The 41,536-nt window shown below is 71.0% G+C and carries 41 protein-coding genes, 1 tRNA gene, 1 pseudogene and 1 riboswitch (1 of these 44 cut by a window edge); of the genes and pseudogenes, 23 read left to right on the top strand and 20 right to left on the bottom strand.

Features of this window, described 5'->3' with window-relative positions:
* Nucleotides 1-419 (bottom strand): annotated as a pseudogene (locus FHX33_RS19795) (two-component sensor histidine kinase); the annotation flags it as partial.
* Between the two features lie 195 nt (nucleotides 420-614).
* Here FHX33_RS19795 and phoU point away from each other — a divergent pair.
* Nucleotides 615-1,271, top strand: a complete 657-nt coding sequence (phoU, locus tag FHX33_RS19790) for a phosphate signaling complex protein PhoU (RefSeq protein ID WP_021763854.1) — start codon at nucleotides 615-617, stop codon at nucleotides 1,269-1,271.
* Nucleotides 1,272-1,358: 87 nt separating this feature from the next.
* Here the strand turns inward: phoU and FHX33_RS19785 are convergent, their stop codons facing one another.
* A complete protein-coding gene (locus FHX33_RS19785) occupies nucleotides 1,359-2,108 on the bottom strand; it encodes a phosphoglyceromutase (protein WP_021763853.1) in 750 nt (249 codons plus the stop codon).
* A 40-nt stretch (nucleotides 2,109-2,148) separates the two neighbouring features.
* On the opposite strand from FHX33_RS19785, the gene FHX33_RS19780 reads away from it, so the two are divergent.
* Nucleotides 2,149-2,967, top strand: coding sequence for a class I SAM-dependent methyltransferase (locus tag FHX33_RS19780; RefSeq protein WP_183428884.1), 819 nt, complete (start codon nucleotides 2,149-2,151; stop codon nucleotides 2,965-2,967).
* 95 nt (nucleotides 2,968-3,062) lie between these two features.
* Here FHX33_RS19780 and ygfZ read toward each other — a convergent pair whose 3' ends face one another.
* The 3 genes from ygfZ to FHX33_RS19765 form a co-directional block, all read right to left on the bottom strand.
* Nucleotides 3,063-4,196 carry a CAF17-like 4Fe-4S cluster assembly/insertion protein YgfZ gene (gene ygfZ, locus FHX33_RS19775; protein ID WP_021762828.1) on the bottom strand — a complete coding sequence of 378 codons (1,134 nt, stop codon included), beginning with the start codon at nucleotides 4,194-4,196 and terminating at the stop codon, nucleotides 3,063-3,065.
* Entirely contained in the window at nucleotides 4,196-4,792 is a 597-nt protein-coding gene (locus tag FHX33_RS19770; protein ID WP_021762827.1) for a heme-binding beta-barrel domain-containing protein, read from the bottom strand. The genes ygfZ and FHX33_RS19770 overlap by 1 nt, the downstream gene beginning before the upstream one ends.
* 144 nt (nucleotides 4,793-4,936) lie before the next feature.
* Entirely contained in the window at nucleotides 4,937-5,305 is a 369-nt protein-coding gene (locus tag FHX33_RS19765) for a hypothetical protein (protein ID WP_021762826.1), read from the bottom strand.
* A 90-nt stretch (nucleotides 5,306-5,395) separates the two neighbouring features.
* Between FHX33_RS19765 and FHX33_RS19760 the strand changes: the two genes are divergently transcribed.
* The 9 genes from FHX33_RS19760 (at nucleotide 5,396) to pstB (ending at nucleotide 15,422) form a co-directional block, all read left to right on the top strand.
* Nucleotides 5,396-6,088, top strand: a complete 693-nt coding sequence (locus tag FHX33_RS19760) for a response regulator transcription factor (RefSeq protein ID WP_021762825.1) — start codon at nucleotides 5,396-5,398, stop codon at nucleotides 6,086-6,088.
* A 92-nt stretch (nucleotides 6,089-6,180) separates the two neighbouring features.
* Nucleotides 6,181-8,379, top strand: a complete 2,199-nt coding sequence (locus FHX33_RS19755; RefSeq protein ID WP_021762824.1) for an RNA degradosome polyphosphate kinase — start codon at nucleotides 6,181-6,183, stop codon at nucleotides 8,377-8,379.
* Complete coding sequence (locus tag FHX33_RS19750; protein ID WP_021762823.1) at nucleotides 8,376-9,314, top strand: NUDIX hydrolase; 939 nt, start codon at nucleotides 8,376-8,378, stop codon at nucleotides 9,312-9,314. The genes FHX33_RS19755 and FHX33_RS19750 overlap by 4 nt, the downstream gene beginning before the upstream one ends.
* Before the next feature lie 118 nt (nucleotides 9,315-9,432).
* Nucleotides 9,433-10,242 carry a hypothetical protein gene (locus tag FHX33_RS19745; protein WP_021762822.1) on the top strand — a complete coding sequence of 270 codons (810 nt, stop codon included), beginning with the start codon at nucleotides 9,433-9,435 and terminating at the stop codon, nucleotides 10,240-10,242.
* A 70-nt stretch (nucleotides 10,243-10,312) separates the two neighbouring features.
* Nucleotides 10,313-11,188 (top strand): L,D-transpeptidase family protein, encoded by an 876-nt coding sequence (locus tag FHX33_RS19740; RefSeq protein WP_183428883.1) that lies wholly within the window; start codon nucleotides 10,313-10,315, stop codon nucleotides 11,186-11,188.
* 164 nt (nucleotides 11,189-11,352) lie between these two features.
* Nucleotides 11,353-12,447, top strand: a complete 1,095-nt coding sequence (pstS, locus tag FHX33_RS19735; protein WP_021762527.1) for a phosphate ABC transporter substrate-binding protein PstS — start codon at nucleotides 11,353-11,355, stop codon at nucleotides 12,445-12,447.
* A gap of 98 nt (nucleotides 12,448-12,545) precedes the next feature.
* Nucleotides 12,546-13,493 (top strand): phosphate ABC transporter permease subunit PstC, encoded by a 948-nt coding sequence (gene pstC, locus FHX33_RS19730; RefSeq protein WP_021762528.1) that lies wholly within the window; start codon nucleotides 12,546-12,548, stop codon nucleotides 13,491-13,493.
* Complete coding sequence (pstA, locus tag FHX33_RS19725) at nucleotides 13,493-14,596, top strand: phosphate ABC transporter permease PstA (RefSeq protein ID WP_021762529.1); 1,104 nt, start codon at nucleotides 13,493-13,495, stop codon at nucleotides 14,594-14,596. Before pstC ends, pstA begins: the two co-directional genes overlap by 1 nt.
* A 46-nt stretch (nucleotides 14,597-14,642) precedes the next feature.
* Nucleotides 14,643-15,422, top strand: a complete 780-nt coding sequence (gene pstB / locus FHX33_RS19720) for a phosphate ABC transporter ATP-binding protein PstB (RefSeq protein WP_021762530.1) — start codon at nucleotides 14,643-14,645, stop codon at nucleotides 15,420-15,422.
* 109 nt (nucleotides 15,423-15,531) lie between these two features.
* Here pstB and FHX33_RS19715 read toward each other — a convergent pair whose 3' ends face one another.
* The 3 genes from FHX33_RS19715 to FHX33_RS19705 all read right to left on the bottom strand — a co-directional run bounded on the left by FHX33_RS19715 (nucleotide 15,532) and on the right by FHX33_RS19705 (nucleotide 17,711).
* Complete coding sequence (locus FHX33_RS19715) at nucleotides 15,532-16,317, bottom strand: anti-sigma factor (protein ID WP_021762531.1); 786 nt, start codon at nucleotides 16,315-16,317, stop codon at nucleotides 15,532-15,534.
* The gene (gene sigK, locus FHX33_RS19710; RefSeq protein WP_021762532.1) at nucleotides 16,314-16,874 is read right to left on the bottom strand and encodes an ECF RNA polymerase sigma factor SigK; all 561 of its coding nucleotides are present in this window, start codon (nucleotides 16,872-16,874) and stop codon (nucleotides 16,314-16,316) included. Before sigK ends, FHX33_RS19715 begins: the two co-directional genes overlap by 4 nt.
* Before the next feature lie 204 nt (nucleotides 16,875-17,078).
* On the bottom strand, nucleotides 17,079-17,711 hold the full coding sequence (locus tag FHX33_RS19705; RefSeq protein ID WP_183428882.1) for a DNA-directed RNA polymerase subunit beta: 633 nt from the start codon (nucleotides 17,709-17,711) through the stop codon (nucleotides 17,079-17,081).
* A 59-nt stretch (nucleotides 17,712-17,770) separates the two neighbouring features.
* Between FHX33_RS19705 and FHX33_RS19700 the strand changes: the two genes are divergently transcribed.
* A tRNA-Lys gene (locus tag FHX33_RS19700) sits at nucleotides 17,771-17,843 on the top strand.
* A gap of 44 nt (nucleotides 17,844-17,887) precedes the next feature.
* Here FHX33_RS19700 and FHX33_RS19695 read toward each other — a convergent pair.
* Nucleotides 17,888-19,165 carry a chloride channel protein gene (locus tag FHX33_RS19695; protein WP_248616227.1) on the bottom strand — a complete coding sequence of 426 codons (1,278 nt, stop codon included), beginning with the start codon at nucleotides 19,163-19,165 and terminating at the stop codon, nucleotides 17,888-17,890.
* Between the two features lie 22 nt (nucleotides 19,166-19,187).
* The gene (locus tag FHX33_RS19690; RefSeq protein ID WP_183428881.1) at nucleotides 19,188-19,826 is read right to left on the bottom strand and encodes a DUF4232 domain-containing protein; all 639 of its coding nucleotides are present in this window, start codon (nucleotides 19,824-19,826) and stop codon (nucleotides 19,188-19,190) included.
* Between the two features lie 120 nt (nucleotides 19,827-19,946).
* Between FHX33_RS19690 and FHX33_RS19685 the strand changes: the two genes are divergently transcribed.
* Together FHX33_RS19685 and FHX33_RS19680 are read left to right on the top strand one after the other, a co-directional pair.
* Nucleotides 19,947-21,056, top strand: coding sequence for a calcium:cation antiporter (locus tag FHX33_RS19685; protein ID WP_021765132.1), 1,110 nt, complete (start codon nucleotides 19,947-19,949; stop codon nucleotides 21,054-21,056).
* A gap of 9 nt (nucleotides 21,057-21,065) precedes the next feature.
* Nucleotides 21,066-21,458, top strand: a complete 393-nt coding sequence (locus FHX33_RS19680; protein WP_021765131.1) for a DUF1801 domain-containing protein — start codon at nucleotides 21,066-21,068, stop codon at nucleotides 21,456-21,458.
* A gap of 6 nt (nucleotides 21,459-21,464) precedes the next feature.
* Here the strand turns inward: FHX33_RS19680 and FHX33_RS19675 are convergent, their stop codons facing one another.
* Together FHX33_RS19675 and FHX33_RS19670 are read right to left on the bottom strand one after the other, a co-directional pair.
* Nucleotides 21,465-22,250, bottom strand: coding sequence for an Ig-like domain-containing protein (locus FHX33_RS19675; RefSeq protein WP_021765130.1), 786 nt, complete (start codon nucleotides 22,248-22,250; stop codon nucleotides 21,465-21,467).
* A 233-nt stretch (nucleotides 22,251-22,483) separates the two neighbouring features.
* Nucleotides 22,484-23,065, bottom strand: coding sequence for a TetR/AcrR family transcriptional regulator (locus FHX33_RS19670; RefSeq protein ID WP_021765129.1), 582 nt, complete (start codon nucleotides 23,063-23,065; stop codon nucleotides 22,484-22,486).
* A gap of 87 nt (nucleotides 23,066-23,152) precedes the next feature.
* Between FHX33_RS19670 and FHX33_RS19665 the strand changes: the two genes are divergently transcribed.
* Nucleotides 23,153-23,857 carry an SDR family oxidoreductase gene (locus tag FHX33_RS19665; protein WP_021765128.1) on the top strand — a complete coding sequence of 235 codons (705 nt, stop codon included), beginning with the start codon at nucleotides 23,153-23,155 and terminating at the stop codon, nucleotides 23,855-23,857.
* Here the strand turns inward: FHX33_RS19665 and FHX33_RS19660 are convergent.
* Both FHX33_RS19660 and FHX33_RS19655 read right to left on the bottom strand, forming a co-directional pair.
* The gene (locus FHX33_RS19660; RefSeq protein WP_021765127.1) at nucleotides 23,836-24,771 is read right to left on the bottom strand and encodes an aldose 1-epimerase family protein; all 936 of its coding nucleotides are present in this window, start codon (nucleotides 24,769-24,771) and stop codon (nucleotides 23,836-23,838) included. The two genes, FHX33_RS19665 and FHX33_RS19660, sit on opposite strands and share 22 nt — an antisense overlap.
* 9 nt (nucleotides 24,772-24,780) lie before the next feature.
* Nucleotides 24,781-25,572, bottom strand: coding sequence for a DeoR/GlpR family DNA-binding transcription regulator (locus FHX33_RS19655; protein ID WP_021765126.1), 792 nt, complete (start codon nucleotides 25,570-25,572; stop codon nucleotides 24,781-24,783).
* A gap of 81 nt (nucleotides 25,573-25,653) precedes the next feature.
* On the opposite strand from FHX33_RS19655, the gene galT reads away from it, so the two are divergent.
* Genes galT through FHX33_RS19635 form a run of 4 tightly spaced genes read left to right on the top strand, consistent with a single transcriptional unit; the run spans nucleotide 25,654 to nucleotide 29,403 of the window.
* Nucleotides 25,654-26,847 carry a galactose-1-phosphate uridylyltransferase gene (gene galT / locus FHX33_RS19650; RefSeq protein WP_021765125.1) on the top strand — a complete coding sequence of 398 codons (1,194 nt, stop codon included), beginning with the start codon at nucleotides 25,654-25,656 and terminating at the stop codon, nucleotides 26,845-26,847.
* Nucleotides 26,844-28,004 carry a galactokinase gene (galK, locus tag FHX33_RS19645; protein WP_021765124.1) on the top strand — a complete coding sequence of 387 codons (1,161 nt, stop codon included), beginning with the start codon at nucleotides 26,844-26,846 and terminating at the stop codon, nucleotides 28,002-28,004. The genes galT and galK overlap by 4 nt, the downstream gene beginning before the upstream one ends.
* A 58-nt stretch (nucleotides 28,005-28,062) precedes the next feature.
* The gene (locus tag FHX33_RS19640; protein ID WP_039923778.1) at nucleotides 28,063-28,878 is read left to right on the top strand and encodes an MBL fold metallo-hydrolase; all 816 of its coding nucleotides are present in this window, start codon (nucleotides 28,063-28,065) and stop codon (nucleotides 28,876-28,878) included.
* Nucleotides 28,879-28,887: 9 nt separating this feature from the next.
* Nucleotides 28,888-29,403, top strand: a complete 516-nt coding sequence (locus FHX33_RS19635; RefSeq protein WP_021765122.1) for a gamma carbonic anhydrase family protein — start codon at nucleotides 28,888-28,890, stop codon at nucleotides 29,401-29,403.
* 1 nt (nucleotide 29,404) lies between these two features.
* Here FHX33_RS19635 and FHX33_RS19630 read toward each other — a convergent pair whose 3' ends face one another.
* The 3 genes from FHX33_RS19630 to glyA form a co-directional block, all read right to left on the bottom strand.
* Nucleotides 29,405-29,923 (bottom strand): YbaK/EbsC family protein, encoded by a 519-nt coding sequence (locus FHX33_RS19630; RefSeq protein ID WP_021765121.1) that lies wholly within the window; start codon nucleotides 29,921-29,923, stop codon nucleotides 29,405-29,407.
* Nucleotides 29,920-30,801, bottom strand: a complete 882-nt coding sequence (locus FHX33_RS19625; RefSeq protein ID WP_021765120.1) for a bifunctional methylenetetrahydrofolate dehydrogenase/methenyltetrahydrofolate cyclohydrolase — start codon at nucleotides 30,799-30,801, stop codon at nucleotides 29,920-29,922. Before FHX33_RS19625 ends, FHX33_RS19630 begins: the two co-directional genes overlap by 4 nt.
* Nucleotides 30,802-30,894: 93 nt before the next feature.
* A complete protein-coding gene (glyA, locus tag FHX33_RS19620) occupies nucleotides 30,895-32,220 on the bottom strand; it encodes a serine hydroxymethyltransferase (protein ID WP_021765119.1) in 1,326 nt (441 codons plus the stop codon).
* 33 nt (nucleotides 32,221-32,253) lie between these two features.
* Nucleotides 32,254-32,352: riboswitch (ZMP/ZTP riboswitch) on the bottom strand.
* A gap of 132 nt (nucleotides 32,353-32,484) precedes the next feature.
* On the opposite strand from glyA, the gene FHX33_RS19615 reads away from it, so the two are divergent.
* A complete protein-coding gene (locus tag FHX33_RS19615; protein ID WP_021765118.1) occupies nucleotides 32,485-33,999 on the top strand; it encodes a family 20 glycosylhydrolase in 1,515 nt (504 codons plus the stop codon).
* On the opposite strand, the gene FHX33_RS19610 is transcribed toward FHX33_RS19615, so the two are convergent.
* Nucleotides 33,990-35,231 (bottom strand): hypothetical protein, encoded by a 1,242-nt coding sequence (locus FHX33_RS19610; RefSeq protein WP_246397580.1) that lies wholly within the window; start codon nucleotides 35,229-35,231, stop codon nucleotides 33,990-33,992. The genes FHX33_RS19615 and FHX33_RS19610 overlap by 10 nt on opposite strands.
* Nucleotides 35,232-35,291: 60 nt before the next feature.
* Between FHX33_RS19610 and FHX33_RS19605 the strand changes: the two genes are divergently transcribed.
* The 3 genes from FHX33_RS19605 (at nucleotide 35,292) to FHX33_RS19595 (ending at nucleotide 39,866) form a co-directional block, all read left to right on the top strand.
* Nucleotides 35,292-36,263, top strand: a complete 972-nt coding sequence (locus FHX33_RS19605) for an ROK family protein (RefSeq protein ID WP_338092056.1) — start codon at nucleotides 35,292-35,294, stop codon at nucleotides 36,261-36,263.
* 24 nt (nucleotides 36,264-36,287) lie between these two features.
* On the top strand, nucleotides 36,288-37,448 hold the full coding sequence (gene nagA, locus FHX33_RS19600) for an N-acetylglucosamine-6-phosphate deacetylase (protein ID WP_021758048.1): 1,161 nt from the start codon (nucleotides 36,288-36,290) through the stop codon (nucleotides 37,446-37,448).
* Between the two features lie 270 nt (nucleotides 37,449-37,718).
* Entirely contained in the window at nucleotides 37,719-39,866 is a 2,148-nt protein-coding gene (locus FHX33_RS19595) for a sigma-70 family RNA polymerase sigma factor (RefSeq protein ID WP_183428880.1), read from the top strand.
* On the opposite strand, the gene FHX33_RS19590 is transcribed toward FHX33_RS19595, so the two are convergent.
* On the bottom strand, nucleotides 39,847-41,061 hold the full coding sequence (locus FHX33_RS19590) for an MFS transporter (RefSeq protein ID WP_039922960.1): 1,215 nt from the start codon (nucleotides 41,059-41,061) through the stop codon (nucleotides 39,847-39,849). The two genes, FHX33_RS19595 and FHX33_RS19590, sit on opposite strands and share 20 nt — an antisense overlap.
* A gap of 131 nt (nucleotides 41,062-41,192) precedes the next feature.
* Nucleotides 41,193-41,536, bottom strand: partial view of a cysteine hydrolase family protein gene (locus FHX33_RS19585; RefSeq protein ID WP_021763981.1) — the 3' portion only. It continues 205 nt past the right edge of the window; the window shows 344 of its 549 coding nt (coding positions 206-549); the start codon falls outside the window, past its right edge — the gene reads right to left on this strand; the stop codon is at nucleotides 41,193-41,195.

Raw genomic sequence — 41,536 nt, 5'->3', positions numbered from 1 at the left:
CCCTCCGCGAGCAGCAGGATGTAGCGGGACCCGAGGCGGGCGACCCGCACGCTCAGATGGATGTTCGCGTCGCCGAACGGTCCGCGGGCCAGCTCGCACTCCTCCGTCACCGGTTCGCCGGAGCGGCGGACCCGGTCGACGAGCTCGACGAGGTGCGGGTGCACCAGCGTCCCGCCCCACACCAGGCCGATGGCGTGCGCCCCCGGGGAGGCCTTGATCACGTTGTTGGACGGGTCGATCACGACGCCGGCCGACTCCATCGCGTCGAGCACCTGGTCGACGCCGTCGGGCACGGCCGGGTTCACCACGGCCGCGGCGTGGTCGCCGCGCCGGGCGGCGATGTGCAGGATCCACACGAATCCGGCGCCGACGGCGAGGCCCAAGCCCAGCGAGAGCAGCACCAACCAGGCGGAGTCCATGCGGCAAGCGTATGGGATGGCGGAACGCGCGGGTGGCCGCGTGCCCCGTTCCGCCGCGTGTTTTCGCGGGTACGTTAGACAGTGTTCGGGCTCAGGTCACCCACTGTTAACCTGGTGCGGCGAACATGCTGAGCGGGGTCATTCGACCCCCGCATCCCGCGTGCCCGCGCACGCCCAGGAAGGATCCCACCCCCCATGCGCGAAGTTTTCCAGCAGGAGCTGGCCGAAGTCCAGGACCGCCTCGTCGAGATCGCCGAGCTCGTCGTCCGCTCGATCCAGGATGCGACGCGGGCCTTCAACGAGTCCGACGTGTCGCTCGCCGAGGACGTCATCGCCAACGACAAGAAGATCGACGAGCTCACCGTGCTCCTCGACGAGCTCTCCATCCAGATCCTCGCCCGGCAGCAGCCGGTCGCGCGTGACCTGCGCATCGTCGTGAGCGCGCTGCGCATCAGCGCCTCGCTCGAGCGCATGGGTGACATGGCCGAGCACATCGCCCAGCTCTCCCGCTACCGCTTCCCCGACAAGGTCGTGCCGAAGGGCCTGCGCAGCACCTTCGCCGAGATGGGGCGCCTCGACGTCGCCATCGCGGAGAAGCTCGCCGAGCTTCTGCGCTCCCAGGACATCCGACTCGCGGACGAGATCCGCAACGACGACGACGACGTCGACGAGCTGCACGCCAGCGTGTTCGACAAGGTCCTCGGCGAGACCTGGAAGGGTCAGGCCGTCGACACCGTCGACGCGACGCTCGCCTCCCGGTACCACGAGCGCTTCGCGGACCACGCGGTCTCGATCGCCAAGAAGGTGCAGTACCTCGCGACCGGCGACTGGGCTCCCGAGCTCGCCTCCTGAACCCACCCGCGCTCGAAAGAAAACCGCCGAGCGGGCGAATACTTCGCCCGCTCGGCGGTTTTTCGTGCACTTCGTGCCGTCTGGCGGCTACTTCTTGCCCTGCGCGGCGACCGCGGCGGCACCGGCGGCGGCGGCCTCCGGGTCGAGGTAGTAGGCCGGCTCGGTCGGGCGGAAGTCCGCGTCGAGCTTGTAGACCAGCGGGATGCCCGTCGGGATGTTGAGCTCGGCGATGTCGTCGTCCGAGATGCCGTCGAGGTGCTTCACGAGCGCCCGCAGCGAGTTGCCGTGCGCGGTGACCAGCACCGTCTTGCCCTCGGCGAGACTGACCGTGATGTCGGACTCCCAGTACGGGAGCATCCGCTCGATGACGTCCTTCAGGCACTCGGTGCGCGGCAGGTCGTCGCCGAGGCCGGCGTAACGCGGGTCGTGCGCCTGCGAGAACTCGCTGTCGTCGTCGAGCGGCGGCGGCGGCACGTCGAAGGAGCGGCGCCAGAGCTGGAACTGCTCGGGGCCGTACTTCTCCAGCGTCTCGGCCTTGTCCAGGCCCTGCAGGGCGCCGTAGTGGCGCTCGTTGAGCCGCCACGAACGCTTCACGTCGATCCAGAGCCGGTCGGAGACGTCGAGCGCGTAGTTCGCGGTCTGGATCGCGCGCGTGAGCACGGAGGTGTAGAGGATGTCGGGCTGGAGGCCGGACTCGGCGAGCAGCTCGCCGGCACGCTTGGCCTCGGTGACGCCCTGCTCGCTGAGCCGGACGTCCACCCAGCCGGTGAACAGGTTCTTCTGGTTCCACTCGCTGTTGCCGTGGCGGAGGAGGATCAAAGTGTAGGGCGCGGACATGGCTCCTAATCTACCGTGCCGGGTACGGCAGACTGGAGCGATGGCTTCCGGTGCGATCGGCACGGTGACGCGTGGCACGACCAACACCAACCGGCTGCGCCGCGTCGACCGCTGGGTCGCGGCCCAGCCGGTGCTCCGGCGCACCTCCGACCCGCTCGTCGTCGACCTCGGCTACGGCGCCAGCGGCGTGACCGCGCTCGAACTGCACCAGCGGCTGGCGAAGGCGCGACCGGATGTCGAGGTCGTCGGCCTGGAGATCGAGCCGGCCCGGGTGCGCACCGCCGAGGAGCAGCTCGTGGCGGTGCGCGCCGGGCAGACCGGCTTCGCGCCCGACGCGCGCATCCGCTTCGCCCTGGGCGGCTTCGAGGTGCCGCTACCGGACGAGCGACGCGCGGCCGTGATCCGCGCGTTCAACGTGCTGCGGCAGTACGACGAGGGGGAGGTCGCGGCCGCGTGGAACCGGATGCTGGCGCGGCTCCAGCCCGGCGGACTGCTGGTCGAGGGCACGTGCGACGAGATCGGGCGCATCGCGAGCTGGGTCGCGCTCGATCCCGGCGGACCGGTCTCCCTCACGGTGTCGCTGCGCCTCCGCGGGTTGGAGGCGCCGTCCGTCGTGGCGGAACGGCTGCCGAAGGCGCTCATCCACCGCAACGTGCCGGGCGAGCGCGTGCACGCGTTCCTGACCGAGCTGGACCGGTTGTGGCGCATCCACTCGCCACTGGCGGCCTACGGACCATCGCAGCGCTGGATCGCCGTCGCGCAGGGCATGCGCGACGCCGGCTGGCCCATCAGCGGCGGCCGCTCGCGCTGGCGGCTCGGCGAGCTGACCGTCGCGTGGAGCGCCGTCGCGCCCGCTTGAGGCGCCTCGAACGCCCCACATTTGGCGCGAATGTCGAGTTCGGGCGCCGCATTCGCGACATTTGGTGCACATGTGCGGGAGGGATGCGGTGGTCGTCAGGCGCGCGGCCGACGCGTGACCGCACCCAGCCGCGGGAGGTGCGGGATCTGCGCCTCGGCCCCGGCGCCGGGAGGCACGACGACCTCCTGCGCGGCCGCCACCAGCGTGCCGTCGGCGTCGACCGTGAGGGTCTCGTCCGGGGCGGTGCTGCGCTTGACGACGGCGAGCGCGATCGGCCCGAGCTCGTAGTGCAGAGCGGTGGAGGTCACCGTGCCGACCTCCTTCTCACCCAGCGAGACGGAGGCGCCTCGCACCGGGTGCGCACCCTCGGAGCCGTCCAAGTGCAGCATCACGAGGCGGCGGGGCGGGTGGCCGAGGTTGTGGACCTTCGCCACCGTCTCCTGCCCGCGGTAGCAGCCCTTGTCGAGGTGGACGGCGCTGCGCAGCCAGTCGAGCTCGTGCGGGATGGTGCGCTCGTCGACCTCGGTGGAGAACCGCGGCCGCCAGGCGGCGATGCGCAGAGCGTCGGCCGCCGACGCGCCGGCAGCGGTCAGCTCGCCGCTCTCGACGCGGGCGACGATCGACTCCAGGGCATCGCGCGGGACGAGGCGCTCGCTCCAGGTCCACCCGGCTCCGGGATGCTCGCCCTGCGCGTACTGGTGGCCTCCGACCGCCACGGCGCGCCACGGGTCGTGCCAGATGAGCGGCACCCCGTTCGGCGCGGCGATGGGGAGAGGCGGATCGCCGAGGGTGCCGATCGTCGCGAGGTCGTCGCTGCGGTCGGCGAGTTCGACGCGGAGCATGAAGCGCATCCGGTCGAGCCACGACAGCAGGCCTTCGACCTCGGGGCGGTCCACGAGCAGCCAGAGCGTCTCGCCGTCCTCGACGAGCCGGACCGCGTGCTCGACCCGGCCGGTCACATCCAGCAGAAGCGTCTCTGACGACTCCCCGGGCTGCAGGCGGGTGAGCGCCTGACTGGTGAGCGAGTTGAGCCAGCTCAGCCGGTCCGGCCCGGTGATGGTGAGGACGGCGCGGTCGGAGAGGTCGACGATGGCACGGCCCTCGGCGAGCGCGCGCTGCTCCCCGAGCGGGTTGCCGTAGTGGGCGGGGACGCCGGCCTCGGCCGTCGCTCCCGGAATCGCGGCAGCGTCGACGGCGCCGGGCAGGCGGAGGAACGGCGAAGCGGTCATCACTCCGCCTTGGCGAGGCGGGCGGACGCGTGCGTCCGGAGCTCCTGGCCGAGCGCGGCGATGTCCCACGCCCAGAGGAGGTGGTTCTCGACGAGCCCGTACAGGCGGGTGGCCGCCGTGTACTCCTTGGCGCCCGCGGTGCGCACGACGGCGTCGGTCGCCAGGTCGATGCGCGGTCCGCTCACCTGGCCGAGGTAGAGCTCGCTGACCCCGTCGGGGTGGATGACGGAGACGTCGATGTCGAAGGCACCGTTGGAGTTGCGCAGCGTCTCAACCGCCTGCGCCGTGCCGAACGGCCTCGGGCCGGAGCCCGGCAGCATCGCCGGCCCCTGGTCGCCCTCGATCAATTTGCGACTGAGCCGCCAATAGCCGGTCTCGGCCGCGAGCGGGGTCTTCTCCTCGTCGAGGATCCAGGAGGTCGACGAGTAGTTGAGGTACGGCTGGCCGTCGTGGCTGAAGCTCACGCGCTGGCCGAATTCGAGCTCGGTGTGCTCGTCGCCGACGGCGTAGTCGAGCACGCCGGTGCCCTCCCAGACGCCTATGAGCCAGGAGAGCGGCACCAGCTCGGAGGGGAGGTCGGTCGGGATCTCGATCATGACGTGACCGCTCCCCCGCCTAGCGCTGGCCGCGGAAGAGGTTGTAGACGACCAGTCCGGAGACGCCGAGGATCGCGAGGGTGGCCAGGCCCAGCAGGCCGACGAAGAGGAGTTCGAGAGCGACGAGCATACGGAGAGTCTATGTCAGCCGGCGGCCGAGACGATGGCGAGAACCGCTCCGGTGATCCCGAGGATGACGAAGCTGCCCGTGAGCGTCGCCGCCAGACGGTTGACGAAGCCGTCCTTGCGCTGGGTCGCGAGCTGGGCCGCGAACGCCAGGAGCACGCTCACGCCCAGGGCGAGCGAGAGCCAGGAGGCGTATGCGCTGTGCGGTGAGAGGACGCCGATGAGCACCGCAAGCACGATCGAGACGGCCCAGACGGAGCCGACGCTGCCGTACAGAGCGGGTCGCGGCATCGGCTCCGGCGGCTCGACGGCCGCGGCGGGGCCCTGCGGATGCGGACCGGGACCGGGCAGATCGGGCCCGGGCGCGCCGTTCGCGATGTCGCTCATGAACCCATTGTGCCCTGAGCGCAGCCCTCGCGGACGGCCGGGGCATGCATTTCGGGTAGCATTACGGCACCGAGAGGGTGGAGGACCTGGGTGGCGCAGCTGTTGATCCTCACCTCTGCGCCCGACGTGGAGGTGCTGCCTTCGCTCGCCCTCCTCAGTCATCGCACGCGCCAGATCCCCGCCGAACCGGCGGCGCTCGTGAACGCCCCGAGCTGCGACCTCATCTTCGTCGACGCCCGCCGCGACCTGGCCAGTGCGAAGTCGCTCTGCAAGATCCTGACCACGACCGGTGTGACCGTGCCGCTTCTACTGGTCCTCACCGAGGGCGGCCTCACCGCCGTGAGCGCGGACTGGGGCGCGAGCGACGTGGTGCTCGACTCCGCCGGCCCCGCCGAGGTGGATGCCCGCATCCGTCTCGCCATCGGCCGCCAGACGCAGGAGCACTCGCAGAGCAAGATCCAGGCCTCCGGGATCACGATCGACGAGGCCAGCTATTCGGCCAAGGCGCACGGCCGCCAGCTCGACCTGACGTTCAAGGAGTTCGAGCTGCTCCGCTTCTTCGCGACCCACCCCTCCCGGGTGTTCACCCGCGAGCAGCTGCTCAGCGAGGTGTGGGGCTACGACTACTTCGGCGGCACCCGCACCGTCGACGTGCACGTGCGACGCCTGCGCGCGAAGCTCGGCGACCTGGAGTCGCTCATCGGCACGGTGCGCAACGTCGGCTACCGGTTCAACGTGTACGACGACGACAACGACCGCGTGCCGTCGAGCGTCCACCAGTGAACTGCGTCCAGCGCCGCACTGTGGAGAGCGCGTTTATCCACCGTTAACCGGACCCCGTCCCCGACGTCGCAGGCGAGTGCCAAGATGGGGGGATGGACGCCGATGACATCCTCCTCGACAGCGGGCTGACCGGAAGCCTGGGCAGCGATTTCGACGACGACTTCGCGCCCTTCATCTACGAGCCCGACCCGGACCTGCCGGACGACCGGTACCTCGACCGCGAGATCAGCTGGCTGGCGTTCAACCAGCGCGTGCTCGAGCTCGCGGAGGATCCGCTGGTGCCCGTGCTCGAGCGCGCCAACTTCCTCGCCATCTTCGCGAGCAACCTCGACGAGTTCTTCATGGTCCGCGTGGCCGGCCTCAAGCGCCGCATCGCGACCGGTCTGGCCGTTCCCACCAACGTGGGGCGCGCCCCGCAGGACGTCCTCGCCGACATCTCCCTGAAGGCGCACGAGCTGCAGGAGCGGCACGCCCGCGCCTACCGCGAGCTGGTGGAGCCCGACCTCGACGCCGCCGGCATCTCCGTGGTGCCGTGGGACCAGCTCGACGAGGCCGACCGCGCCCAGATGCGCGAGGTGTTCTCGCAGCAGATCTTCCCGGTGCTGATGCCGCTCGCGGTCGACCCGGCGCACCCGTTCCCCTACATCTCGGGACTCTCGCTCAACCTCTCCGTGCGCGTGCGCAACTCCCGCACGGGCAAGGAGCAGTTCGCGCGTCTCAAGGTGCCCCAGATGCTCCCTCGCTTCGTGCGCATCGACCAGCGCGAAGGGCTCGGCGAGGTGCGGTTCATCCCCCTCGAGGACCTGATCGCCAACCACCTCGGCGACCTCTTCCCCGGCATGGAGATCCTCGATCACCACGTCTTCCGGGTGACCCGAAACGAGGATGTGGAGGTCGACGAGGACGAGACGGAGAACCTCATCCAGGCGCTCGAGCGCGAGCTGCTGCGCCGCCGGTTCGGGCCGCCGATCCGGCTCGAGGTCACCGACGACATGGACGACGTGACGCTGGGGCTGCTCGTGCGCGAGCTCGACGTCACCGAGCAGGAGGTCTACCGCCTCCCCGCGCCGCTGGATCTCGGCGGACTCTTCGATCTGGCCCGCATCGACCGGCCGGACCTCCACTACCCGAACCATGTGCCGACCACGGCCGCGCAGCTCATGCCGACCGAGCCGAACGCCAAGCCCAACGTCTTCGCTGCGGTCTCGCGCGGCGACATCCTGCTGCACCACCCCTACGAGTCGTTCGCGACCAGCGTCCAGGCGTTCCTGGAGCAGGCCGCAGCCGACCCGCACGTGCTCGCCATCAAGCAGACGCTGTACCGCACGTCGGGCGACAGCCCCATCGTGGAGGCGCTCATCGACGCGGCAGAGGCAGGCAAGCAGGTCCTCGCCCTCGTGGAGATCAAGGCACGGTTCGACGAGCAGAACAACATCTCGTGGGCCCGCAAGCTCGAGAAGGCCGGCGTGCACGTCGTCTACGGCCTCGTCGGACTCAAGACGCACTGCAAGCTCGCGCTCGTCATCCGCGAGGAGAAGGGCGTCCTCAAGCACTACAGCCACATCGGCACGGGCAACTACAACCCCAAGACGTCGCGCATCTACGAGGACCTCGGCCTGCTGACGGCCGACGACCAGGTGGGCAAAGACCTCACGCGTCTCTTCAACGAGCTCTCGGGCTACGCCATCGAGAAGAAGTTCAAGCGACTCCTCGTGGCGCCTCTCCATCTCCGCAAGGGACTGCTCAAGCGCATCGACACCGAGCGTGCGAATGCCGCCGCGGGCAAGCCGTCCGGCATCCGGATCAAGCTCAATTCCATCGTCGACGAGGCGATCATCGACGCGCTCTACCGCGCCAGCCAGGCGGGGGTGCCGATCGACCTGTGGGTGCGCGGCATCTGCGGCCTCGTCCCGGGCCGCGAGGGGCTGTCGGAGAACATCCGCGTCCGCTCCGTGCTGGGCCGCTATCTCGAGCACTCCCGGGTGTTCTCCTTCGTCAACGACGGCGACCCCCAGGTCTACATCGGCAGCGCCGACATGATGCACCGCAACCTCGACCGCCGCGTCGAGGCCCTCGTGCGCCTGACGTCGCCCGAGCACATCGCCGAGCTCGACGGTCTGTTCGACCTCGCCTTCGACGGCCGCACCGCCTCGTGGTCGCTCGCCGAGGACGGCGACTGGACCCGCCACCACCTCGACGACGACGGCAAACCGCTGATCGACCTGCAGAATAAGCTCATGCAGCAGATCAGCCACCGACCGCGAAGCCAGCGCACGGGAAGCAGGCGGTGAGTCCGGCCATCTACGCCGCCGGTGCCCTGTGCTGGCGGGTCGTCGACGATCGCATCGTCGTGCTCGTCGTGCACCGCACCAAGTACGGCGACGTCACCATCCCCAAGGGAAAGGTCGACCCCGGCGAGACGCTCCCGCAGACGGCGATCCGCGAGATCCACGAGGAGACCGGGCTGAAGGTCGGTCTCGGCCTCCCCCTCGGCGTCTCCCGCTATCCCCTCAGCAGCGGGCGCGAGAAGATCGTCCACTACTGGGCCGCCGAGGTGTCCCCGAAGGCCATCGAGCAGTCGACGTTCGTGCCGAACAACGAGATCGCCGCCGTCGAGTGGGTCACGATCAAGAAGGCGCGCGGCTACCTCACCTACGAGCGCGACGTCGAGATCCTGGACGCGTTCGACGGCTTCCTGCGCCAGGGCATCACGTCGACGTTCTCGCTCATCGCCCTGCGCCACGGCAAGGCGGAGCCGCGTGGAGGCTGGGACGGCTCCGACGCCTCCCGCCCCCTCACGGACCGGGGCGTCAAGCAGGCCGCCGGAGACGTGCCGACCCTGGTGGCCTGGCGGCCGAAGCGCATCGTCACGAGCGACGCGGTCCGTTGCGTCGCGACGGTCGCGCCCCTCGCCGCAGCGACGGGGATCCAGCCGCATCGCACCCACGACATCAGCCAGGAGGCGTACGAGGAGGGACAGGGTGACGTGCGCTCCGTCGTCGGCAAACGCATCCGCGCCGGCAAGAACGCGGTGCTCTGCAGCCACGGCCCGGTGCTCCCGGAGATCCTGCGCGAGATCGCGCTCGCGACGGGGACGATGCCCGGCGCGTACCTCAACGACGCCGCCGATCTCGACACCGGCGGCTTCTCCGTCGTGCACCTGTCGTCGACGAATCCCGCCTCCGGCATCATCTCGATCGAGACCTACGCGCCCGCGGCGGTGTGAGTACGTGCATTCGTGATGAAATCTTCACCGCTGCAACTCTCCGGCCCGTGCACCCCTCTGCCATGATCACTGGTGGGGGACATCGGGTCCGCACCACACAACACAACAAGGGGGAAGAATGAACCATCGATTCGCTGCACGGATCGGGATCGTGGCCGTGGCGGTGGGGGCCGTCCTCGGAGGGCTTTCGCTCGCCGCTCCGGCGAACGCCGCCGGCGCGGCCATCACCGTCGATGACGCGGTCTACCGAGCGGGGAGCTGGGGCTCCGGCATCACCGTCAGCGGGACCGGCTTCGCCGCGAGCGCGGACGTCACCATCGAGGTGACCTACAACGGCACGACTCCGCTCGGGAGCACGACCACCACGACCACCGCGGCGGGCGACTTCCCGTCGGTCACGTTCAGCCCCGCCACGCCGCCGTTCGCGGCCGGTCCCGCCGACCACTACTTCGTCACCGCGACCGACACCGACGGCACGGCCTCGGCGCCGGTCGAGCTCGACGTCCGCTGGCCGGCCGCGATCCTGCCGAACCTGCTGGAGCTCACGACCGACCAGTTCGTGGACCCGTCGAGCGGTTTCGCCTTCACCCTCTCGGGCTTCGATCCCGGCGAGCGGATCACCGGCACCGCCGTCTACGCATCGACCCCGGTCCCGGGGATCGCCGACCAGACCGCGGACTCGGACGGCAACCTGACGACGGGTTACTACTACCTCGCCCAGGGGCAGGCGGTCGCCGGCCCGATCACCTTCACCTTCACCGGCGCGACCTCGAACCTCGTGCTCACGGCGACCGTCTCGGTGACCGGACCGACCGTCGCGTCCGCCGGAGGCGGGACCTCGCCGCGGTTCGCCGTCGGCGACGGGGTCGATCCCGCAGCCGGTCAGACGAACGCGCCGACGACGCACCTCCCGGTCGTCAGCGGCTGACCGTCACACGATCATCCGCCGGGGCGGGACGCGCGCGCGTCCCGCCCCGGCCTTGTCGAGAACGCACACCATGAGACGCCTCCTGCTCGGCCTGACCGCACTTCTGCTCGGGTGCGCGCTGGCCGCGTGCTCTCCGGCCGGCGCGACACCGACGGGCCACGCGCCCTCGCCGGCTCGGACGACGACACCGACGCCGACGGCGCCCGCCGGGCCGCCACTCCCCGCAGCCCTGTCGCCCGCTCAGCTCGCCGCTCTTCCGGCCGCCGTCTATGACGCGGTCGTCCCGGGGCTCCTCGCCGCCCCGGCGAACCCGCAATTCTCCCTCGCCATGACCGTCGGCTTCGACTCCGCCGTGTACGGCGCGGACTTCAGCACGCCGGTGGCACGCGTCCCGGCGAAGGACTTCCTCGGCGAGCCGACCATCGTCGTGCCGGTGACGACCGACGGCGCCTGGTCGCTCATCCTCACCGCGAGCAGGCAGACCCTGCCGTCGGCCGCCACACCCGGATCGCCGGCGCCGGCGCAGACGGCTGCCTGGATCCCTACCGCCGCGCTCAAACCCGTCGGCGGCCTCCCGGACAGGATCGTCGTGTCCGTCTCCGCGCAGACCCTCACCATCACCGACGCCGCCGGCACGGCCAAGCAGACGTTCCCCGTCGGGGTGGGGACGCCGGAGACGCCCACGCCGACGGACGTCACGGGGTACCTCCAGGCCCGCTACCTCGACCCGGCCCAGGGCCAGGCCGAGCACCGGATCCAGCTCACGTCGCTCCACGCCACCGGCGCCGACGAACCCTACGGAGGGGATGACGGCGGCCTCATCGGGATCCACTACGAGGACGATCGGCAGGGAGCGATCTCGCACGGCTGCATCCGCGTCGCAGCCGACGCCGTCGCAGCCATCGACGCCCTGCCGCTCGGGACACCCGTCCGCATCGTGGCGTAGGCCCCGGAAACGCGCGGATCCCACCGAGGCGCCGACGAAGAAAACACCCCTCGTTCACCTTCCGTTTACCGTTGCGGGGGACGCTGGTCAGACACCGGGAATAGCGTCACACGCGGGTCGCACCGACCCCGTCCTGTTGTTACTGATCCCCGGAAGGGACAACTGTGAAACTGAAGCGTCTTGGCGCTCCTCTGGCCGTTCTGGCCGCTGCCGCCATCTCTCTGACCGCGTGCGCGTCGAACGAGGGCAGCACCCCGTCGACCACGTCGGCCGCGCCTTCCAACCTCTCCGGCACGCTGAACGGCATCGGTTCGTCCGCCCAGGGCGCCGCTCAGACCGTCTGGGCCGCCGGCTTCCAGGAGGCCAACCCCAAGGTCACCATCAACTACGACCCGCAGGGCTCCGGCGCAGGCCGCAAGTCCTTCATCTCGGGCGCAGCCGACTTCGCCGGCTCCGACGCCGCGCTCAAGACCGAGGAGCTCGCCTCCGACTTCGCGGGCTGCGCCGCCGGCAGCAAGGGCATCGACCTCCCCGTCTACATCTCCCCGATCGCCATCGCGTACAACGTCGACGGCGTGAAGGACCTCAAGCTCGACGCCGACACCATCGCGGGCATCTTCTCGGGCAAGATCACCACCTGGGACGACGCGAAGATCAAGGACCAGAACTCGGGCGCCACGCTCCCGTCGGCCCCGATCACCGTCGTGCACCGCTCCGACGACTCGGGCACCACCCAGAACTTCACCGAGTACCTCGCGGCCAACGCTGCGGACGTCTGGACCGCCCCGGCCTCGCAGACCTTCCCGTTCCAGGTCGGTGACGCCGCCAAGGGCACCTCGGGTGTCGCGGACGCCACGAAGAACGCCAAGAACTCGATCACGTACATCGACGAGTCGGGCTCGGCCGGTCTTTCCATCGCGCAGCTCAAGGTGGGCGACACCTACACCAAGCTGAGCGCCGACGGCGCAGCCGCGGTCGTCGCCGCCTCGCCCATCGCCGATGGCCGCACCGCCAACGACCTCGCCATCGCGATCGACCGCAAGGCCGACAAGAAGGGCGACTGGCCGCTGGTCCTCGTCTCCTACATCGTCGCCTGCCAGGAGTACAAGGACTCCGCCAAGGCCGACCTGGTGAAGGGCTACGTCGACTACATCGTCAGCGCGGACGCGCAGAAGGCCGCCGCCGAGCAGGCCGGCTCCGCCCCGCTCGCGACCGACCTCGCCGACAAGGTGAGCAAGGCCGTCGCCAGCATCAAGTAACACCCCGCCGCTCGGCCTGGGCTGTCTGCAGCCCGGGCCGAGCGGTGTGTCTCCCCTCACCCGCCTCGCGCGGGAAACCCGATGAGAGAAAGCCACGAATGACCGCCGGAACCGCAGGAGCCATCAGACCGAGAGCGAAGGTCCGCCTCGGCGACCGCGTCTTCTCCACCAGCACCATCGTCGCGGGATCCCTGATCCTCGCCATCCTGGCCGCGGTCGCGATCTTCCTCGTCGTGCAGAGCATCCCGGCCCTCTTCGCCGGTGCGGGCGATCTGCCCAACAACGCCACGAACTTCTGGTCGTGGGTCTGGCCGCTGGTGTTCGGCACCATCTGGGCCGCCCTGATCGCGCTCCTCATCGCGACGCCGCTCTCCATCGGCATCGCCCTCTTCATCTCGCACTACGCCCCGCGCCGGGTCGCCCAGACCCTGGGCTACATCATCGACCTGCTCGCGGCGGTGCCGTCGGTCGTCTTCGGCCTCTGGGGCATCGCGACGCTCGCCTCGTTCGTGCAGCCGTTCTACGTGTGGCTGAGCACCTACCTCGGCTGGATCCCCTTCTTCGCCCCGCCGGTCTCCGGTACGGGCCGCACCATCCTGACCGCGGCGGTCGTCCTGGCCGTCATGGTCATCCCGATCATGACCGCCATTTGCCGCGAGATCTTCCTGCAGACGCCGCGCCTCCACGAGGAGGCCGCGCTCGCCCTCGGCGCGACGCGGTGGGAGATGGTCCGCATGGCCGTCCTGCCCTTCGCCCGTAGCGGCATCATCTCCGCGATCATGCTCGGCCTCGGCCGCGCCCTCGGCGAGACGCTCGCGATCGCGATGGTGCTCTCCCCCGCCCTGGTGGTCAAGTTCGCGGTGCTGCAGGCGCAGAGCCCGAACACCATCGCCGCCAACATCGCCCTGCAGTTCCCCGAGGCGACAGGCATCGGCGTCAACGCCCTCGTCGCCTCCGGCCTGGTGCTGTTCGTCGTGACCCTGCTGATCAACATGCTCGCCCGGTACATCGTCAACCGCCGCAAGGCCTTCTCGGGAGCGAACTGATGGCCGCCACGACCACCGCCACCGCCACCGCCGCACCACGGCCCCTGGCCAACTCCTACACGGCCGGCAAGCTGCCCCGCTGGTCGCCGTGGACGATGCTCGTCGCGTCGTGGATCGTCTTCGGGGCGATCTTCGCCATCCTGGCCGCGAGCGGCATCACGAAGGACTTCAACATCGTCGGGGCGGTCTTCTTCGGCACCGTGTTCTTCGATGTCGCGATCTACACGACGTCGCTGCTGGTCGAGGGCCGGCGCAAGGCGACGGACCGCCTGATCACCTCGCTGGTGGCGACGGCGTTCATCATCGCCCTGCTGCCGCTCATCTCGCTCGGCTGGACCGTGATCGCCCAGGGCCTCGCCCGCTTCGACATCGCCTTCTTCTCGGAGTCGATGCGTAACGTCATCGGTGCCGGCGGAGGCGCCCTGCACGCCATCACCGGCACCCTGCTGATCACCGCCATGGCGGCCCTCATCTCGGTGCCGATCGGCCTGCTGACCTCGGTCTACCTCGTCGAGTACGGGCGCGGGATGCTCGCCCGCGGCATCACCTTCTTCGTCGACGTGATGACGGGCATCCCGTCGATCGTCGCCGGCCTGTTCGCCTACGCCCTCTTCGCCCTGTTCTTCGGGCCCGCCATCCGCAACGGGTTCATGGGATCCGTCGCACTGTCGGTGCTGATGATCCCGGTCGTCGTGCGCTCGAGCGAGGAGATCCTGCGGATCGTCCCGAACGAGCTGCGGGAGGCCTCGCTCGCGCTCGGCGTGCCGAAGTGGCTGACCGTGCTGAAGGTGATCCTCCCGACCTCGCTCGCCGGCCTCGTCACGGGCATCATGCTCGCGATCGCCCGCGTCATCGGTGAGACCGCGCCGCTGCTCATCGTCGCGGGATTCACGACCAGCATGAACTACGACCTCTTCAGCGAACGCATGATGAGCCTGCCCGTATTCGTGTACACGCAGTACACGCAGGCGGCGGGCCTGCACGCCCAGGACTCGATCGACCGGGCCTGGACCGGCGCGCTCGCCCTGATCATCATCGTCATGCTCCTGAACCTCGTCGGCCGGATCATCGCGAAGGCCTTCGCCCCCAAGTACGGCCGCTGACCCCGGCCTCCCACAGCTTCTCGAACCAACGCAGACAAGGAAAAACGTGTCCAAGCGCATCGAAGTCAACGACCTGAACGTCTACTACAGCAAGTTCCTCGCTGTGGAGGGGGTCTCGCTCACCATCGAGCCCCGCACGGTCACCGCGTTCATCGGCCCGTCCGGATGCGGCAAGTCGACGTTCCTCCGCACCCTCAACCGGATGCACGAGGTCATCCCCGGCGCCTACGTCGACGGCGAGGTGCTGATCGACGGCAACAACCTCTACGGCTCCGGCGTCGACCCCGTGCTCGTCCGCCGCCAGGTGGGCATGGTGTTCCAGCGCCCCAACCCGTTCCCGACGATGAGCATCCGCGACAACGTGCTCGCCGGCGTCAAGCTCAACAACCGCCGCATGTCGAAGCCGGACAGCGACGACCTGGTCGAGAAGTCGCTCCGCGGCGCGAACCTCTGGAACGAGGTCAAGGACCGCCTCAACCTCCCCGGCTCCGGCCTCTCGGGCGGCCAGCAGCAGCGTCTCTGCATCGCGCGCGCGATCGCGGTCTCCCCCGACGTGCTCCTGATGGACGAGCCCTGCTCGGCCCTCGACCCGATTTCGACCCTCGCGATCGAGGACCTCATCGAGGAGCTCAAGAACGACTACACGATCGTGATCGTGACCCACAACATGCAGCAGGCCTCGCGCGTCTCGGACCGCACCGCGTTCTTCAACATCGCGGGCACCGGCAAGCCGGGCAAGCTCATCGAGTACAACGACACGAACCAGATCTTCTCCAACCCGAGTGTGCAGGCCACCGAGGACTACGTCTCCGGCCGTTTCGGTTGATCCCGCGCCCGGCCGGCCGAGCGGCCGCCGAGCACGCGAAAAGTGCGCCGATCCGAGGGGGATCGGCGCACTTTTCGCGTTCTGGGCGGCCGGCTGCGCGGCCGTGTCGTCAGGAGGGGATGGCGACGATCGGGTTGGTGGTCGGCTGCGGCGATCCGCCGCTCGGCTCGACCGTGACGCCGACCGTGTCGCCTGCCTTCATGGTGCCCGCGAGCACCTTCCAGGTCGAGCCCGTGCCGGCGGCATCCATCGTTCCGGCCGAGGTCGCCTTGCCGTCGCGGATGTACCAGAGCTCGTAGGTCTTGTCGTTCGGGAGGTTCGGCAGGTCGTTGGCGATCAGCGCGGAGGTGCCGAGCTGAGCCGACCACACGAGGGTCGCCGTGCCGCCGCCGGTGACGGCCGCGCTCGCGCGCTGGGCGTCCGGTGCGGCGTTGATCTGGGCGAGTGCCGACGCCTGCTGCTGGGTGGAGTCATTGCCGGCGATAGTCCCGCCGACGATGGCTCCGCCGAAGAAGAGGATGACGGCCGCCGCCGCAGAGGCGGCGATGATCGCGGGACGGGCGAACCAGCGACGCTGAGCCCTGCGCTCGGCCGGGGTGGCCTCCGGGGCTGGTGCTTCCGGGGCGGCGGGAGCCGTGGGTGCGGCCTGCACGGCCTCCGGGGCGGGCACAGGGGTCAGAACGGGTGCGGGAGCCGCCTCCGGCTCGGCCGGCAACTGCGGGGTCGTCTGGATGGCGGCGAACAGCGCCGCCTTGAGCTCCGGTCGAGGGGTGACCGGCTCCGCGGCGAGGCCGAGCTGGGCCGCGACGTCTTCGAAGTCGCGCGCCTCCTGCTCGTTCTCGGCGCCCAGTTCGGCGCCGAGGCGCGCGGGTGTCGGCCGGGTCTCGTCGGTCATCGTGTCACCCCCAGTTCCTCTCGCAGCCGTATCATCGCATCGCGCAGCCGTGTCTTCGCTGTGCCTAATGGAATGCCCAGTTCCGCCGCGACCTCACTCTGGCTGAGGCCGCCGTAGTAGGCGAGCGTGATCGCTTGACGTTGCGCCTCGCTCAGCGTCGCCATGGCCACCTCCACTCTCTCGCTCTCCATCCGGACCTCGACCGTCTCGGCCACCTGGTCGTACGCCGTGGGGAGGTCTCGGATGCCCACGGCGGTGTCCCGGTCTCGGGACGCCTGGGACGCCCGGATCCGGTCGATCGCTCGACGGTGGGCCATCGTCATGATCCACGTCATCGCTCGACCTTTGTTCGGATCGAAACGCGAAGCGGATTGCCATGCCTCGAGAAAGACTTCTTGGGCGACTTCCTCGGACTGCGCGGCGTCGATGAGGACGCGGCGGATCAGGCCGAGGACGCGCGCCGCGGTGTGGTCGTAGAGGGTGGAGAACGCGTGCTGGTCGCCCGTGGCGGTGCGAACGAGGAGGTCGTCCAGATCCGGCGCCGCGGCGTCGTCCACGTCGTCTCCGCTCTGTCAGCTGTCCGGTGCGGGGGACAGTAGTGCCGGGCCGCAGAACGCCTCTCGGCGCGAGGCCGCTCGGAGCGGCAAGTTTTGGAGCCCGGGGTTACTGCGGCCCGGCTCCATCAATAGTACACAAGCCGCGGCGGACCTCCAGGGCGTGTCGTTCGCCGCCCGAGAACGGGGAATCCGCTGAGTGGCCGATCAGTCGAGGGAGTCGGAGCGCCAGAGTCGGGCGCACGCCGTCAGCTCCTCGGCCGTGGTGGTGAACCGCAGGGCGCGCGTGGTGAGCTCGGCCGCGCGATCGGTGTCGAGCACGACGTCGCGGTCGTCCGCCACGGCGGCCGCTCCCGCTGCCGTCACCCGGCAGAACGCGGCGGCACGGTCCAGGGCGCCCGCGAAGTCGCCCTCGAACAGGCCGCGCAGGATGCGGTCGGCGAGCTCGGTGATCTCGGCAGGGCCCGCCGGCGTGGGCGCCCCCGCGACGACCGGGTCGATGGAGGTGAGCACCTCGGTGCCGCGCTGGTACAGCAGTGCCGTGCCCTCGGCGTCCTGGCGGATCAGCAGCCGCAGCAGGTAGATGCGCCACAGCGCGCCGGGCAGGCTCTTGGCATTGGACCGCGACCAGAGCTCCGCCAGCGCGTCGATCCCGTTCGCGTCGGTGTACGCGACGAGCCGGTCGACGACGTCGGGGTCGGGGTTCTCGCGCACGCGGGCGAGCAGCGCTCGGGCGGTCTCGTGCGCGACGCGACTGATCTGGGCGGGATCCTCCCCGCCCAGGAACGCCTCGAACATCCCGCCAGGGAAGGTGACCGGCTTGTGGTGTCGTTCCGCCATTGCCCCATTCTCCCCCGTGCGCGGGACGGGTGCGATCCACGGTAGATTAGTCAACGATCGGGCCTGTAGCTCAGTTGGCAGAGCATCGGACTTTTAATCCGCGGGTCGTGGGTTCGAGCCCCACCGGGCCCACTCCATGATCGCGGACGAGCGCCGATCCTCCCCCGCTCCGGGCGCTACGCGACGCCCGTGACGCGGCCGCGCTCCATCAGATAGCCGACGGCGACGGCCCCCGCGATGCAGAGCATGATCGGGGCGAGGAGCTGGAGGCCCTGGTTCGTGAACTCCATGACGAGCACCAGGGCGGTGAACGGCGCCCGCATCGTGACGGCGAGGAAGGCCGCGGCGCCGATGAGGGCGAATCCGGCGAGCGGAGCGCCCGGCCAGATCAGGTTCCAGAGGGCCCCGATCGTCAGGCCCAGACCTGCGCCGATCGCCAGGGAGGGGGTCAGGGTGCCACCGGCGGCACCGGCACCGATCGTGCCCACGGTCGACGCCGTCTTCACCACGGTGATGGCGAAGATCAACAGCACCGGCATCGCAGCGGTGAAGGCCAGCTGGCCGAGCGACCTCCCGTTGCCGAGGATGGCGGGGAGCCACAGCGAGACCACGCCGACGGCCGCGAAGACGAGCGGCATGACGATGAGGATGCCCCACGATTTCGGGCGGTGGCGCTGCGCGAAGCCCACGAGCTTCACGAACCCGACGGCGGCGAACCCGAGCAGCGGTCCGGCGAGCACGGACCAGAGCACGATCGTCGGCGAGAGCGGCACCTGCTCCACGGCGTAGAGCGGGTTCGCGGGCACGACGATGCGGGCGACGAGTGCGGCGATCGCGGAGGTCGCGAGGGCCGGCAGGATGGTGGCGAAGCTCACCTCGGCCAGGAGGATCTCGACGGCGAAGACGGCACCGCCGAGCGGCACGTTGTAGACGGCGGCCAGGCCGGCTCCGGCTCCGCACGCCACCAGGATGCGGCGTTCGCGAGCTGTCACGCCCGCACGGTCGGAGAGCCAGCCTGCCCAGAGCGCCGCGACCTCCCGTGGCGCCACCTCGCGGCCGATGGAGGCGCCGAGGCCGACGATGACGATCTGGAGGGCGGCGTTGACGAGCGTCACGATGCCGGGCATCCGGCGGCCTCCGACCGACGCCTCCACCGAGACGACGGCGTGATCGGGGCGACGCCGCCCCCACCACCGGAGCAGCCACCAGCCGACGCCGCCGATCACTCCGGCGACGACCAGCGCGACCACACGGCTGACGGGCGGAGCCTCCTGCAACCCCTCGAGGAACGACCCCTCCGAGTACCCGAACGCCAGGTGCTGGATCGCGTGCAGCGCGAGGTACACCAAGGCGCCGCCGATGCCTCCGCCCACACCCACGAGAGCGGTAACGACGACGAGACGGATCACCCAGGACGGGGCGCCGGGACGACGCACGGCTCGGGCGGAAGTCACCCGCTCAGCGTAACGGAGGCGTTCAGGCGCCCGGAACGAGTGCCTTCACCGTCAGCAGCGAGATGGAGTCCGACTGGCACGCGGTCACATCCGCATCCTTCACGAAGAGCGACTCCGTCGACCCGGGCGGGTAGACGCGGAAACCGTCCGCCTGCTTCGGGTCGCACTCCGACTCCGAGTAATTCCCCGCCTGCACGATCTTGAGCGCCGCCTGCGCGGTGCCGCCCGGCTGCAGGGTCACCGTCGGGTGCGGCGCGCTGCGGTCGAAGTCGGCCGGTGCACCGAGCTGGGTGCCGTTGCCGTCGCCGACGAACGACACGCCCGGCCAACCCTGCAGCGCGCACTGCGCGCTGCCGTTGTTGGTCAGCACGAGCGTGACCTCCACACTGCCCGCCGCACCGCCTCCGCCGGGCTGGATGCTGCCGCTCAGCGACCCCGTGTCGCACTGCCCATCGACCGGTGCCGAGCTGCTGGTGCCTGTCGGTCGCGGCGTCGAGGTCGCGGTCGACGTGGAGGTCGACGTCGACGCGGTCGGTGTCGAGGTCGGCGAGCCGGACGCCGAGCACCCGGCGACGGCCAGGACCAGAGCGCCGGCGGCGAGCGCGGCAGCGACGAGACGCGGGGCGGCGGGGCGGGACGAGAGGATCCGTGAGCGGGCCATGCGCCCATCCCACCAGCACGGGAGGCGGCAGCCGTGGCAGCGCGCCGGGTGTCGCCCGGATCGGTCGCCGGAGCGAAAGCACCCATGTGGTGTGGAGACGCGCCCTGGCAGGATGGACCCATGAAAGCGATCGCATCCTGGCTCACCCGCTATTGGGCGGTCGTCGTCCCGATCATCGGCGTCGTCCTGCTCGTCGCCTTCTGGACGGTCGAGCTCCAGCCCTGGGCGGTCGTGCTGATCGCGCTCGTGCTCGGCGGCACCGTGCTCGCGGCGGTCCAGCACGCGGAGGTCGTGGCCCACCGGGTCGGCGAGCCCTTCGGCTCCCTGGTGCTCGCGGTGGCGGTGACCGTGATCGAGGTGGCGCTGATCGTGACGCTGATGACCTCGGGCAAGGACTCCGAGACGCTCGCCCGCGACACCGTCTTCTCGGCGGTCATGATCACGATGAACGGTATCGTCGGCCTCTCGCTGCTCCTCAGTTCGAGCCGCGGGTCGATGACCTCGTTCAACCCCAAGGGCAGCAGCGCCGCGCTCGCGACGGTCACCGCGATGGCCACCCTCACGATGGTGGTGCCGACGTTCACCGAGACACCCGGCCCGCAGTTCTCGCCGAGCCAGCTGGTGTTCGCAGCCCTCGCCTCGATCTCCCTCTACGCGATGTTCGTCTTCACCCAGACCTTCGCGCATCGCGACTTCTTCCTTCCGGTCGCTCTGAAGCCCAGTGAGGGCAACGGCAACGAGGAGGACGAGGACAGCCACGCCGAGCGGCCGTCGAACCGCACCGCTCTGATCAGTCTCGGCCTCCTCCTGGTCGCCCTGGTCGCGGTCGTCGGCCTCGCGAAGCTCGAGTCGACACCGCTGGAGCGCGCGGTCACCGCGGTCGGGCTGCCGCAGTCGTTCGTCGGTGTGATCATCGCGCTGCTGGTACTGCTGCCGGAGGGCATCGCGGCCGCGAAGGCGGCGAAGCTCAACCGGATGCAGACGAGCCTCAATCTCGCCCTCGGCTCGGCTATCGCGAGCATCGGCCTCACCATCCCGGTGATCGCCGTCGCCTCGATCTGGCTCCCCGGCGCACTGCACCTGGGTCTCGGCGCCAGTCAGATCGTGCTGCTGGCCCTCACCGTCGCCGTCAGCATCCTGACGCTCATGCCGGGACGCGCGGTGCGGATGCAGGGCGGCATCCACCTCATCCTGTTCGCGGCCTTCATCTTCCTCTCGGTGGCGCCGTAGCCTGAGCCCATGGGTTCCCGGGATCCGCGCGTCGACGCCTACCTCGAGCCGCTGCCGGAGTGGCAGCGTGCGGTGTTCGCCGAGCTGCGGGAGCTCATCCACGAGGCCGACCCGGAGGTCGAGGAGACGATCAAGCGCACCGTGCAGCCGTACTTCGTGCTGGACGGCAACGTGTGCGCCTTCCTGGCCGCGAAGGACCACGTCAACCTGTTCGTCTACGACGGCGGCATCGTGCCGGACCCCGACGGGCTGATCACGGCAGGGCACACGAACACCACGGCCCGCACGATCGGGTTCCGCGAGGGAGACCCGATCGCGCGGGAGGCGCTGCTCGCCTTCCTGCGCCGGCTGATCGCGGACAACCGCGCCGGCGGCTGGCGGGCGATCGCGAAGCGGGGCTAAAGGCCGTCAGACCGCCGTGCGGGTGCGGCGACGACGCAGCACCAGGACGCCGAGCCCGAGGGCGAGAGCGCTCGCGCCGAGCGCGCCTCCGCTGACGGGATCGACGAGCGGCGTGCTCTCGGATTCGCTGACGATGGTGAAGTCGGCGTCGAACGACTTCGAGCCCTGGGTGAAGGTGATCGTCGTGGGGCCCTGAGCCAGATCGCTGAGCGTCACCGACCAGGTGCCGTCCTGGCCGACGACGGCGCTGCCGACCGGCGAACCGTCGGCGGTGCGCGCGTCGACCTGGGCACCGGGGCTCCCGACGCCGGTCACGACCGCCCGGTCGACGGGAAGCCCCTCATCGGCACCGGGCGACCGCAGCTCGAACGGGTTGTCCATGGTGTAGATGTAGCCTCCGCCGCCCACGCGGGGGTGGCAGAAGTAGATGACGGTCTGACCATCCTCAACGGTTCCCGTCGCGGTGATCTCGATCGTTCCGTCGGGGCGGATTGGGCCTTCGCCGATCTGGATACCGCTGCCACAGACGGACTGACCGGGCACCAATCGGAGAGGCAACGCCACCAGCTGCACCGTCTCTCCTACAGTCGCCTCCAGCGTCGCAGCATCGTAGACCGTCATCGAGTACACCTGACCGGGCGCGACCGTACTGCTCGCCGGCGGTTTTAATATCCGTGATTCGCCCGCGGCACGATCCTCGATCGGAGCCGCCGAGGCCGCGGCGGGGATGGTGACGACCGCGCCGACGGCGACGGTCGCGGAGATCAGGAAGGTGCGCAGGAAACGGTTCATAAGCTTGTCCACATCTGGTCGGGGTATGTCCGTTGGGGCCGGTCGGCCGCACTCCATCGGAGCGAGGAGATGTGACATATTAGAAGCGCCCGATCGGGCGCCTTCCGAGGTTTCCTCAGGGAGACGCGTAGCGCCGATGCCCGCAAGGAGCGACGCGCCCTCCGAATTCAGTAGCTATGGGGAAAGGAACGACGCAGTCGGTCGCTGGTGCCTCAGTAGCGCCCGACGGCTACTCAACAGCCGCGAACGATCGCCGCATCGAAGAGCTGCTCCGCGGCGAGGCGGGCTGCGACGGGGGTCCCCCCGCACAGCGCCGCGCTCGCGGAGGCGCCGTCGAAGAGCAGCGTCAGCTGCACGGCGAGAAGGTGTGGCTCCGAGGCTCCGGCGGCGACCGCCTGGCGCTCGAAGAAGGCGGTGAGCTCGCCCTTGAAGTGCTGCGCCACCTGCGCCGCGGGATGCTCGCGGTCGCGCAGCTCGGTGGCGACGTTGACGAACGGGCAGCCGAAGAAGTCGCTCGCCTCGGCCGCCGCGTGCAGCGCGTCGTAGACGTGCAGGACGCGCTCGCGCGGGGGGAGGTCGTCGCTCTCGGTGAAGTAGCCGGCCACGACGCGCGGTCCGTACTCCCGCAGCATCTCGGCGATGATGGCGTCCTTGCCGTCGAAGTGCTGGTAGATCGAGCGTTTGGAGACCGCGGCCTCCTGGGCGATGCGGTCGACACCGACCGCGTTGACGCCTTCGCCGATGAAGAGCCGGGCGGCGGCGGCGAGCACGCGCTCGCGCGGTTTGGGCCGGGGCTCGACGGCGGCGGTGGTCATGAGCCGATTCTAGGGACGACGGTGGACAAAGTAAACCGATCTGTGTACATTTCGAAGTACACCGATCTGTTTACTTCTGGAGGAACCATGACCGACCTCGCCGGACGCACCGCCCTCGTCACCGGAGCCAACCGCGGACTCGGAGCCGCCTTCGTCGCCGGACTGCTCCAGCGCGGCGTCGCGAAGGTCTACGCGGCCGCGCGCCGCCCCGAGACCGTCACGAGCGACGACCCCCGAGTGGTTCCCCTCGCGCTCGACGTGACCGACCCCGAGAGCATCCGGCGCGATGCCGAGATCGCGAGCGATGTGACCGTGCTGGTCAACAACGCCGGCATCGCCGTGAACCAGTCGCTCATCTCGGGAGACCTCGACGAGATCCACCGCGAGTTCGACACCAACTTCTGGGGCCCCGTCCTGGTCACCCGTGCCTTCGCACCCGTGCTGGCGCAGAACGACGGCGGCGCGATCGTGAACATGCACTCCGCGCTGAGCTGGCTCGCGCTCGGCTCGTACAGTGCGACCAAGGCCGCGCTGTGGTCGGCGAGCAACTCCGCGCGCGTCGAGCTGGCGCCGCAGGGCATCCAGGTCGTCGGAGTGCACGTCGGCTACGTCGACACGGAGATGGCCGCGAACGCGGAGGGCGTGAAGGTCCCGCCGACGCAGGTCGTGGACGAGGCGCTGGACGCGGTCCTCTCCGGAGACGCGGAGGCGATCGTCGGCGACGTGGCCCGCCATGTGAAGTCGAAGCTTCACGAGGACGTGCGCGCCCTCTACCCCCAGCTGGCCAAGTAGGACGACGCGGCGAAGCCCTCGGGCCGGATGCCCCAGCTCGCCGTCCACTCCTCGCCGGGCGCGATCCAGTGGAGCCCCTGCCCGGTGTTGAGCGCGTTGGCGGGCGCAGTCATGGGCTCGACCGCGAGCGCGACCTCCCCCGGCGCCTTGGTGGCGAAAGCGCGGTGCGTGAAGACCTGCACGTAGGCGAAGGCGGGATCGCTCCAGAGGATCACACGACGGCCGTCGTCGGCCGCGAGCACGTGCTCCGGCCGCTCGGCGAGCCCGCCGAAGCCGTCGTTCACGTCCAGGTCGCTCACGCGCGCGCCCGCCGAGAGGTCGAAGCGCGTACCGGCGACGGGGGCCTCCCCGATCACGTTGAGCCGGTCGTCGGTCTCGAATCGCGTGGCCGCGGTCACCGTCAGCGTGAGCTGCTCGGCGGGCACGTCGCCGATCCGGAGGTAGGGGTGGGCGCCGACGGCGACGGGCGCGGGACGCTCCCCGCGGTTGGCGATCGTGTGCGTGACGGTGAGGCCCTCGGTGTCCAGCTCGTGCTCGACCGTGGTGTCGAGGAGGAACGGATAGCCGGCCTGCGGGTAGATGCTCGCCGCCTGCGTGACCGACGAGTCGGTGCGGGCGACGAGGGTGTACGGCTGGTAGCGCAGGAGGCCGTGACTGGCGTTCCCGAGCTGCGGCTCGGTGAGGGCGAGCTGCTGCACGATGCCGTCGAGCTCCCAGCGGCCGTCTTTCACGCGGTTGGGCCACGGGACGAGCGCGATGCCATCGGCGGAGGGCGGGGTGGACTCCTCCGGGAACGGCTCCGTGAGGTCGACACCCGCGTAGCGCAGGGTGCGGATCCCCGCCGCCACCTGGGTGATGGTCGCGCTCAAGTCGCCGAATTCGATGTCGTACTGGTCGCCGGTGGGTGCACGCATGGCCACAGCCTAGGCCCCGGCGACGGTGACCGGCAGACCGGTTTCGCGCAGCGCGGACAGCTCCTCCGGGGCCGCCGAGACACCGGTGACGAGCGCCGAGATCTCGTCGATGCCGGCGATGCGTCCGAGGTGCGTGCGGCCGAGCTTGGAGCCGTCGGCGACGACGACGGCGCGCTCCGCGGTCGTCACCATCGCGCGCTTCAGGTCGGCCTCGGGCAGGTTCACGTTGGTGACACCGCCGACCGGGTGGACCCCGGTGCAGCCGATGAAGGCGAGGTCGGCGTGCACCCGTTCGAGCAGGCTGGAGGCCAACGGCTCGACCAGCGAGTGCTGCAGCGGCCGCAGCGTGCCGCCGGTGACGACGACCTGGAAACGCGGGATGGCGCGCTCCAGCTCGAGCGCGATCGTCAAGCCGTTGGTGATCACGGTGACGTCGGTGAGATCGTCCCGGTCGGCGAGGGCACGCGCGATCGCCGCGGTGGTGGTGCCGACGTCGAGCAGCACGCTGCTCCCCGAGCCGACGAGCGCGGCCGCGGCAAGCGCGATCGACCGCTTCTCGTCCGCCGACGCCTCCAGGGCCTCCTCGAAGCTGGCCTCACGCATCCCCGTGCCGCGGAGGACCGCGCCGCCGTGGACCCGCCGGATGCTCTGCCGCTCGTCGAGCGCGTCGAGGTCGCTGCGCACCGTGACGTCGGAGACCTGGAACTCCTCGCTCAGCTCGCTGACCCGGACGAAGCCGGCGCGGCCGATCAGTTCGAGCATGCGCTCCCGGCGGAGGGCGGCAGGCAGCGGTTCGCTCATACGCCCATCGTGTTCCGCTTGCGTTTGCTTGTCAATGCGAAAGCGAATGACTAGATTTGCTTTCGGAAACGAAAGGCTGGCATGGCTTCCATCACCAAGCGCCCGCACGTCCTCTCCGACGGCCGGGACCTCATCTACTACGACGACGCGGACTCGACGCTCGCGCCCGACCGCGCACCCGACCTCCGCGAGCCGTCCCCGCGTCCGCCGACGGCGACCATGCGACAGGACCCGCTGACCGGCGAATGGGTGTCGATCGCCGCCGCCCGCCAGAACCGCGTGATGCTGCCGCCCGCCGAGCTCGACCCGCTCGCACCCGCCACGCCGAGCAACCCCTCCGAGATCCCTAGCGTGTACGACGTCGCGGTCTTCGAGAACAAGTCGCCGTCGTTCGGGCCGCTGCTCGAGGACGCGAACGCCCCCCTCGGTCTCGACGACCTGGCGGAGGTCGGGCTCGGCCGCACGCGCACCTCCGTCGGGCGCTGCGAGGTCGTCTGCTTCAGCCCGGCGACGAGCGGCTCCTTCGGGAGCCTCACGCCCTCCCGCGCCCGCACGGTCATCGAGGCCTGGGCGGACCGCACCGCGGTGCTGTCCGCGCTGCCCGGCGTGCGCCAGGTGTTCCCGTTCGAGAACCGCGGGGAGGCCATCGGCGTCACCCTGCACCACCCGCACGGCCAGATCTACTCGTACCCGTACATCACGCCGCGCACCAACGCGCTCATCCGCTCTCTCGACGCGTACGGTCCGACGCTGTTCGCCGACATCCTGGAGCGCGAGCGCGCCTCCGAGCGCGTCGTCCTCGCCGGCGAGCACTGGACCGCGTTCGTGCCCTTCGCGGCCCGCTGGCCCATCGAGATCCACGTCCTCCCGCACCGGCACGTCGCCGACTTCGCCGAGACGAACGACGCCGAGCGGGACGAGCTCGCCACGCTCTACCTCCGCGTCCTGCGGGGAGTGGATGCGCTCTACGACTCCCCCACTCCCTACATCGCCGCCTGGCACCAGGCGCCCGTCGATGTGCGCCGCGACGAGATCCGCCTGATGCTGCAGATCACCTCCCCCCGCCGCGCCGCGGATAAGCTGAAGTTCCTGGCCGGCTCCGAAGCCGCGATGGGCGCGTGGATCGGCGACGTTCCGCCCGAGAAGGCCGCAGAGGCCCTCCGCGAGGCCGTCGCCCGCGCCGATCGCGAGAACCCGGTCGGCGAGCTGCCCTCCGGCATCTCCGGCCTCGTCACCGTCCCACCCGCTCCCTCCGACCGAAAGGCCGACCGATGACCGATCTGCGCTCCGGCGTCCGCGACGACTTCGCCGAGGTGTTCGGCCGCCAGCCCGACGGCGTGTGGTCGTCCCCCGGCCGCGTCAACCTCATCGGCGAGCACACCGACTACAACGAGGGATTCGTCCTCCCGTTCGCGATCAACCGCCGCACGGTGGCCGCGCTCGGGCTGCGCGAGGACCGTACCGTCCGCGTCGGCAGCACCTTCGCCGACGAGCTCGTGGAGATCGACCTCGACGCGATCGGGCCCGAGGCCCTCTCCGGCTGGTCGGCCTACCCGCTCGGCGTGGCGTGGGCGCTCGGCGAGTTCGGCGCCGACCTGGCCGCCGTGCCGGGCTTCGACGTGCTCATCGACTCCAACGTCCCCGTCGGCGCCGGCCTGTCGTCGTCCGCCGCGATCGAGGGCGCCGTCGCCCTCGCGCTGAACGACGTGTGGCGGCTCGGACTCGACCGTCAGACACTCGCCCGCGTGGGCCAGCGCGCCGAGAACGTGGCCGTCGGCGCCCCGACCGGGATCATGGACCAGTCCGCGTCGCTGCTGGGCGAGCCGGATTCCGCCGTCTTCCTGGACTGCCGCACGCTGCACTCCGAGATCGTGCCGCTGGGCCTGGCCGAGGCCGGGCTGGAGATCGTCGTGATCGACACGGGCGTGGAGCACGCGCACGCCACGGGCGGCTACGCCGAGCGTCGCGCCTCCTGCGAGGCCGGCGCCGCCGCGCTCGGAGTCGAGTCGCTCCGGGATGTCTCGGTCGCCGATCTGGACCGCGCCCGTGAACTGCTCGACGATGTGACCTTCCGCCGCGTCCGCCATGTCGTCACGGAGGACCAGCGCGTGCTCGACACCGTGCGCACCCTGCGCGAGCAGGGCCCGACCGCGATCGGGGAACTGCTCGACGCCTCCCACGCCTCCATGCGCGACGACTTCGAGATCTCCGTGCCCGAGCTCGACCTCGCCGTCGAGACGGCGCAGTCCAGCGGGGCCATCGGCGCGCGGATGACCGGCGGCGGCTTCGGCGGGTCGGCGATCGCGCTCGTGCCATCCGACGCGGTCAGCCGGGTGCTCGTCGCACTCGACGGAGCCTTCGCGGAGCACGGCTTCGGCCAGCCGAACCTCTTCACCGTGGTGCCGTCGGAGGGCACGCGCCGGGAGAGCTGACCTCCCCTCATCCCCGTCGTTAACCTCCCGGCAACCGTTCGGGAGGAAGATGGCGGGGATGACGGATCCCGAGATCACCTGGCTCGACGCCGACACCGTGCAGCTGCGGCAGCCGAAGTCGTCGCACTGGGAGGCGCCCTTCCTCTTCCTGCTCTTCGGCCGGAGGCGCGCACTCCTGCTCGACACGGGTGCCACGGCGGACGAGTCCGTCTTCCCGCTGCGCGCGACGGTCGACCGGCTCACCGACACCTGGTTGCGACGCAACCCTGCGGTGTTCCTGCGGCCGTATCCCCTGGTCGTCGCGCACACGCACGCCCACCGCGACCACATCGCGGGGGACCCGCTGCTCGCGGCACGACCGGCGACGACGGTGGTCGGGACCACCCCGGCCCAGGTCATCTCGTTCTTCGGGTTCCGCGCGTGGCCGGACGAGGTCGTGGAGTTCGACCTCGGTCAACGGCCGATCGACGTGATCGGCGGCCCGGGGCACGAGCCGTCCGCCGTCGTGTTCTTCGACCGCCGGAGCGGCATCCTGTTCACCGGGGACACCGTGCTCCCCGCTCACCTCTACATCCGGGACCGCGCGCAGTACAGCGCGACGATCGACCGGCTCATCCGGTTCCGCGACTCGGCGCCCGTGCGCGTGCGCGAGCTGCGGGGCGCGCACATCGAGATGTCGCAGGAGCCCGGCGTGGCCTACCCGCCCGGCACGATCGACCAGCCGGACGAGCCCGCACTCGAGCTGCCTCCGCGCATCCTGAACCGCGTGCGCGCGGCGCTCGACGACCTGCCGGACTCTCCCGACGGTCGCGTGGTCCGCAAGCGCTTCATCGTCGTCGACGAGAGCCGGGAGCGTGCAGCCCGCGCTGGCTAAGCTGACGGGATGAGCACCCTCGTCACCCTCGCCGACGGCTCGGCGCCCACCGTCTCGCCCGATGCCTTCGTCGCTCCCGGGGCGGTCCTCGCCGGGCGCGTGCGCCTGAGTGCCGCGTCGAGCGTCTGGTACAACGCGGTGCTCCGCGCCGAGGCGGAGGAGATCGTGCTCGGCGAGCGCAGCAACCTCCAGGACAACGTCTCCTGCCACGTCGACGCCGGATACCCGCTGACGATCGGCGCGGACGTGTCGGTCGGCCACAACGCCGTGCTTCACGGCTGCACGATCGAGGACGGCGCGCTGATCGGGATGCACGCGACCGTGCTCAACGGTGCAGTCATCGGAGCCGGGTCGCTCGTCGCCGCCGGGACCGTGGTGCTCGAAGGGACGGTCGTCCCGCCCGGATCCCTCGTCGCCGGCGTGCCCGGGAAGGTCCGCCGAGAGCTCACGGAAGAGGAGCGGGCGGGCCTCGTCGGCAACGCCTCCGCCTACCTGCGCCTGGTCGAGGCGCACCCGCGGGGCTGACTCAGGCTTCGGTCGCCGAAGCGTCCGTCGCGGACGGCTCGACCGCGCCCGGTGCTCCCCCCGTCAGCCGCACCAGCTCGGCGAACGTCGTGGGGAACACCGTGTGCGGGTGACCGGCCGCGGCCCAGACCTCGGGGTAGCCGGCGAGCGCCACATCCACGACCGTGCGGAGCGGTGCGGGGTGGCCGACCGGCGCGACACCGCCGATGGTCTGACCCGTGGCCGACTTCACGGTCTCGGGGTCGGCCCGACGGATACGGCCGCCCAGCTGCTCCCCGAGGTAGGCCGTGTCCACACGGTGCGCGCCGGAGGTCATGACGAGCAGCGGCTCGCCGTCGATGGTGAAGACGAGGGAGTTGGCGATGGCGCCCACCTCCACGCCCAGCTCGGCCGCGGCGGAGACGGCCGTGGGCGTCGCCGCCTCGAACCAGCGGACCCGCGGCTCGACGCCGGCCGCGAGGAGGGCCGACTCGACCCGCTCCACGGCGGGATGCGTGCGCTCGGTGCCCTCGCCGCTCATGCCAGCGCCCGCTCCGCGGACTCGACCACGTTCTGCAGCAGCAGCGCGCGGGTCATCGGGCCGACACCGCCCGGGTTCGGCGAGATCCACGCGGCGACCTCGGCGACATCCGGCGCCACGTCACCGGCGACGACGCTCTTGCCGGTGACCGGGTCCTCCACGCGGCTCACGCCCACGTCGAGGACGATCGCGCCGGGCTTCACGTTCTCGGCCGAGACCAGCCCCGCGACACCCGCGGCGGCCACGATCACGTCGGCGCGCTTGAGGTGCTCGTCGAGATCGACGGTGCCGGTGTGGGTGAGCGTCACGGTCGCGTTGTACTCGCGACGGGTCAGCAGCGAGCCGATCGAGCGGCCGACGGTGACGCCGCGGCCGACGACGACGACGTGCTTGCCGTTCAGCTCGATCCCGTGCCGCTCCATCAGCTCGATGACGCCGCGCGGGGTGCACGGGAGCGGCGTGGTGATCGGCCGGTTGACGTTGAGCATCAGGCGGCCGAGGTTCGTCGGGTGCAGGCCGTCCGCATCCTTCGCCGGGTCCACGAGCTCGAGGATCGCGTCGGTGTCGAGGTGCGGCGGCAGCGGGAGCTGGACGATGAACCCGGTGCAGTCGGGGTCGGCGTTCAGGTCCTCGATCACGGCCTCCAGCTCGGCCTGCGAGATGTCGGCCGGGAGGTCGCGGCGGATGGAGGCGATGCCCACCTCCGCGCAGTCGCGGTGCTTGCCGGCGACGTACCACTGCGACCCGGGGTCGTCACCGACCAGGATGGTGCCGAGCCCGGGCACCACGCCCTGCTCGCGCAGGCGCGTCACGCGCTCGGTCAGCTCGCTCTTGATCGCGGCGGCCGTGGCCTTGCCGTCCAGAATTCGTGCGGTCACAGTTCCTCCGTCGTTGCACCGTCGAGTACGCGGATTCTTCGCGTACTCGACGGCTTTCGCCCGACTTTTCGTGTACTCGAGGGGTGGGGAGTGTCAGATCGAGGAGGGGAGCTCGACCGGGAAGGCGTCCTGGCCCGAGGGCGTGAGGCCCGGGTAGAGCGGGAACGCCGCGGTCAGCGCGTCCACGCGCGAGCGCAGCGCGGCGGTGTCGGCGCCGGGGACGAGGGCGCTGCCGATGATGTCCGCCACCTCGGTGAACTCGGTGTCGCCGAAGCCACGGGTCGCGAGCGCCGGCGTGCCGATCCGGAGGCCGGAGGTGACCATGGGCGGGCGCGGGTCGAACGGCACCGCATTGCGGTTGACCGTGATGCCGACCTCGTGCAGCACGTCCTCCGCCTGCTGGCCGTCGAGCTGCGAGTTGCGGAGGTCGGCGAGCACCAGGTGCACGTCCGTGCCCCCGGTGAGCACGTCGACGCCGGCCGCGCGCGAGTCGTCGGCGGTGAGGCGGGAGGCGAGGATCTGGGCGCCGCGGATGGTGCGCGCCTGGCGGTCCTTGAACTCCTCGGTCGCGGCGAGCTTGAACGCGGTCGCCTTGGCCGCGATCACGTGCATGAGCGGCCCGCCCTGCTGGCCGGGGAACACGTTGGAGTTGAGCTTCTTGGCGAGCTCGGTGTCGCGGCTGACGATGAAGCCGGAGCGGGGGCCGCCGATGGTCTTGTGCACCGTCGAGCTGACGACGTCCGCGTAGGGCACGGGCGACGGGTGCAGGCCCGCGGCCACGAGGCCGGCGAAGTGCGCCATGTCGACCCAGAGCTTGGCGCCGACCTCGTCCGCGATCTCGCGGAAGGCGGCGAAGTCGAGGTGGCGGGGGTAGGCCGACCAGCCCGCGATGATGACCTGCGGCTTGTGCTCGCGGGCCTTGTCGCGCACCACGTCCATGTCGACGAGGAAGGTCTCGGGGTCGACGCCGTACGAGACGGCGTTGTAGAGCTTGCCCGAGAAGTTGAGCTTCATGCCGTGGGTCAGGTGGCCGCCGTGGGCGAGCTCCAGGCCCAGGATGGTGTCGCCGGGGGTCGCGATCGCGGAGAGGACCGCGGCGTTGGCGGAGGCGCCGGAGTGCGGCTGGACGTTCGCGTACTCGGCGCCGAACAGGCTCTTCGCCCGGTCGATCGCCAGCTGCTCGGCGATGTCGACGTACTCGCAGCCGCCGTAGTAGCGGCGGCCGGGGTAGCCCTCTGCGTATTTGTTGGTGAGGACCGAGCCGACGGACTCCAGCACCGCACGCGGCACGAAGTTCTCGGAGGCGATCATCTCGAGGTAGTCGCGCTGGCGGCCGAGCTCGAGCTGCAGCACCTCCGCGATCTCGGGGTCGACCTCCGCGAGCGGGGCGGTGAAGGTCGAGGGCAGGGTGTCGGTCACTACGGGCTCCTTCGGACAGGGATGGACAGTGTACGTATCGACCCAGGCGCGCGGCCGAATCCACCCATGCTTTCGAGGTACCGTCGTCGCTCCCCGATGGTGACCATCTGAGCGCCAGTCGCGACTCGCCCAGCATAGCAAAGGCGCGCAGGTCCCGGACCCTTGCCCATTAGTTAGGAGGCCTGCGATACTCGCTGGTGGCCGTCCGGGGGTGGACGGACGCGGCCGCCGCCCGAGCAACACCCAGCCACATGAGGAGCCTCCGTGGTCATACCCCGCCCTGTCGAGCTCGTGAGCACGACCGACGCACCGTTCGTCCTCGGCCCGACGGCCCGGATCAGCGTCGCGGGCGCCGGAGCGGAGGGGGTGGCCGCCCTCCTGCGCGACGCGCTCCGCCGCGACTGCCACCGCGAACTCGTCGTGGTGATCGAGCCGCCCGAGTACGGTGACATCGCCATCGTGGTCGCCGAGCATGAGGGGCCGGACGGGCATCGCGAGGAGGGGTACTCGCTCGACGTCGCCGCAGAGGGCGTGCGCATCGGCGCGGCCACCGCGGCCGGTGCGCTCCACGGCGTGCAGACGCTGCGTCAGCTCGTCCCCGCCTCCTGCTCCGACGACCCGCTGACGATCGAGGCCGTACGCGTGCGGGACTACCCGCGCTACGCCTACCGCGGCGCGATGCTCGACGTCGCGCGGCACTTCTTCCCGGTCCGGGATGTCGAGCGCTTCATCGACGCGATCGCGCTGCTGAAGGTCAACCACCTCCACCTCCACCTCACCGACGACCAGGGCTGGCGACTGGAGATCGCGTCGTGGCCCGAGCTGACGAGCGTCGGCGGGTCGACCGCCGCGGGCGGCGGCGCCGGCGGGTTCTACACGCAGGAGGAGTACCGCGGCCTCGTCGCCTATGCGGCGCAGCGCCACATCACCGTCGTCCCCGAGATCGACATGCCGGGCCACACGAACGCGGCTCTCGCGTCGTACCCGGAGCTGAATCCCGACGGTGCGGCCCCTGCCCTCTACACGGGAACGACCGTCGGCTTCAGCACCCTGATGACCGGCGACCCGACGACGGAGCGCTTCCTCTCAGACGTCATCGGCGAGGTCGCCGCGCTGACGCCCGGCCCGTTCCTCCACATCGGCGGGGACGAGTGCCTGAGCACCGCGCGCGAGGACTTCGTCGCCTTCCTCCGGCACGCTGCGCGCCTGGTCGCGGACGCCGGGAAGACCCCCGTCGGCTGGCATGAGATGGGCGCCTGCGACGCGCTGCCGGAGGGCACCGTCGGCCAGTACTGGGACTACCGCACGCCGCGCGGGTCGGCCGCCGACGACATCCTGTCGTTCGTGCGCCAGGGCGGCGCGGCCATCCTCTCCCCCGCCGATGTCGCCTACCTCGACATCGTCTATGAGGAGGGGGACGCGATCGGCCAGGACTGGGCGGACGGCCCGACGACGCTGCGGGACGCCCTGGAGTGGGACCCGGCCCGCATCGTCCCCGGTCTCGCCGAGGCACACATCCTCGGCGTCGAGGCGCCGCTGTGGACGGAGACCGTCGCCACCATCCAGGAGGCCGAGGAGATGGTCTTCCCCCGGCTCGCCGCCGTCGCCGAGATCGGCTGGTCGCCGGCCCCCGCCGACACCGAGGCCGTGGAGGCCGCACGCGACTTCCCGGAGTTCGCCGTACGTCTCGCCCAGCTGGCGGAGCACTGGGATGCCGCGGGCACCTCCTACCGTCGCACCGCCGAGGTGCCGTGGCCGGAGAACGCCGGTCAGGGGTAGCCGAGGAACCACAGCAGGATCAGTGTCACCGGCTGCAGCGCGACTCCTGCGACCAGCACGATCGTCCGCGCCCGCGGGCTGTGCGTGAGACCGCGCGCACCTCCGAGCGGCGCCAACGGGAGCAGCAGCCGGAACAGGCTCTGCTGCGGCAGGAACACCGCCACCAGGTAGAGACCGTAACTGGCCGAGTAGGCCACCACCTCGGTGCCGAGGTCGCGGACACCCGGACGGCGCAGCAGCCACACGAATCCGGCGATCACCGCGACCACCAGCAGCACCCCGGCGATGCCCGCGTACTTCCAGGTGAAGAGGAACCACGGCGTCAGGGGCACGAACGACACGTGCCCGATGAATCCGGTCCACCAGGAGAGCTCGGTGGACACATAGGCGTCGGGCGTCCCCGTCGCCTGCGAGGCGATGAGCGGCCAGGCCAGGCCCGCGATCGCGGTGACCGCGCCGGCGACGAGCACGGCGACGCGCTCGCGCATCCCGAACGTGCCGATGCCCCGGCGCTCCTGCACGATGCGCACGACGAAGACGACCGCGAGCGCCAGCGGGATGGCGAGCGCTCCGGGTTTGGCGAACGCCGCCGCCACGGTGAACGGGATGACGAGCCAGTACCTCCGCCGGATCATCGCCAGCAGCGCGGCGAACATCAGGAAGAAGAACATGCTCTCGGCGTAGGTGATCTGCAGCACGAACGAGAGCGGGCCGAAGCAGAAGAACACGGTCGCCCAGAGGGCCGAGACCGTGCCGCCCCGCGCGTGGACGATGCGGTACAGCACGAGCGCCGCGCCGGCTCCGAAGAGGGTCGCGACGAGCACGCCCGCGGGAGCGAACGGCAGGCCGGTCACAGCCATCAGCCCGCGGACCACGGCCGGGTAGAGCGGCAGGAACGCCCAGGGGTTCTGCTGCACGTCGCCCCCGCCGTCGGTGGGGAGCGTCGTCGGGTACCCGCCGGAGGCGATGCGCTGGTAGAACGAGCCGTCCCAGGACGACGAGAACGTGAAGAAGGTCGGGTCCTGCCGCGAACTGGCGAACGGCCAGTCGCCGACCGTCGCCGCGACGTAGAGCGACAGCATGAAGACGGTCGTCAGCACCCGCGAGGAGGCGTAGACGATCAAGGTCGCGCCCCACCAGGGGAGGTCGCGACCGGCCAGGCGCACCCGGTCTCCGCGTACGCGCGTCCCGGCTCCCGGCGTGGGCGCTGTGCTCGTGATTCCCGCTGACATGCTCAGCGGGATACTACTCCGGTGAGCATGCACCGGTGCCGGGGATGGGATCCTGTACATGTGAACGTACTCACCGACCCCTCCTCCGCTCCCCTGGGTCCCGGTGCGCCGGTGCTCGCCGTCGACGTCGGCGGCACGGACATGAAGGCCGCGCTGATCGACGCCGACGGGCGGATCGTCGAGATCGTGCGGCGACCGACCCCGCATGAAGGCCCCGCGACGGCGGACGCCGTCGTCGCAGCCCTCGTCGCGATCGCCGACGAGTTCCGGGCGACGCATCCCGCCATCGAGCCGGAGGCGCTCGGTCTGCTGGTCCCCGGGCACGTGGACGACGAGCGCGGCGTGGGGGTCTTCGCCGAGAACCTCGGCTGGCGCGAGTACCCCTTCCGCGACCGCGCGGCAGCGGCCCTCGGCGTGCCGGTGTCGTTCAGCCACGACGTGCGCGGAGCCGGCCAGGCGGAGAAGCGGCTGGGAGCGGCGGCGCCCTACCGGAACGTGGTTTTCATGGCGATCGGCACCGGGATCGCCGGCGCCGTCTTCCTCGACGACCGCCTGCTCGTCGGCGGCGGTCTGGTCGGCGAGATGGGCCACTCCCGCGTCGCGGACGGTCCGGTGTGCGCGTGCGGCGGTATCGGCTGCCTGGAGGCCGTCGCGTCCGCGGCGGCCATCGCGCGCCGGTACAACACGGCGACCGGGGCGACGGTCCCGGGAGCCCGGGAGGTGCTCGAGCGCTCCGAGGCGGGCGACGCCGACGCGATCGCCGTGTGGGCGAGCGCCCTGGACGCGCTCGCCCTCGACATCTCGCACACGGTCGCGCTGCTCTCGCCCGAGGCGATCGTGATCGGCGGCGGCCTCTCGCAGGCAGGCGACGCACTGTTCGTCCCGCTGGCCGAGCGTCTGGAGGGCATCCTCACCTTCCAGCGCCGCCCGGCGCTGCTCCCCGCGAGCATCGGCGAGAACGCCGGCGTGATCGGCGCGGCGCTGCGGGCGCGCGATCTGCTCGCCGCCGCGGTCCCGCAACCGGTCGCCTGACCCGGCGACGGTATCGTCGATGAAATGACCGCGCATGTGATCCATTCCGCCCGTCTCGTCAGCGACGGCCACGTCGTCCACAACGCATGGGTGCGGTTCGACGGCGGCACGATCGCCGCCACCGGCACCGGAGACGAATGGCGTTCGGCGGTCGTCAGCGACCGAACGGTCTCCGTCACGGACGCCGACGGCGCGTGGCTGACGCCCGGTTTCGTCGACATCCACGGCCACGGGGGCGCGACAGCGAGCTACGACGACGGTCCGGAGAGCATCCGGCGGGCGCTCGATCTGCACCAGCGCCACGGCACCACCCGCGCGGTCATCTCCCTGGTCACCGCGCCCGTCGACCGCCTCGCCGAGAGCGTGCGGGCGATCGCGGCGCTCAGCCGCGAGGACTCCCGCGTGCTCGGGTCGCACCTCGAGGGCCCGTTCCTCGACGTCGGTCACAAGGGTGCGCACGAGCCGAGCCTGCTGCGCTCGGCGACGCCGGAGGACATCGACCTCCTGCTGGCGGCCGCCGACGGAACGCTGCGGCAGATCACGATCGCCCCGGAGCTGCCGGGCGGCCTGGACGCCGTGCGCGCCTTCAGCTCGGCCGGAGTCGCCGTCGCCGTCGGCCACACCGCCGCCGACTACGCGCAGACGATGGAGGCGTTCGCGGCGGGCGCGAGCATCCTGACTCACGCCTACAACGGCATGGACGGCGTGCACCACCGCGCTCCCGGCCCGGTCGCCGCGGCCACCCGCACGGCCGGCGTCACGCTGGAGATCATCAACGACGGCGTGCACGTGCACCCGGAGGTCGTCCGGATGCTGTTCGCCGCGGCTCCGGGTCGCGTCGCGCTCATCACCGACGCGATGGCCGCCGCGGGCGCGGAGGACGGCGACTATCTGCTCGGCTCGCTCGCCGTGCAGGTCAGGGACGGCGTCGCACGTCTCGCCGAGGGCGGCTCCATCGCCGGTTCGACGCTGACGCTCGACGACGCTCTGCGGCGCGCAGTGCAGGAGGTCGGCCTCCCCGTCGAGGACGCGGTGCGGGCGCTCACTGAGACGCCGGCGGCCGCGGTCGGGCGTAGCGACGATCTCGGCCGGCTCGCGCCGGGGTACGCGGCGGATGCCGTGCTGCTCGACGGCGACTTCCGGGTGCTCCAGGTCTTCACGGACGGCGACCCCGTCGCTCGCTGAGCGGGGCCCGGGGCCGGATCCGTGTTCTGGACCCGGCCCTCGAGGATCCCCTCGTCGACGGTGATCGGCGTTCGGGTCGTCGGTCACCATCGTGCTCGTGCCGGTTCGGGTCCGGCACGGGCGTGGCACGGACGCCCCCTGTGCGGCGGCCACGTCTTGAGAGACCGCGACCGCCGCCATCCATGACGCCGGTTCTGTGAAATATTTCGGGGACTCCCGCCGGCCCCCTCGCTCAGCCCTTTTGGTGCCTCGATACGGGAGAATCGTGGGATGCCCGACCTGTCCGACCTCTCCGACCTCCAGCTGGTCGACGCGACGCGTGCGGGCGATCGGAACGCGTTCGCCGAGCTCTGGCGGCGGCACGCGCGCGCCGGGCTCGCCGTGGCGCGGTCGCACAGCGATCTCGACGCCGACGACCTCGTCGCCGAGGCGTACGCGAAGATCTACCAGGCGATCGCGAACGGCCACGGTCCCACCTCCGGCTTCCGCGCCTACCTCTTCACGACCGTGCGCAACGTCGCCGCCTCCTGGGGGCGCCGAGCGCGCGAAACGCCGATCGATGACGCGGACACCATCGAGGACCCGGCGTTCACCGAGGCCGCCGGCCTGGAGGCGCTCGATCGCTCCCTGACCGCGAACGCGTTCCGCACCCTCCCCACCCGGTGGCAGGAGGTGCTCTGGTACTGCGAGGTCGAGGGCATGAAGCCGGCCGAGGTCGCCCCGCTCCTGGGCATGTCGGCGAACGCCGTCGCCGCGCTGGCCTATCGCGCACGGGAGGGTCTGCGCCAGGCGTGGATCCAGGCGCACCTGGCAGCGGTGCCGGAGGACTCGGACTGCCACTGGACCACCGAGCGGCTGGGTTCCTACGCGCGCCACGGGCTCGGCAAGCGCGAGACCGCGAAGGTGGAGGCGCACCTGCTCGACTGCGCGCGCTGCACCATCGTCGCCGAGGAGGCGAAGGACGTCGGCTCGCGGATGGCGCTCGTCCTCCTGCCGCTGATCGCGGGCGTCGGTGGCGCGACGGCCTACTCCGCCTGGATGCAGAGCGGAGCCCACACCGTCCCGTACGCCCTCGGTGCGGCCGGTGCCGCGATGCCCGCTGCCGCGACAGCGGGTGCCGGTGCCGGTGCCGGTGCCGGTGCCGGTGCCGGTGCAACGACGATGGGAGCGTCGAGCGCGGCTTCGGGAGGCTCTGCCGGAGGAGCCGGCGGTGCCGGCGCGAGCGCAGCCACCATCACGTCGCTCGCCGTGGGCGGCGTGCTCGTCGCCGCCGCGGTGGCCGGGGCCTTCGTCTTCGGGCCGGCCCTCTTCGCCTCGGCTCCCACGCCGACGAGCGCAGCCGTCGCCGACCCGGCGTCGCCCGCGGCTCCGGGGCCGTCCGATTCGTCCACGGGTCCGGACACCGCGCCCCCTGCGCCTGCCGCGCCCGCACCTGCCTCCCCGGCGCCGGTGACCCCGGACGCACCGTCGACGGTGGTCGCGCCGACCGCGCCGACGCCGACCGTTCCTGACGCGGCGACTCCCACGACGCCCGTCACCCCGACGACGCCGGTCACTCCCGTGGCGCCGCGTCCGCAGCCTCCCGTGCTCTCCGGGTCGTTCCCGGCCGACGGGTACACCACGAACGCGCAGACCATCGACGCATCCGGCACGGGAACACCCTCAGCCGTGATCGCGGTGACCGCGGCGCGCACGCCAGGCTCGGAGGCCCGCGCCGTCGCCGCAGCAGCCCTCACTCTCGGCACCGCGACGGCCGACGCGTCCGGCGCCTGGGGCCTTGCGCTCGACCTGTCGGCGCTCGGCGACGGGAGCTGGACCGTGTCCGTCGCCCAGACCACCGCCGACGGAACGTCCGACGCCGTCACACGCACCCTCGTGGTGGACCGCACCGCACTCCCCCCGCAGATCACGAGCGTCGACACCGGCTCCGGTGGGTCCGCCGGTTCCGCCGCGCCGATCGTCTCCGGGACCGCGGAGCCGGGAGCAACGGTCGACGTCTCCGACGGCGACGTGCCGCTGGTCACCGTGACCGCCGACGCCGCCGGCGCGTGGACCACGCCCGAGCTCCTCTTCGCCTCACCGTCGTTCGCGCTGACCGCCCGTCAGACGGACGTGCTCGGCAACCGCTCCGATCCGTCCGTCCCCGCGACGGGGACCGTGCTGGCGCCGTCCGTGACCGCGACGACGTCAGGGATGTCCATCACGATGACCGCGGACGGCCTGCCCGGCGCGCGGCTGCTGCTCTATGTGAACGGACAGCCCGCCGGTCAGTCGCTCGAGACGAACGCGGACGGCACCGCCTCGCAGGAGTACCTCTGGACGGGAGCACCCGGCACCTATCGCGTCGGGTTCGGCTACGACTTCGGCGACCGCCACGGGATCGTCGTGGACGCCACGGTCACGCCCGGACTGCTCTGACGGCCATCCGGCCCACGACCAGCACCAGCACCAGCGAGACCGCCAGCAGCACGATGTAGACGATCGGCAGCAGCATCAGGCCGCCCGCGTCGAAGATCAGCGAGCCGAGGAGCGCTCCGCCACCGATGCCGATGTTGAAGGACGTCGTGTAGAGCGCACTGGCGGTGTCGCGGAACGCCGGCGACGAGGTGTGCAGCAGACGCGTCTGCAGGAGGGGCGGGAGCGCTCCGAAGGCGAGTCCCCAGATCACGAAGGCGATCAGGGCGAGCACCGGTTGGCCGGCGAACGCCGCGAGACCCGCGACGGCCACGCCGGTCACGACGAGGGCGAGCAGCAGCCCGAACTGCGGCCGCGGGCCCAGGACGGAACCGGCCAGCACGAGACCGATCGCGCCGGCGATGCCGTAGATGAACAGGAGCCCGCCGACGTCACCGGCGGCGACGCCCATCGGGCCGGTGAGGAAGGGCACCACGAACGTGTAGAACGAGTAGTGCCCGATCATCGTCACGGCGGCGATGAGGCAGACCATGATGACGGTCGGGATGGTGCGGTCCTTCGGGCGCGGGATGCTGCGGTCGCGACGCCCGGCCGCATCCTCGTCCCGCTCGACCGCGGGCAGGAAACGCCAGACGAGCAGGGCTCCCACGAACATGAGGCCCGCGAGGATCCCGAACGAGAGCCGCCAGCCGAAGAGGTGCCCGGCGAAGGTGCCGAGGGGCACGCCGAAGACGAACGCGAGCGTCCCGCCGCCGAGGGTGATCGAGACGGCGCGGCCGATCTGCTCCTTCGGGACGAGGTGCCCGGCGTAGGCGCCGACGATCGACCAGAACATGCCGTGGGCGATGCCGCCGATGATGCGGGAGGCGACCACCCAGGCGTAATCCGGCGAGAAGGCGGTGAGGAGGTTCGAGAGCCCGAGCACCACGAGCACGCCGACGATCATGCCGTGCCGCGGCCACCGCCGGGTGAGGGCGGTGAGCGGGGTACTGGTGACGACGACGGTGAAGGCGAAGACGGTCACGAGGAGGCCGACCTGCGCCTCGCTGACGCCGAGGGAGGCGCTCATGTCGGGCAGCAGCCCGGTCGGGATCATCTCGCTCGTGACGGAGAGGAACACGGCGGCGGCGAGCGCGAGCAGGCCCACCCAGGGGAACTTCGGAACGGTTGCCAGTGGCGACGTTGAAGAGGCAGTCATGGAGGTGCTGTCCAACGAACGGCGTTTCCCCCTCGATCCGGCCGATCCATCGGCGAGAGAGGAAGAGAGGGTCGACTACGCGCTGATGTGCGCGCCCAGGGCCGCGCGGGACCCGGCGACCGCAGAAGAGTCTACCGGACCGTCCTGAGGATGGACTCGGTGGTCTCGATCTCGATCAGGGGCGCGTAGAGCGCCATGGCGTCGAGCGCGCGCTGGTGATCCTCCACCGTCAGCCCGGCGCAGGCGTCGGCGGCCACCCGCACCCGCACCCCGGCGTCGGCGGCGGGGAGCGCCGTCGACAGCACGCAGCAGTCGGTCGAGACGCCGGCGAGCACGATCTCGTCCGCGTCCCCGATGGCGTCCCGCAGCGCGCTCCCCCACTTGCCGAAGGTCGTCTCGGTCACGACGGGGTGACCGTCGTCGCGGAAGGCCGGCACCAGGTCGTAGAGCGGGTCGTCCGGCGGGACGAGCGCGA

It is taken from the genome of Leifsonia aquatica, assembly GCF_014190775.1.
Taxonomy (GTDB): Bacteria; Actinomycetota; Actinomycetes; order Actinomycetales; family Microbacteriaceae; genus Leifsonia; species Leifsonia aquatica.
This window is presented reverse-complemented; position numbering and strand designations above follow the sequence as displayed.

Excerpts from the sequence above, each read along its gene's own strand:
- phoU (WP_021763854.1), top strand. The coding sequence starts at position 615 with ATGCGCGAAGTTTTCCAGCAGGAGCTGGCCGAAGTCCAGGACCGCCTC.
- FHX33_RS19785 (WP_021763853.1), bottom strand. The coding sequence starts at position 2,108 with ATGTCCGCGCCCTACACTTTGATCCTCCTCCGCCACGGCAACAGCGAG.
- FHX33_RS19780 (WP_183428884.1), top strand. The coding sequence starts at position 2,149 with ATGGCTTCCGGTGCGATCGGCACGGTGACGCGTGGCACGACCAACACC.
- ygfZ (WP_021762828.1), bottom strand. The coding sequence starts at position 4,196 with ATGACCGCTTCGCCGTTCCTCCGCCTGCCCGGCGCCGTCGACGCTGCC.
- FHX33_RS19770 (WP_021762827.1), bottom strand. The coding sequence starts at position 4,792 with ATGATCGAGATCCCGACCGACCTCCCCTCCGAGCTGGTGCCGCTCTCC.
- FHX33_RS19765 (WP_021762826.1), bottom strand. The coding sequence starts at position 5,305 with ATGAGCGACATCGCGAACGGCGCGCCCGGGCCCGATCTGCCCGGTCCC.
- FHX33_RS19755 (WP_021762824.1), top strand. The coding sequence starts at position 6,181 with ATGGACGCCGATGACATCCTCCTCGACAGCGGGCTGACCGGAAGCCTG.
- FHX33_RS19745 (WP_021762822.1), top strand. The coding sequence starts at position 9,433 with ATGAACCATCGATTCGCTGCACGGATCGGGATCGTGGCCGTGGCGGTG.
- FHX33_RS19740 (WP_183428883.1), top strand. The coding sequence starts at position 10,313 with ATGAGACGCCTCCTGCTCGGCCTGACCGCACTTCTGCTCGGGTGCGCG.
- pstC (WP_021762528.1), top strand. The coding sequence starts at position 12,546 with ATGACCGCCGGAACCGCAGGAGCCATCAGACCGAGAGCGAAGGTCCGC.
- pstA (WP_021762529.1), top strand. The coding sequence starts at position 13,493 with ATGGCCGCCACGACCACCGCCACCGCCACCGCCGCACCACGGCCCCTG.
- FHX33_RS19715 (WP_021762531.1), bottom strand. The coding sequence starts at position 16,317 with ATGACCGACGAGACCCGGCCGACACCCGCGCGCCTCGGCGCCGAACTG.
- FHX33_RS19705 (WP_183428882.1), bottom strand. The coding sequence starts at position 17,711 with ATGGCGGAACGACACCACAAGCCGGTCACCTTCCCTGGCGGGATGTTC.
- FHX33_RS19690 (WP_183428881.1), bottom strand. The coding sequence starts at position 19,826 with ATGGCCCGCTCACGGATCCTCTCGTCCCGCCCCGCCGCCCCGCGTCTC.
- FHX33_RS19685 (WP_021765132.1), top strand. The coding sequence starts at position 19,947 with ATGAAAGCGATCGCATCCTGGCTCACCCGCTATTGGGCGGTCGTCGTC.
- FHX33_RS19680 (WP_021765131.1), top strand. The coding sequence starts at position 21,066 with ATGGGTTCCCGGGATCCGCGCGTCGACGCCTACCTCGAGCCGCTGCCG.
- FHX33_RS19675 (WP_021765130.1), bottom strand. The coding sequence starts at position 22,250 with ATGAACCGTTTCCTGCGCACCTTCCTGATCTCCGCGACCGTCGCCGTC.
- FHX33_RS19670 (WP_021765129.1), bottom strand. The coding sequence starts at position 23,065 with ATGACCACCGCCGCCGTCGAGCCCCGGCCCAAACCGCGCGAGCGCGTG.
- FHX33_RS19665 (WP_021765128.1), top strand. The coding sequence starts at position 23,153 with ATGACCGACCTCGCCGGACGCACCGCCCTCGTCACCGGAGCCAACCGC.
- FHX33_RS19660 (WP_021765127.1), bottom strand. The coding sequence starts at position 24,771 with ATGCGTGCACCCACCGGCGACCAGTACGACATCGAATTCGGCGACTTG.
- FHX33_RS19655 (WP_021765126.1), bottom strand. The coding sequence starts at position 25,572 with ATGAGCGAACCGCTGCCTGCCGCCCTCCGCCGGGAGCGCATGCTCGAA.
- galT (WP_021765125.1), top strand. The coding sequence starts at position 25,654 with ATGGCTTCCATCACCAAGCGCCCGCACGTCCTCTCCGACGGCCGGGAC.
- galK (WP_021765124.1), top strand. The coding sequence starts at position 26,844 with ATGACCGATCTGCGCTCCGGCGTCCGCGACGACTTCGCCGAGGTGTTC.
- FHX33_RS19640 (WP_039923778.1), top strand. The coding sequence starts at position 28,063 with ATGACGGATCCCGAGATCACCTGGCTCGACGCCGACACCGTGCAGCTG.
- FHX33_RS19635 (WP_021765122.1), top strand. The coding sequence starts at position 28,888 with ATGAGCACCCTCGTCACCCTCGCCGACGGCTCGGCGCCCACCGTCTCG.
- FHX33_RS19630 (WP_021765121.1), bottom strand. The coding sequence starts at position 29,923 with ATGAGCGGCGAGGGCACCGAGCGCACGCATCCCGCCGTGGAGCGGGTC.
- FHX33_RS19610 (WP_246397580.1), bottom strand. The coding sequence starts at position 35,231 with ATGTCAGCGGGAATCACGAGCACAGCGCCCACGCCGGGAGCCGGGACG.
- nagA (WP_021758048.1), top strand. The coding sequence starts at position 36,288 with ATGACCGCGCATGTGATCCATTCCGCCCGTCTCGTCAGCGACGGCCAC.
- FHX33_RS19595 (WP_183428880.1), top strand. The coding sequence starts at position 37,719 with ATGCCCGACCTGTCCGACCTCTCCGACCTCCAGCTGGTCGACGCGACG.
- FHX33_RS19590 (WP_039922960.1), bottom strand. The coding sequence starts at position 41,061 with ATGACTGCCTCTTCAACGTCGCCACTGGCAACCGTTCCGAAGTTCCCC.